Here is a 55,402-nt window from a genome sequence, read left to right as displayed (position 1 = left end):
CGCTGGACCGCAAGCTGCGCAAGGAAATGCAATCCGAGCTGCTGCGCCTGCAACGCGAAGTCGGCATTACCTTTGTGCTGGTCACCCACGATCAGGAAGAAGCCTTGTCGATGAGTGACAGCATCAGCGTGATGCACAACGGTTCGATCATCCAGACCGCCACCCCGGAACAACTGTATGAAGCGCCGGCCAGCCGTTACGTGGCCGACTTTATCGGCGAATCCAATCTGTTCAACGGCACGGTTCGCCAAATGCAGGGCGATTCAGTTGTGCTGCGTACAGAGCAAGGACTGGAACTGACCAGCCCACTGACGCCCACCGGCAAAGCCTTAAGCGCAGGCGTCGCCGGTTGCATCGCGGTGCGCCCGGAGCTGATCAGCATCGCCAGCGCCAACGCCGACATGACCCGAGAAGTGAAGCTGCAAGGCCACGTGGAAGACCGCATCTACCTCGGCAACTCCACCGAATACCGCGTGCGCACCCAAGCCTTTGGCGTGGTTTGCGTGCGTGTGCCGCGCCAGCAGGATCACGGCGCCAATGCATTCGAACACGGCGCTGCAGTGAGCGTCGGCTGGGATCACGCCAATGGCCTGGCCATGGCGTTGTAAATCATCGATTCGTTTGATCAACCGAATGTGGAGCGTGCTATGGACCAGAAGACGTTTATCAAAACCCTGCGTAGCTGGCAGAACGGCTCGATCAGCCGCCGCGAGTTCCTTGGTCGCACAGGCCTGGGAATTGCCGCAGCGGTGGTCGCAACCAACATGCCCGGCCTGCTGATCTCCACCGCCGGGGCCGCCGAGCAGGCCAAGCTGGGCGATCGCCTGTCGCTAGCGACTTGGCCGAATTACCACAGCCAGGAAAACCTCGACACCTTCGCCAAAACCACCGGTGCGCGCGTTTCGATGAGCGTGTTCGGTTCCAACGAAGAGATGCTTGCCAAATTGCAGGCCGGTGGCAGTGGCTGGGACGTACTGGTGCCGACCAACTACACCATCAGCACTTACGTTAGCCTGGGCCTGATCGAACCATTGGACCTGTCGCGCATTCCCAACTTTGAGGCGTCGGCGTTCCAGCAAAAATTCATGGCCCAAGGAACGGTGGACGGCAAGGTGTATGCGGTGCCGAAAAACTGGGGCACTACCGGCATGCTCTACGACGCCGGCAAACTGAAGAACGGCCCCGCCAGCTGGAAAGAATTCTGGGCAGCAGCTCAAGGCCCCGCCAGCGGCCGGACGATGGTTCACGACTACCAACTGACCGCCATCGGCAACGCGCTGAAAAGCTTCGGCTATAGCTTCAACTCCCTGGACCCGAAAGAACTGGCCGATGCCGAAAAGCTGCTGATCGAGGTCAAGCCGCACCTGTTCGCCATCAACTCCGACATCCAGCCGTCAATGCGCAGCGGCGATGCCTGGCTGGCGATGTCCTGGACCGGCGATGCCTCTCAGTTGCACCGCGACAACGCGCAGATGCAGTTCGAACTGGGCAAGGAAGGGGGCGAACTGTGGAGTGACTTCTTTGCCATTCCCAAAAGCTCGGAGCACAAGGACGCGGCCTACGCCTTCATCAACTACCTGCTCGATCCGCAGCACAACAAGCTCGAAGTGTTGAGCCACGGCTACCCGAGCGGCGACAAACGCGTCGATGCGTTGCTGCCCACCGCCATGCTCGACGATCCGATCATGTACCCGGCCGCCGAAGCGCTCAGTCCTCTGGAATTCGGTGCCGCGGCGACGCTCACCAGTCCGGCGCGCGCCGAACTGATGGCTCGCTTCAAGTCCGCCTGATCGCCTGGCCATGGCCAATGAGGAGTCCCCCATGAACGCCACCACCCACCCGCAAACGGTGCAGCCGGGCAATGCCCTGTCGTTCGAGGTTCGCCAACGGCGCAGCCTCGGTCGGCGGATCACCCTACTGATGCTCTTGCCCTCGACCTTGTGGTTCCTGCTGCTGTTGTTGATGCCGCTGGTGATCATTCTGGTCTTCAGTTTCGGCGAGCGCAGTGCCGTGGGCGGTTACGCCGGTGGCTTCACGCTGGCCAACTACCTGAATCTCGGTTCCCGTGGCACGGCGTTCAATAACACGCTGATGCTGGCGCCGCTGGGCACGCTGGTGTGCCTGGTGGCGGCTTACCCGCTGGCGTATTTTCTGGCAGTCAAGGTCAGCAAGAACCGCTCGCTACTCCTGACGCTGGTGATTGTGCCGTTCTGGACCAGTTTCCTGATCCGCACTTACGCCTGGATTTTCATCCTCAGCGGCAAGGGCATTCCGGCCTTGCTCGCAAGCCTTGGCCTTGAAGACGTGCGGCTGATCAATACGCCGTGGGCGGTGCTGATCGGCATCGTTTACGGCTACTTGCCGCTGATGGTGTTTCCGATTTACGTCAGCCTGGAAAAACTCGACAAGCGTCTGCTCGAAGCCTCGGCAGACCTGGGTGCCAGCGCTTTCGAAAGTTTCCGGCGGATCACCCTGCCACTCTCCGCGCCCGGGATCATTACCGGGGTGATGTTGGTGTTTATCCTGTTGATGGGTGAGTTTCTGATCCCGGCCATTCTCGGTGGCGGCAAAGTGTTCTTCGTCGGCAACGCACTGGTCGACCTGTTTCTGCAATCGCGCAACTGGCCCTTCGGCAGCGCGCTGGCGATGACCTTGGTGGCGATGATGCTGCTGATCATCGGCGTGTATTTGAAACTGGTGGCGCGCTATGGCGGCCGCCCTGCCGACGGAGGGTTGTGACATGTGGCTGCGCAGCTATTCGACTTCGCTGTACCTGTTTCTCTACGCACCGATCGCGTTGATCGTGCTGTTCAGCTTCAACGCCGGGCGCAGTGGCCTGGCGTTCGAATGCTGCTCGGTGCAGTGGTTTGGTCGCGCGTTTGGCAACCCGTTCATCATGGAGGCGCTGGGCCATAGCGCGTTCATTGCCTTCACTTCAGCGGTGATTGCCACGCTGTTCGGCACGCTCGCGGTGTTCGGTTTGCAACGTGCCAGCGCCAAAGTGCGGTTGCTGTTCGATGCGCTGACCTATTGCGCAATCATCGTGCCCGGGATCGTCATCGGCATCTCGACACTGATTGCGTTCATTAGCCTGTTCGACCTGATCAACCCGTTGCTGGCGAGCTGGATACCGAGCGTGCCACGGTTGAACATGGGCTTCTTTACCGTGATCGCCGCGCACTCGCTGTTCACCATGGCATTGGTCATGGTGATCGTGCGCAGCCGCGTCGACTCACTGGACAAGGCCTTGCTGGAAGCCTCGGCCGACCTCTACGCCCCCCCAATGCAAACGTTCTGGCGGGTCACCCTGCCGCAGATCAGTCCGGCGATCATGGCCGGGTTTCTGCTGGCGTTCACCTTCAGCTTCGACGATTTCATCATCGCGTTCTTCGTCGCCGGTTCCGAAACAACCTTGCCGATCTACATCTTTTCATCCATCCGCCGCGGCGTGACCCCGGAGATTAACGCGGTTTCGACCGTCATCATCTGCGCGTCGCTGGCGCTGCTGTTCACTTCCCGTCACCTGCAAAACCGCCGCACCGGCGTCCAGGAGTCTCACCATGCGTGATCAGCTTTACATCAACGGCGAGTGGGTCAGCCCGGATCTGGGCGGCTACCTGGACGTCATCGACCCGGCCACCGAACAGGCTTTCCATCGGGTAGCCGCGGGCACCGAAGAAGACGTCGATCATGCGGTGCGCGCCGCCAGACGAGCGTTCGATAACGGCTGGAGCCAAACCACTGGCGCCGAGCGCGCGCAGTGGCTGGAAGCGTTGGCTGATGAACTGGACAGTGGTCAACAGGCGTTGGCTGAACTGGAAGTGCGCGACAACGGCAAACCGTTGCCCGAAGCGCTGTGGGACGTTGGCGATGCGATCGGTTGCTTTCGTTACTACGCCGGGTTGGCCCGGGAACTGGATCAACAGCAGGACCACCCGCTGGCGCTGCCGGATGAACGCTTTCGCTGCCGCATCCGTCATGAGCCGATCGGCGTTGCCGGGCAGATCATCCCCTGGAACTACCCGCTGCTGATGGCCGCGTGGAAGGTCGCGCCCGCCTTGGCCGCCGGGGCCACGCTGGTGTTGAAACCGTCCGAACTGACACCACTGACAGCGCTGGAACTGGCCGCGGCCGCCGACCGCATTGGTCTGCCGGCCGGGGTCCTGAACGTCGTGACCGGTCTTGGAGCCGACGCCGGCGGTCCGCTCACCGAACACCCTGGCGTGGACAAACTGGCCTTCACCGGGAGCGTGCCCACCGGGGCAAAAATCATGTCCGCGGCCGCTCGCGACATCAAGAACATCAGCCTGGAGCTGGGCGGAAAATCTGCGTTGATTGTGTTCGACGACGCCGATGTCGAAGCGGCGGTGGAGTGGATTCTGTTCGGGATTTTCTGGAACCAGGGCCAGGTGTGCAGCGCCACTTCACGCTTGCTGGTGCAGGAAAACATCGCCTCGCGGTTGATCGAACGACTGGTTGAGGAAACCCGCAAGATCACCATCGGCCCAGGGCTGGAACCCGGTGTGTTGTTGGGCCCTTTGGTCAGCCGGGGTCAACACGACAAGGTCCTCGGCTTTATCGATCAGGGACTGGCCAGCGGCGCACGCCTGCTCACCGGAGGTCGGCAACCGGCGTATCTGCCAGAGGGTTATTTCATCGAACCGGCCATCTTCGACGAGCCCGGACACAGCAGCATCCTCTGGCGCGAAGAGGTGTTCGGCCCGGTGCTGTGCATCAAGCGCTTCAAGACCGAAGAGCAAGCCTTGCAAATGGCCAACGCCAGCCGCTTCGGCCTCGCCGCCGCCGTGATGAGTGCTGATTTGCAACGTACCGCCCGCGTCGCCAACCAACTGCGCGCAGGGATTATCTGGGTCAACTGCTCTCAACCCACCTTTGTGGAAGCACCGTGGGGCGGCATGAAACACAGCGGTATTGGCCGGGAACTCGGCCAATGGGGGCTGCACAATTATCTGGAGGTGAAGCAAGTGACCGAATACGTCAGCGACCAGCCATGGGGCTGGTATCTGAAATAGCGGTGCCCTATTGCCAGCCAGTGAAGAAATCCACTGAAACACGCCCCTGCAGCTGGCGAAGCCTGCGTTCGGCTGCATTCGGCTGCGTAGCAGTCGTGAAATCAGGCGACGCGGTGGATCAGGAAGACTGCACACTCAGGTCTCACGACTGCTACGCAGCCGAACGCAGGCTGCTACAGAGCGTGGGGTTAACAGGCGCTTCAGCCCAGATACCAACCCCCACGCTTCGCCGTTGCATCGGGTTATCTGATTGGTTTCGAGGTAGTTGTTGTAGCCCCACTCAAGCCCATGACACCGCCATTGCAGAAGCCGACTACTTGCGGACTGGCGTCCTTGGCTTCGCGGATCGCCAGCAAGCGCCCCTCTTCGAGCAGACCAAGCCCTATCTCGATCCACGGCTGGACCTGTCTCATGTCGCGGCATCGACTGGCTACACACGCAACCAGATCTCGTTCTTTCTCAATCAGGTTCGGGGGCAAACGTTTTATACGCTCCTCAATCAGCTGCGCCTGGATGAAGCCCTTTCACGCTTGAATGCGCAACGCCACGCCTCGCGCATTGACGAGATTGCCAGCGCCTCAGGCTTTAACTCGCTGTCCACGTTCTACCGTTGCTTCAAGCAAAAAACAGGGTGTTCGCCGAAGGCTTATTTGCAGCAACTGTCTCGTCCTGAATAAGGTTTACACCTTCTGGAGTGGCGCGGTCGACCCATCCATCAGCCTTTAACTGCCCCTCCAAAACCTGCACAATTGCCGGCTTTTTTCGCGACAGGAAGTCCTCATGCAACGGATTGTAATTCTGGGCAATGCCGGTAGCGGCAAGTCCACCCTCGCCCGCGCCCTCGGCAAGCGACTGAGTCTGCCCGTGGTGCACCTGGACACGCTGTTCTGGGAGCCCGGTTGGGTCGAACCCGACGCCGAGCAGTTCCGCGCACGGGTCCGCGAAGCGGTCGCACCGGATGCCTGGATTTGTGAAGGCAACTATGCGCGGCGAACCTTCGACCTCCGCCTGCCCCGTACCGACCTGATCATCTGGCTCGATACGCCGCGGCTCACCTGTTTCACCCGGGTGATCATGCGCAGCGTAATGAACCGCCCTCGCCCTGACCTTGCAGCAGGCTGTACAGAGAAGCTCGATCGGGCGTTCCTGACCTTCCTGAACTTCGTGTGGAATTTCGATCGTGGCTATCGCCCAGGTATCGAGGCGGTGCGCCTGGCAATAGGCCCGCAAACTTCTACGCTGCACTTGCGCGGTACCCGGCAGATTGCCGCATTTCTCGATAGCTTGCCCGTAACGCCTGGAATCTGCCTTGAATAGATGGAGGGTGGCTTTCGCCATCCCGGCCGTCGATCCGCGCAGGCCCAGCAGGGGTTGCGAGAGAAAACCCTCGGGTTCGCGAAGAAGTCCGTGTGTCGCACAAAGTAGAGTCAGGTTTCGATGTGGCTTTTTTACGACTACATTTATCCGTCAGAACTACCTCTGCTTCCATAGACAAGCAGCTAGCGGCACGAGTGCTTACAAATACATGCTCCCCACTTCGAGGATCAGACATGCATCCATCCTTTCTGCAGCGTATCGATGAGCTCGGCGCCCTGCTCATCCACTCCAATGCAGCACGCGTCGATTTCTTCCGGCGCATTAATCGACTGAAGTCGCGCCGCGGTGTTCGCTTCCAGGTGGTGACCATGAAGCTCGGCATCTTCCAGGTCGTCGAGCGATACACTGGCAAGACCTGGGCCTACCGTTTCAACTACCGAGAGGCCATGGATTTCGCCATCCAACTCGAGGAAAAGTCCAACCGTCGGAAGGGAGTTGCGCGGTGTTCGGCGAGCTGATACCGCATTCGCGAGACGCGGTGATCGCCGATTCTGACTGTCGAACTGTTTCTAAAACGTTTTCACACAGCCTGGGTCGTAAGCAGCCATTCGTGACGTACTGCTTTCACCCCCTCGGTCAGGCTGTAAACGCCCCACCATGACGCGTTAAGCCAGTTATGTCGGAAGGAGTCCCGCCTCTTGATAGCTCTGAACAAGTTCGTCGAATAAACCGATATCGAAGCGAGTTCGGGCAATCAATTGAGCGCGTGCAACGGCGGTGTAAATGGCGCGGGCACGTCGCTCGCACACTTCAATGCCGTTAGCAGAGAAAGGCCTGCTGTCCCGGATCGAGTTTGTACCGGTCAATCTATGGACAGGCGAGCACAAGAAACCAGCGTTTCTAGCCAACTACCCCGGAACACTTCCCGTCCTGGAGTTGGCCGACGGTACGCTCATCGCGGAGTGCACCGCTATCACTCAGTACCTGGATGTTCTGGATGACAGCCCTGTGCTCACCGGTAAAACGCCCACTGAGAAAGGCATCATCCATATGATGACCAATCGTGCGGAAATTGAATTTCTGGACGCTTTCAGCGCGTACTTCCATCGCGCAACGCCGGGGCTTGGGCCGGACGTCGAGCTTTCTCAGAACCCTGAATGGGGTGAGCGGATACGGGATAAGGCCGTAAGGGGGATGCACTGTTTCAACAGCGTCCTGGAAAATCAGCCTTTTGTGGCGGGCAATGCATTTTCGATGGCCGACATTGCGGTACTGGGCGGCATGATTTTCGCCTCGCTGGTGAAACTGCCTATACCTGATGAATGTGAAGCATGCGTGCATGGCATGCCAAAATGCACGAGCGATCAAGCGTCCAGGAATGGCGCGCTATGGTGAAACAAGGCGGGCCAATAAACTGAGAAAAAATACATCTGGGTATGACTCACCCACATAGGTAACAAAACAGTTCAAGCACATAGGTAACAGTTTTTAACTGGCACTGGTAACGACCGGCGCGACATAGTGCGCCGATCACTTCCACCACCCCCAATTCGTATAGCTTCGTATAATTAACCAAAAGAATCGTAAAGAAATCGTAGATCGCCTTGAGTTCTGCAGAAGATATTTTATCCTCCGGATCAAATTTCGACGGGAGAATATTATGAGCAGCTCGGACTTGGGCATTATGGTCATTTCAATTATTGGACTGTTCGGACTTGCATCTTTTGTTTTTGAGTATTTGAGCAGCAACTACTCAACCAAAAACAACAAGCAGAGACGCCCCATAGTAAAGCGACAAAGAGAAGACCTGCCCAAGAAAAACGCCCTTCACTAAACAACTACCCCTGATCTAACCGCACTATCTTGGATCTTTATAAGATCTTTATTCTTTCGCCCCCAATCCTTTTAACAATTTATTAGTCGTCAAACTAGGCTTCTTTCATTGCTGGAGGAAATACCATGGACTCAACTTTTTAGTACTCGGAGCGCTGCTTTTTATCAGTCTGGTGGGACTGGCGCGCGGCTGTGCGGCGCTTAACAGGAGGCGGTCATAACGGGCTTCTATCTATTCGGCAGCCTGATAGCGGCCGGGTTGCTGGTTTATCTCGTCTGCGCGTTGCTGTTTCCGGAGGACTTCCTGTGACTATTCAAGCCTGGGTCCTGCTTGGGGCTTTTCTTCTGACGCTCGGCATTCTGGCCTGGCCTCTTGGCCTTTGGCTGACCACCGTGATGGAAGGCCGGTTAACCTTCGGTTCGCGCATTGAGTCGCCGCTGTATCGCCTTGCCGGGGTCAAATCTGAAATGCAGATGAGCTGGCTTCAATACGCACTCGCCTTGATCGTATTCAATGCGCTGGGTTTGTTGGTCGTTTATGCACTACAACGGTTGCAAGGCGTTCTGCCATTTAACCCGCAAGGAATGGGCGCCGTGAGTCCGGACTCGTCGTTTGATACTGCCCTGATTCGCAGATTCGCGCGCCAACAGCGCGGACAGCATCGGCAATGCCTGGACCGATCTCACGCGCATTACCTTGTGGGTGCTGTTACCGCTGTCGCTGATTTTCGCGTTGTTCTTCGTCAGCCAAGGCGTAATCCAGAATCTTGACCCCTATAAGGAAGTCACGACGATGGAGGTCATGCTGTACCAGGTTCCGGCGCTCAATGACGCCGGTCAGCCGACCCTTGATGCGCAAGGCAATCCCGCATTGAAAATGCATGAACAGTGACAAGCAGACCATTGCCATGGGGCCGGTGGCGTCACAAGAGGCCATCAATATGCTGGACTAACGGTGGCGGTGTCTTCAACGCCAACTCGGCCCACCCCTATGAGAACCCCATCGTCATTACCAACTTCCTGCAGTTGATCGCGATTTACCTGATTCCAACGGCGCTGTGTTTCCTGTTTGGCCATGTCGTCAGCGACATACGCTAAGGCTGGGCGCTGCTGGCGACGATGACGATCACCTTCTTGATCGCGGTGGCGCGCGGGGTCCCATCGTTGAACACTTCATCATGATCAAGTGAGATCACGAACATGAGGAGTTGGTCAGAGGTGCCGATCATTGTGTTGTCTGCCCGTGGCGCGGAGTCGGACAAGATCCTGGCCCTGGACACTGGCGCAGATGACTATCTGGTGAAGCCGTTTGGCACCGGAGAACTGCTGGCTCGTGTCCGCGCAATGCTACGCAGACACGTAAAAGATACCGAGAACCATGCGGTCCTGGCCTTTGGCGAGGTGCGGATTGATATGGAGCGGCGTATCGTGGAGCGCTCTGTCGCCCCTCTACATTTGACACCGCTGGAGTACCACCAGCTGGTCCATCTTTGCTCACATCCGAACCGGGTCCTGACACACCAGCAACTACTCAAGGCTGTGTGGGGTCATGCGCACACCACCGATACGCCTTACCTTCGAGTTTTCATGGGGGGCCTGCGTAAAAAAGTCGAAGCAGACCCTTCCCAGCCACGACACCTCATCACCGAAACCGGTGTTGGGTATCGTTTTATTCCTTGAGCGTAGGGTTACCGGAGTAAGCGGCCTGTTACCGCTACATCTCGACCTGTGTGCCCAGCTCAATCACCCGATTCAGCGGCAACTTGAAGTATTTCAAGTTGCTATTGGCGTTCTTGAGCAAAAACGCGAACAAGGTTTCTCGCCAACGGGCCATACCGATGCGTTTGGTCGGGATCACGGTCTCTCGGCTGAGGAAATAGGTCGTTCGCATTGGACTGAAATCCAGCTCAGCCAAGTGACAGAGACTCAACGCCAAGGGGACATCGGGCTCCTCGATAAAACCAAAATGCAGACTGACCCGGAAGAAGCCTTCACCATAGGCTTCGACCTCGAACCGCCGTTCAGCACTGACGCGAGGGCTGTCTTCAGACACTACGGTTAGCAATACCACTTGCTCATGCAAAACCTGGTTATGCAGCAGGTTGTGCAACAGCGCATGAGGAACAGCATCGGCCCTGGCCGTCAGAAACACCGCCGTGCCTTGTACGCGATGGGGAGGTTGAGTACGGATGCTGCCGATAAATAGCGGTAGAGGAAGCGCGGTTTCATCCAGCCGTTCAACAATGATCTTCCGGCCCCTTTTCCAGGTGGTCATCAAAATGAACAGGCCAATGCCAGCAATCACCGGGAACGCACCGCCTTGGAAGATCTTCGGTGCATTGGCCGCGAAATACAGACCGTCTACCAGCAAAAATCCGAGCAACATCGGGACGGCCAACCAGCGCGGCGTTTTCCATAGCAGCAGGACGACAGCCGAGGACAGGATGGTGGTGATCAACATGGTCCCCGTCACGGCGACTCCGTAGGCGGCGGCCAACGCACTGGACGATTCGAAACCAATCACCAGCAGCACGACACCAACCATCAACGCCCAGTTAACCGTACCGATATAGATCTGTCCCTGCTCCTGGCTGGAGGTGTGTTGGATAAACATGCGAGGGACGTATCCCAGCTGGATGGCCTGGCGCGTCAGGGAGAAAGCACCGGAGATTACGGCTTGAGAAGCGATGATGGTAGCCAGAGTGGAAAGAGCGACCATCGGCAGCAGTGCCCAGCTAGGCGCGAGCAGATAAAACGGATTGCGCACCGCCTCCGGATTCTCCAGGATCAAGGCACCTTGGCCAAAGTAATTGAGTACCAGTCCAGGCAACACCAAAATGAACCAGGCGCGGGCAATGGGCTTGCGGCCGAAGTGGCCCATGTCGGCATACAGTGCTTCGGCACCGGTCAAAGCCAATACGACAGCACCCAGGATGGCGACACCGATTCCCGGATGAGCGATAAAAAAATGCGCTCCCCAGTATGGATTGAGCGCTTGCAGTACTTCCGGGCGCTGCAATATGCCATAGATCCCCAGCGCACCTAACACGACAAACCACAGCACCATCACTGGGCCGAACAGGATACCGATGCGAGCCGTGCCGTGCTTTTGGATCAAGAATAACGCCACCAGCACGACCACTGACAAGGGCACAACCCAGTGCTCTATTCCGTCAAACGCCAGCTGTAGTCCTTCAACCGCAGAGAGCACTGAAATCGCCGGGGTGATCATGCTGTCGCCGTAAAAAAGTGCTGCACCGAACAGGCCAAGCAGAACGAGTACTTTGCTCATGTACGGATAGGGGGCTGCCGCACGGCGGGCTAACGCCGTCAACGCCATGATGCCGCCTTCGCCCTGGTTGTTGGCTCGAAGGATGAACAGCACGTACTTTATCGAGACCACCCAGATCAACGACCAGAAGATCAACGACAGAATGCCCAGCACGCCATCGTGGTTGGCCTGGACACCGTAGTGACCGGAAAACACTTCCTTAAGCGTGTACAGGGGACTGGTGCCAATATCTCCGTACACCACCCCAACAGCAGCGACGAGCAGTCCTACCGCTGAAGTTTTGCGATGGGGTTCTTCAATTGCATGGGTCGCTGTTTTGCTCACTTTCTACGTCTCGAATATTGAGGGCCGAAAACGCATTCCGTGAGATTTCAAGGCCGTTGTGGACTTCACTGAAACTGCCATCAGATTCAAATGAGTAATAAAGACAGTAGTCCATGCACAGCCAAGTGATCACTCTTTCTGAAGGGCCTGCGACCGACCCGCACCACCTTCTGCTCCCCTAAAACAGCATTGATCAGTCCAAGGAAATCTTGTGGGAAAAACCGAAGAGATTGAGGGTTGCAAGGCATAAAAGCACTGTCAATTTTGCCGGCCAGTATCGTTGCGAGCAACAAAACCCACCGTAAAAAAAACGTAAATTTTTTTGCGCCTTACCCATAAAGAGGCTGCCAAATAAGACATCAATTCGAACGAACACAGTGAGGATTCCACCCTGAGCCAGTCGTTTTGTGTGGGGGGAAAAGTAGGGGGAACCCATTTCATGGCCAAAATCACCATCAAAGAACTCGAGTCGCTGACCATCAGTGATGCCGGCCGAATCCTGCCGGTTTTCGCCTGTGCCGCAGTTGTTGCTGTTGGTGGCCGAGCAGCGGGGGTGAGTGCCATATAGGCGCCTACTCCAGGTGCCGACAGCGGGGGGTCAGTTTGCACGCAGCATTGATGGCGATCACAGCAGCCATGAAATTTCGGACGATTAGATAATTCGATTTGGCCGTCGGCTGCGCGCAGCAGGCGTAACCGAGAAAGACCGCAAGGCTCTTCTTGGCCACAAGAACGGCAGCATCACCAGTCACTACTCGGGCGCTGAGCTCGGGCATCTGATTGAAGCTGCGAACATGGTATCAGCAACCGATTCGCGTGGACCGGTCCTGGCAATATTGAAGAGAAAGCAGGCGTGAAAAATTAGAGGAGTCACGCAAAATTCACGCACATGAAAAAGCCCAACCTGAAAAGATTGGGCTAAGTCATTGAAAAATATGGTCGGGACGGAGTGATTCGAACACTCGACCCCTAGCACCCCATGCTAGTGCGCTACCGGACTGCGCTACGCCCCGACTAGGCGTGAAACTCGTTCCTCATCTCAAGGAACGATCAAGAATATATCGCAAGCTTTTGAAAACTGGAAGTATTCAAAAGCAGGAAATTATTTCTTGAGGACCACCAACACATCTTCCAGCTCGGCAATCATCTGCCGAATCATTTGTTTGTATTGGGTCGTGTCGTCTTTGGCTTCATCGCCGGACAAACGCAAGCGTGCACCGCCGATGGTGAACCCCTGATCGTAAAGAAGCGCGCGGATCTGCCGGATCATCAGCACGTCTTGTCGCTGATAATACCGGCGGTTTCCGCGGCGTTTGACGGGGTTGAGTTGAGGAAACTCCTGCTCCCAGTAACGCAGCACGTGCGGTTTTACCGCACACAGCTCGCTGACTTCACCAATGGTGAAGTAGCGTTTGCCTGGGATGACGGGTAGTTCGTCGTTATGACTTGGTTCCAGCATAAGCCTCAACTCGGGCCTTCAACTTCTGCCCTGGACGAAAGGTGACCACACGGCGAGCCGTGATCGGGATTTCTTCACCCGTTTTCGGATTGCGGCCAGGCCGCTGGCGTTTGTCCCGAAGGTCGAAATTGCCGAAACCGGACAATTTGACTTGTTCGTTGTCTTCAAGAGCGTGCCTGATTTCTTCAAAAAACAGTTCGACCAATTCCTTGGCTTCCCGTTTATTCAGGCCCAGCTCTTCATACAGACGTTCCGCCATCTCAGCTTTCGTCAAAGCCCCCATACGTCACTTCCTTAACGTGGCGTTCAACCTTTGTTCGAGCGAGGTGAGGATATTTTGCGTCGTGTTATTCACCTCATCGTCATTAAGAGTGCGCGATGGATGCTGCCAGGTCAAGCCAACTGCAAGGCTTTTTCTATCAGGATCAATGCCTTTACCCTGATACACGTCAAATAGCCTGAGGTCCGTCAGCCATTCCCCTGCATTTTCACGGATTACGTCCAGTACGGCGCTGGCGGCGACGTCTTTTTCGGCAATCAACGCAAGGTCACGTCGCACTTCAGGAAAACGCGATAACTCCTGGAATTTAGGCATTTTACCCAATGCCACTTCGGCCAGAACCAGCTCGAAAACGAAGACCGGACGGTCGAGACCGAGGGTTTTCGACAATTCAGGGTGAATAGCGCCGACGAAACCGACCAAGCGACCTTCACGTTCGATGCGTGCGGTTTGACCCGGGTGCAACGCAGGGTGTTTGCCCGGTACGAAAGTGAACGAATCCAGTGCGCCGGCAAAGCCCAGCACCGCTTCTACGTCGGCTTTGATGTCGAAGAAGTCCACGACATCGCGACCTTGCGCCCAGCCTTCCGGCAGGCGGCTACCGCAAACAACACCCGCCAGCATCGGCTCTTGCTTCAGATCTTCCAGCTGACCGACAAAACGCAGGCCGCTTTCGAACAAACGAACGCGATCCTGCTGACGGTTCAGGTTGTGCTGGAGCGCCTTCACCAAACCCGGCCACAAGGACGAGCGCATGGCCGCCATGTCGTTCGAGATCGGGTTGGCCAGCAGGAGCGGCTCGACACCCGGATTAAACAACTCGAACTGTTTCGGATCGATGAAGCTGTAAGTGATCGCTTCCTGGTAACCACGAGCCACCAGCAGACGGCGCAGCTCTGGTAGATCACTACGCGCTTCAGCCTTGGCTTGCGGCGCCAGACGAGCTTGCGGGTAGCGAACCGGCAGACGGTTGTAACCATACAGACGAGCCAGTTCTTCGATCAGATCGACTTCCAGGCTGATGTCGAAGCGATGGCTTGGAACTTCAACGCGCCACTGCCCTGCCCCATCGGCAGAAATCACCAGACCCAAGCCGCTGAGCAGTTGCTCGACTTCGGCCGAATCCATTTCCATACCCAGCATCTGAGTGATGCGTTGCGCACGCAGAGTAACTGGCGCAATCGACGGCAGGTGCTGCTCGCTGACGGTTTCGATGATCGGACCAGCTTCGCCGCCAGTGATTTCCAGCAGCAGGCCGGTGGCGCGCTCCATCGCTTCACGAGCCAACTGCCAGTCCACGCCACGCTCGTAGCGGTGCGAGGCGTCGGTGTGCAGGCCATAGGAACGGGCCTTGCCAGCGACAGCAATCTGATCGAAAAACGCGCTTTCCAGGAAAATATCACGAGTGGTCGCGGTGTTGACGCCACTGTGCTCGCCACCCATGACGCCGGCGATTGCCAAGGCGCGGGTATGGTCGGCAATCACCAGCGTATCGCTACGCAGGCTGACTTCCTGACCGTCGAGCAGTACCAGCTTCTCGCCTTCTTCAGCCATGCGCACGCGGATGCCACCATTGATTTCGGCGAGATCAAATGCATGCAGTGGTTGTCCCAGCTCCAGCATCACATAGTTGGTGATGTCGACGGCAGCGTCGATGCTGCGCACGTCGCCACGACGCAAGCGCTCAACCATCCACAGTGGCGTCGGCTTGGACAGGTCAACGTTACGGATCACACGACCCAAGTAACGCGGGCAAGCAGCCGGCGCCAGAACTTCAACCGAACGCACTTCATCGTGCACGGCTGGCACAACAGCAACCACCGGACGGGTGACTTCAGCAGCGTACAACGCGCCGACTTCACGGGCCAGGCCGGCCAGAGACAGGCAGTCGCCGCGGTTCGGGGTCAGGTCGACCTCGATGCTCGCGTCGTCCAGACTCAGGTATTCACGAATGTCCTGACCAACCGGCGCATCGGCCGGCAATTCCATCAGGCCATCGTTACCTTCGCCGACTTGCAGCTCGGCTTGCGAGCACAGCATGCCGTTGGACTCAACGCCACGCAGCTTGGCTTTCTTGATCTTGAAGTCGCCCGGCAGTTCGGCACCGATCATGGCGAACGGGATCTTCAGGCCCGGGCGGACGTTAGGCGCACCGCAAACGACCTGGAAGGTCTCCGAGCCATTGCTGACCTGGCAAACGCGCAACTTGTCGGCGTCCGGGTGCTGTTCGGTGCTCAGCACCTCGCCCACCACCACACCGGTGAATTCGCCGGCGGCCAGCGTAACGCTATCGACCTCAAGACCGGCCATCGACAGACGAGCAACCAGCTCGTCACGACTTACCTGCGGGCTTACCCAGCCACGCAGCCATTGTTCACTGAATTTCATCCTGCTCTCCTAAGAATTCGTTACGACTAGCGAAATTGCGCGAGGAACCGCAAGTCGTTGTCGAAGAACAGACGCAAGTCGTTCACGCCGTAACGCAGCATGGCCAGACGTTCAACACCCATGCCGAAGGCAAAGCCCGAAAACTCTTCCGGGTCGATCCCGGACATGCGCAGCACATTCGGGTGAACCATGCCGCAGCCCATCACTTCCAGCCAGCCAGTCTGCTTGCAGACACGGCAGCCTTTACCGCTGCACATCACGCATTCCATGTCGACTTCAGCGGACGGCTCGGTGAACGGGAAATACGAAGGACGGAAACGCACGGCCAGTTCTTTTTCGAAGAACACGCGCAGGAACTCTTCGATGGTGCCTTTCAGGTCGGCGAAGTTGATATCACGGTCGACCAGCAGGCCTTCAACCTGGTGGAACATCGGGGAGTGGGTGATATCGGAGTCGCTACGGTACACACGGCCTGGGCAGACGATGCGGATCGGCGGCTGTTTCGATTCCATGGTGCGGACCTGTACCGGCGAGGTATGGGTGCGCAGCAACATGTTGGCATTGAAATAGAAGGTGTCATGCATCGACCGGGCCGGGTGATGGCCTGGGATGTTGAGCGCTTCGAAGTTGTGGTAGTCGTCTTCGACCTCAGGGCCTTCGGCAATACCGTAGCCGATGTGAGTGAAGAACTGTTCGATACGTTCCAGAGTGCGAGTAACCGGATGCAGACCACCCGAGGTCTGGCCACGGCCAGGCAGGGTCACGTCAATGGACTCGGCGGACAATTTGGCGGCCAGGTCGGCCTCTTCAAACAGTGCCTTGCGCGCATTGAGAACCTCTGTGACACGCTCCTTGGCAACGTTGATCAGGGCGCCGACTTGCGGACGCTCTTCTGCCGGCAAATTCCCCAGGGTCTTCATCACCTGAGTCAATTCACCCTTTTTGCCAAGGTAGTGAACCCGGATTTGCTCCAGGGCATTGATATCTTCAGCGCTTTGCACAGCCTCTAGAGCTTGAGAGACGAGCGCATCCAGGTTTTCCATGTACAGACTCCAGATACAAAATAGGGGAAGAGCTTGAAGGCTCTTCCCCTATTTATGACGTTTAACACCTGACCCCACAGAGGTGAGGCCGGGTGACTGTCGGGGGTACTTAAGCCAAGGTGGCTTTAGCTTTCTCGACAATCGCAGCAAACGCCGCTTTTTCGTTCACTGCCAGATCAGCCAGAACCTTACGGTCGATCTCGATGGACGCTTTTTTCAGGCCGGCGATGAAACGGCTGTAGGACAGACCGTTGATACGTGCACCAGCGTTGATACGAGCGATCCACAGAGCGCGGAACTGACGTTTTTTCTGACGACGGTCACGGTAGGCGTATTGGCCTGCCTTGATTACCGCTTGCTTGGCAACACGGAATACGCGCGAGCGAGCGCCGTAGTAGCCTTTAGCAAGTTTCAGAATTTTTTTGTGACGTTTACGGGCAATGACGCCACGCTTTACACGAGCCATGAGTTACTTCCTCTATTCTTGACTAAATTAACGAAGGCGCAGCATGCGCTCGACTTTTGCCACGTCACACGGTGCCAGCAAGCTGCTACCGCGCAGTTGACGCTTACGCTTGGTCGACATTTTAGTCAGGATGTGGCTCTTGAAAGCGTGCTTGTGCTTGATACCGTTAGCAGTTTTCAGAAACCGCTTAGCAGCACCACTTTTAGTTTTCATTTTTGGCATGTTCGGATACTCCGCATTCAGTTGATAAACATAATCAGAAGGCCTGCCGTGCCCTATTGATTATTTCTTCTTTTTCGGGGCGATGACCATGATCAGCTGGCGTCCTTCCATCTTAGGATGCTGTTCGACCGAACCGTACTCGAGCAAGTCACCTTCAACTCGCTTGAGGAGTTCCATCCCCAGCTCCTGGTGGGCCATCTCACGGCCGCGGAATCGCAAGGATACCTTGGCCCTGTCCCCATCACTCAGGAAACGTACCAGGTTGCGCAGTTTTACCTGGTAATCCCCTTCCTCCGTCCCTGGACGAAACTTGATTTCTTTAACCTGAATCTGCTTCTGGTTTTTCTTGGCCGCGGCAACCTGCTTCTTCTTCTCGAAGATCGATTTGCCGTAGTCCATCAGTTTGCAAACAGGGGGTACTGCATCGGCGGAAATTTCCACCAGATCCAGTTTGGCCTCTTCAGCCTTAAGAAGCGCGTCTTCAATTGACACAATCCCAAGCTGTTCACCTTCAGCCCCAATTAACCGAACCTCGCGTGCCGAGATATTCTCGTTGATCGGGGCTTTCGGTGCAGCTCGTTTATCTTGTCTCATTTCACGCTTAATAGTAATTACTCCGAATCTGGGCGACCACGCCGGGAAACCGCTTGCGCGAGAAACTCAGCGAACTGGGCGACGGGCATCGAGCCCAGGTCAGCACCTTCACGAGTACGCACAGCGACAGTCTGCATCTCGACTTCCCGATCTCCAATAACCAAGAGATAAGGAACCTTGAGCAAAGTATGCTCGCGGATTTTAAAGCCGATCTTTTCATTTCTCAAGTCAGACTTGGCACGAAATCCGCTTTCATTGAGAGTTTTTTCAACCTCAGCAGCAAAATCGGCCTGTTTATCTGTGATGTTCATGATCACTGCCTGGGTCGGAGCCAGCCACGCGGGGAATGCACCCTCGTAGTGCTCGATCAGGATTCCGACAAAACGTTCGAAGGAACCGAGGATCGCCCGGTGCAACATCACCGGGTGCTTGCGACTGTTGTCTTCAGAGACGTATTCGGCTCCCAGACGGACAGGCAGGTTAAAATCGAGCTGAAGGGTACCACACTGCCAGACGCGGCCAAGGCAATCTTTCAGCGAGAACTCGATCTTCGGACCGTAGAACGCACCCTCGCCCGGCTGCAGATCGTACGGCAGGCCAGCGCTATCAAGGGCTGCAGCCAGGGCCGCTTCGGCGCGATCCCACAGCTCGTCGGAACCGACGCGTTTTTCCGGACGAGTGGACAGCTTCATCTCGACGTCTTTGAAGCCGAAGTCGGCATAAACGTCCATGGTCAGCTTGATGAACGCAGCGGATTCGGCCTGCATCTGCTCTTCAGTGCAGAAGATGTGGGCGTCGTCCTGAGTGAACGCACGCACACGCATGATGCCATGCAGCGCACCCGATGGCTCGTTACGGTGGCAAGCACCGAATTCGGCCAAGCGCATTGGCAACTCACGGTAGCTTTTCAGGCCCTGGTTGAACACCTGCACGTGGCAAGGGCAGTTCATCGGCTTGATCGCGTAGTCGCGGTTTTCCGACTGCGTGGTGAACATGTTGTCGGCGTAGTTGGCCCAGTGCCCGGATTTCTCCCAGAGACTGCGGTCAACGACCTGCGGAGTCTTGATCTCCAGATAGCCGTTGTCGCGCTGAACCTTGCGCATGTACTGCTCGAGCACCTGATACAGAGTCCAGCCGTTCGGGTGCCAGAACACCATGCCCGGCGACTCTTCCTGGGTGTGGAACAGGCCCAGACGCTTGCCGATCTTGCGGTGATCGCGCTTCTCAGCTTCTTCGATGCGCTGGATGTAAGCCGCCAGCTGCTTCTTGTCTGCCCACGCCGTGCCGTAAACGCGCTGCAATTGCTCGTTCTTGGCATCGCCACGCCAGTAGGCGCCGGACAACTTGGTCAGCTTGAAGGATTTCAGGAAGCGCGTGTTCGGCACGTGCGGACCGCGGCACATGTCGACGTATTCTTCGTGATAGTACAGACCCATGGCCTGTTCGTTCGGCATGTCCTCGACCAGGCGCAATTTGTAGTCTTCGCCGCGAGCCTTGAACACTTCGATCACTTCGGCGCGCGGAGTGACTTTCTTGATCACGTCGTAATCTTTTTCGATCAGCTGCTGCATGCGCTGTTCGATGGCGGCCAGGTCGTCCGGAGTGAAAGGACGTTCGAAGGCGATGTCGTAATAGAAGCCTTCGTCGATGACCGGACCGATGACCATCTTGGCCGCCGGGTAAAGCTGCTTGACCGCATGGCCAACCAGGTGGGCGCAAGAGTGGCGAATAATCTCCAGCCCCTCTTCATCCTTTGGCGTAATGATTTGCAGCGTAGCGTCGCTGCTGATGATGTCGCTGGCATCGACCAGCTTGCCATCGACCTTGCCGGCCACGGTGGCTTTGGCCAGACCTGCACCAATGGATGCGGCGACCTCGGCTACGGATACCGGGTGATCGAATGAACGTTGACTGCCGTCGGGAAGAGTAATAGTTGGCATGGCGCCTCCTCTCCTAGTGGTGACCCCTACCAAAGGTCACGTGGGTTGGGATGAGCCAGTACAAGATCCGATCCAGGCCATTCAATGACGAACGCCTGCCTTACAGCGGCAGGAGCCTTGCGGCCAACCGGAAAACCGAACCAGAGTGACTGGGATTCAAATCAGGGTTATTCGCACATTTGCCGCAACCGGGACTGAAGGTCATCCGGAGCCTGCAAACGCCCGAGCGAGGCATGCTAGCACAGATGAACGGTCGTCGATGCACCGAGGTTTTGCCTTGGGGCAAATCAGGCATTTTTATGCCAGAGTGCTGAACTTGAACCCCGCTTTACCCCTCAGATAACTAGACATTGACCCACAAGGAGCATCTCAGCATGCGTCTGAATCGTTTGTTCGCAGTAGTCGCCCCCATCGTTCTGCTGCTGCCACTGGCCGCCCACGCCGATTGGCCAAAAGGCGAGCGCGAGAAATACATGGCTCAGTGCACAGAAGCGGCCACTCCGCAGATTGGTGCTGCAGCAGCGAAGGCTCACTGCGCTTGCGGCGCCGATGCCATCAAATCGTACCCTGCCAAAGACATCCAGTCCCTGATGGACAACACCGCCAGTGATGCCCTGAAACAAAAAGCACTCACCCAAATCTCGTCCTGCAAAGCCGATAACAAGGCGAAAAAATAAGCCCGATCGAACGCTTTTTGAGCCTGCAACGACAGCAAAAAGCCTCTGAAAACTGCTTTTTTGTACAATTTACTCAGGTTTTACAGGTTTTTTTATTGTCTTTATTTTTGGCTGAAAGCCTTTTAAAACGGGGCTTGCAGCCAAACAAAGCAGCAAACGAAACGCGACTGCAGGGCAAACGGCACGTCCGGGGGGCTCCCAAAGCGAACATTTCGACTATGATACCCCAGTGTGCCCAGTTGGCCTGAGCAGCACAGCACTACTGAAAATATATGTTTCTTGGAGATACACCATGTCTAATCGCCAAACCGGCACCGTTAAATGGTTCAACGATGAAAAAGGCTTCGGCTTCATCACTCCTCAAGGTGGCGGTGACGACCTGTTCGTACACTTCAAAGCTATCGAAAGCGACGGTTTCAAAAGCCTGAAAGAAGGCCAGACCGTTTCCTTCGTGGCTGAGAAAGGCCAAAAGGGTATGCAAGCTGCACAAGTCCGCGCTGAGTAATTTTCAGCCGCACTAAAAAAACCCCGTCCACGTGACGGGGTTTTTTATGGGCGAAACAAAAGCCCGAAGCGATCAACCGCAGTTGACGCGGGTGACGACCCGATTGGCATCGGTATTCAGATTCAGGCGATCGGAGCGGTACTCCAGGGTCACCATGTCGGTGGGCAAGAGGAACCGTGCATTCTGCGCACCTGCGCGAGTACGCGCCTGCTCCAGCAGTTCAGGCGAAGCCTTTTTGCCAATGGTGAATTCGGCAGCCTTTGCCTCACAACGGCTGTGACCCGTGTCAGTCGTCGTGACAGGATCTGTTGTCGACTCGGTGGAGGTAGTGCTGCAACCGGCCAGCATGGCAACGGCCAACAAAGTACCCAATGACGCGAGCTTCCAAGGCATGAAGCCTCCTTTTTTCAATAGTTGAGCTGAGATCGTGCGACCGCCAATCTGGCGCTTGGTTTCACAGGGAGTACTAGCACCCTGCCCTCTATTCGGACACGCGGCGAGTTTGCCTGAGCATCGCTCTGCCGTTTACCACTCAATCGTGACTGAATATGAATAGCGTTCAATAGACGTCAATGTAGTCGAACGGCGGATTCGGCCAGTTCTCTTTCAGCGCATTGAAAATCTGCATGACCCAGACCTCGTCACTGGCCGCGACCCATCCGACATAACCGGAACCCTTGGCCCACGTCTCCAGACGAAACAACAGCCCGCTGATATCAGTGCCACCCACAACGCCTGACGAAATGTAGGCGATGCCGCCCTTGGTAACTCGCAATTGAGTGTGTTCATCGTCGCTGGCAGAGGCCAGCAGCTGACGCACCGCCTCAAGCGTCAAGCCGTCAGGAGTGTTCAAATCGATCTGCACAGCACTGTCCTTGAAAATTCGTCAAAGACCAAGTGTCGCATAGCCCTACCCTCATGCCTAAGTCGGAGTGCCAAAAGCCGCGCAAAATGGTTAACTCGACACTCAGACTTTCCCGACTTCACGAGCGCCATCATGACCACCGTAAGTATCGACGCCGACATCAAAGCCAAGTGGCCACAGGGCCACAGCTCTTACAGCCCGGGCAGCCCGGAAGAGTTGGCAATCATTGGTATCGATCTATTGGTCAAGGAACTGGGGACGCAAGCTGCCCAGATATTCATCGCACAGATATTCGAGAAGTACCCTACCGACTATATTGGCCTGATAGATAGCGAGTGAAGGTAAACCCGCAGGCTGTCACCTGCGGGTCTATGGCTTACTTCAGACGAGCCAGACGCTCGGTCAGCAGGTCAAAGAAGCCCTGGGCGTCACCGCTTTCTACCCAGAAAGCGTTCTTCGGCGCTTTCAGGCCGTCATACCAGTCGACGATGGTTTGGCCGAACGTCGGGCCTTCGCGGCTATCAACGACTACGTTGACTGAACGACCGCTGAACAACTCAGGCTTGAGCAGGTAGGCGATGACGGTTGCGTCATGCACCGGGCCACCCGGAATGCCGTAGTGTTCCATGTCGCCTTTGACGTATTCATTGAGAATATCGCCCACCAGCTTGCTGGCATTGTTGTTGATCGCTGCGATCTGCTTAAGACGCGCTTCACTGGTGAGGATCTTGTGGGTCACGTCCAGCGGCAGGTAGGTCAGCTTCACCCCACTTTTCAATACCACTTCCGCAGCCTGTGGGTCGGCGAACAGATTGAACTCAGCCACCGGGGTAATGTTGCCACCGTTGAAGTGCGCCCCGCCCATGATCACCACCTCCTTGATGCCCTGAACGATCTCAGGTTCCTGGATCAGCGCCAGGGCCAGGTTGGTCTGTGGACCGAGCATGGCGATGGTAATGCTATGGGGCTTGGCGGCTTTCAAGGTGTCGATCAGGTAATTGACCGCATTGCCCTGGGCCAGGCCTTTCTTCGGCTCGTGTACGGTGACGCCCGACAGGCCTTCCTTGCCATGGATGTTCTCGGCATAGATCGGCGTGCGCATCAGCGGCTTCGGAGCGCCCGCGTAGACCGGCACCTCCTCGCGCCCTGCCCACTCGCGGGCCAGCCGCGCATTACGCGAAGTCTTGTCCAGACGCACATTGCCGGCGACGGTGGTCAGCGCACGAATGTTCAGCTCTTGCGGCGATGCCAGGGCAAACAGCAAGGCAACCACGTCATCGGCACCCGGGTCGGTGTCGATGATCAAGTCGATCTTTTCCGCCGCTTGGGCGCTTGTTGCGGTAATCAGGGACAAAAGCAGCAGACTCCGGAGCAGGTGGTGCAGTTTCTGAGCATAGCGGTGCATAGCGCACTCCTTGTGCGTGGGACAGCAGAAAGACAACAGCGAGTTAGAACGTAACCCCTGCCACCAGCACGATGTTGCAGTACGGCTGACATTCACCCGTACGAACAATCGCCCGTGCCTGTCGGCTGAGGACTTTGAATTGGTCATGACTGAGCAGCTCACGCCGACCCAGCGCACCTTCGGCATTCAGCTCATCGAGCGTCGCCAATGCCGAAGGCTTTTTGTCCAGGATCTCCTGGGCCAATACATGGCTCTCGACCTGCATTTCGCTGAGCACAACCTTCAAAGTGCTGACGAAATCCGGGATACCGTGGGTCAGGGCCAGGTCGATCAGTTCAACGCCTGGCGGCACCGGCAGACCTGCGTCGCCGATCACCACCCTGTCGCCATGGCCCAGGGATGCGATCAGCCGCGACAGCGCGGCGTTGAGCAAAGGTGTTTTTTTCATGGTGCTTTAAAGGCCTGTACGTCGGACAAGGTGGGAATCGAGGGTTGCGCGCCAGCACGGGTCACCGACAGCGCCGCGGCGACCTGGCCGAAACGGATCGCGTCGGCTTCGCTTTTGCCGGCTGCCAGCGCGGCAGCGAAACCACCGACGAAGGTGTCGCCAGCCGCCGTGGTATCGACAGCCTTCACCTTCGGCGCAGGGAAATGCTCGAAGCTTTTGCCGCTGGCAAACAGCGAACCTTGAGCACCGAGGGTGATGATGACCTTACCCGCACCCATCGCGATCAGCCGTGTCGCAGCGGTTTCGGCAGATGCCAGAGAATCCACTGGCAAACCACTCAGCGCCGAGGCCTCGCTTTCGTTGGGAATCAGATAATCGATTGACGCGTACCAGTCCGCCGGCAGTGGGCGGCTGGCCGGCGCCGGGTTGAGGATCACGGTCTTACCCAACTCACGGCCGCGCTTGAGCGCATGACCGACAGTGGCATCCGGGATTTCCAGCTGACAGATGATCACGTCCGCTGCCCGCAATACTGCGTCGAAACGACAAATCACCTCTGGAGTCAGCGCTCCGTTGGCACCGGCAACGATCACGATTGCGTTCTGGCTGTTGTCATCGACCACGATCAACGCTACGCCACTGGAATCGTCGACGGTGCTGACTGCCTGGCAATCGATCTGCTCGGCCAACAGCGCCCCGCGCAGCTCTTCGCCGTAGGCATCGCTGCCCACGCAACCGACCATCGACACCTGTGCCCCCAGCCTCGCCGCGGCGACCGCCTGATTCGCGCCCTTGCCACCGGAAACCGTAGCAAACGACTCGCCGATCAGCGTTTCACCGCCACGGGGCAGCCGTGGCGCCCGGGTGACCAGATCCATGTTCAGGCTGCCTATAACCACTACTTTTGCTGGCATACGTCACTACTCATCAATTCTGTTTCAGCGGTGCTTTCGATCCAGCGGCTTTCAATTTCAACGGAACTGGGCGAACACGCCGGCCAGCGGCGCAGTCGACTCCCGCAAGACAATACTGGGCGTCACGATCCGTTGATCGGTGGCCATATCCGGTGTGGCGATTCTTCTTAAAAGCACTTCGGCCGCCATCTCGCCGAGTTGCAGGATCGACTGCCCCACGGTGGTCAGCGCCGGGTACACATAGCGGCTCATCTGAATATCGTCGAAGCCGATCACTGACAGCTCCGTCGGCACGCGAATATTGCGCTCGGCCGCCGCTCGCAGCACACCGATGCCAATCATGTCGTTACCGGCAAAGATCGCGCTCGGCGGGTTCTTTTCCAGCAGTATCGCGGCGGCGTTGTAGCCGCCGGTGCTAGTGAAGTCGCTTTCCAGCATGCGCTCGCGGGATACTTCGACACCCGCCTCTTTTAGGGCACGGCAATAACCGGCCAGACGCATCTGCGCCACGCTGGTACTCGCCGGGCCGCCAATGGTGGCAATGTCTCGATGCCCCAATTCCAGAAGGTGGCGGGTCGCCAGATAGGCGCCGTATTCGTGATCGATTCGCACCAGATCGGCATTCACACCTTCCAGTCCACGGTCAACGATCACCATCGGCGTACGCACACCCGCCAGACCTTCTGCCAGCCCCGCGTCACCGCCAGCCGAAGCGACGATCAGCCCGTCGATGCGCTTTTCCAGCAGTACGCGCAGGTAGCTACGTTGCTTGTCCGGGTTGTCATCGGAGTTACAGAGAATCACGCAGTAGCCATTACGCTCGCAGTAATCCTCGATGCCGCGCGCCAGTTCGGCGAAGTACGGGTTGAGGCTGTTGGGCACCAGCAGACCGATGGTCGCCGTGGTTTTGGCTTTGAGAGACCGGGCCACGGCACTGGGCACGTAGTCGAGAGTTTTGATCGCGGCCTCAACCTTGACCCGCACCTCTTCGCTCACCGGCCGGGTTTTGTTCACCACGTGAGAAACCGTGGTGTAGGAAATACCCGCGAGTGCCGCCACATCCTTGATTGTTGCCATGACTCAGGTCCGCCGGCTTGCGCGCTGACTGCGATAAGTATCAAGCACCACCGCCACCACGATGACAGCACCGGTGATGATGCGTTTGGTCGGTTCGGTCGCGCCGATCTGTGCCAGACCGGCCGCCAACACGGAAATGATCAGAACTCCGAAGAACGTGCTGATGACCGAACCGCGGCCACCCATCAAACTAGTGCCTCCGATCACGACCGCTGCAATCACTTGCAACTCCAGCCCGGAGCCGGCATTCGGATCCGCTGCTTCCAGACGGGAAATCTGGAACAGCGCAGCAATACCGGCCAGCAGCCCCATCAGACTGAATACCAGGATCTTGTAGGGCTTCGGATTGATCCCTGCCAGACGCACCGCCTCTTCGTTGGTGCCGATGCCGATCAGGTAACGACCGAACACGGTACGCGTCAGCACTGCCTGGGCAATGAAGATGATCAGCAAGGCAATGATGAACGACGGCGAGATGCCGAAGGCGATCGGGTTGGACAACCAGGCGAAGGCATCACCGATGTAGGCCGTGCGCGATCCGGTCATCTGATACGCCACACCGCGGGCCATTTCCAGCACACCGAGGGACACAATGAATGACGGAATCCGCCACGCCACAGTGATCGAACCCGTAATGGTCCCGGCCAGTGCTGCCGCCGCCATTCCGAGTAACGCCGCAGGTAATACGCTCCAGCCCCAACCGAGAATCGCCACGCTGACCGTTGACGCCGCGAGCGCGAGCACCGAGCCCACTGACAGGTCGATGCCGCCGATGATCAACACGAACGTCATGCCGACCGCCAGCACCATCAAATCCGGAATCTGGTTGGCCAGGGTGCTGAAGGTGTCATAGGACAGGAAATGGCTGCTCAGAACCGAGAACAGCGCAACCATTGCCAGCAAGGCACCGGCCAGCCCCAGATAGGTACCGAGGCCGTAAAAGTTGCCACTACGTTTGCCGGCAGTCACTGCAGTATTCATGCGAGATCCCTAGGCGCTGCTTCGTTGAGCAACGCATCACGTTTTTGGTAGCCGGCGAACGCGGCGGCAAGCAAATCATCCTGGGTCCAGCTGTCACGCTCAAAGGTGTCGATCAGACGCCCCGCCGAGAGCACGCCAATGCGGTCGCAGATCAACATCAGCTCACGCAGGTCGCTGGACACCACCACAAGCGCTTTGCCTTGACGGGTCAGCTCACCGAGCAAGGCATAAATGTCAAACTTGGCGCCGACGTCGATGCCACGCGTTGGCTCGTCGAACAGCATCACCGAGCAATCACGCTCAAGCCACCGGCCAATCACGACTTTCTGTTGGTTGCCGCCGGACAGTTCCGACACAAGTTGCGTCGGGCTGGAACTGCGGATGCGCATGGCGTCGATCTGACGCTGGGCAAGCGCCATCTCGTCACCATTGTTGACGAAGCCACCGCTGGAAATCACCGGCATATTGCCCAAGGCAATATTCGCGCTGATCGATTGGGTCAGCAGCAGGCCTTCGCCCTTGCGGTCTTCAGTGATCAGGGCAATGCCATGACCGACCGCGTCAGCCGGCGAACGGATACTGACGATCTGTGCTGGCGAACCGAGCGCAACCGTGCCGCTGTCTGCAGTATCAGCACCGAAAATCAGCCGCAGCAACTCGGTGCGCCCTGCCCCGATCAAACCGGAAATTCCGTAGATCTCGCCGGCACGCACCTCGAAGGACACGTCGCAGACCTTGTCGGAACGGGTCAGCCCTTTGACCGTCAAGGCTGGAGCGCCGATCTTGCGCGGCCCCATGTCGATGTGTTCGCCGAGTTCACGACCGACCATCAGCGTCACCAGTTGCTCGCTGTTGTAATTGGCCATCGGCTCGACGCAAACCAGGTTGCCATCGCGCAGTACCGCAATACGCTGGGCGACCCGCGCCAGCTCTTCGAGACGGTGCGAGATATAGATGATCGACACGCCGCGAGCTTGCAGACGAGTGATTTGCTCGAACAACATCTCGACTTCCCGATTCGTCAACATCGCAGTCGGTTCGTCGAGGATCAGCACGTGGCAATCGCCGATCAGGTTGCGGGCGATCTCCACCATTTGCTGGTGTCCAATGCCCAATTCGCCCACCAGCGTGTCCGGGTCAATCGCGTCGAGGCCGACCTGGGCCATGGCTTCGATCGCAGCCTTGCGCAATTGCTTGCGACTGATCCAGCCGCCATTGCTTGGCAGGTTGTCGAGAAACAGGTTTTCAGCCACCGACAGGGTCGGCAACAGATTGAGTTCCTGCATCACCATGCGGATGCCGAGGTCTTCGGCCTGGGTACGGCTTGCGGGGCGGTAATCCTGCCCCTGGAATTGCATGTGGCCGGTGGTCGGTGTGACCAGCCCGCCGATGATCTTCGACAGCGTGCTTTTTCCCGCGCCGTTTTCGCCGGTCAGCGCCAGCACTTCACCGCGCATCAGCGTCAGGTTGATGCCGGTCAGGACCGGTTGGGCGTAGGTCTTGCCGATACCGCTGACCGAGAGGACAGCATTCGGGGCAGAAACTGACATAAAAACTCTCCATGTGCTCGCCCGGACGGGCGAGCACCGTTGTGTCGCCAGAAGGCCTACTTGGTGACCAGCTCTACCGGAGTTTCGATCACGCCATTGGTGCCGCTGTCGACTTTCTCACCCTTGATGATCTTCAGCGCAGTTTCGATGCCAAACACGGCTTGCCTGGCTGCAAACTGGTCAGCGGTGGCCAGAACGCGGCCATCCTTGAGCATTGGCTTGATGGCGTTGATGTTGTCGTAACCGACCACTTGCACCTTGCCGGCCTTGCCCGCTGCGCGCACGGCGGATACTGCGCCGACGGCCATGCTGTCATTACCGGCCAGCAGGGCTTTGACTTGCGGGTATTCGCTGAGGATCGAGGCAGCAACCTTGTTGCCTTTGTCGATTTCCCAGTCACCGGACTGCAAAGAGACGACCTTGATCTGCGCCGCTTCCATCGCATCCTTGAAGCCTGCGGTTCTTTGCTGTGCGTTGGTGGTGGTTGAAACGCCTTCGATGATGCCGACTTCGTCTCCGGCTTTCAGTTGCTTGGCCAGGTACTCGCCCACCAGACGCGCGCCTTTGCGGTTATCCGGGCCTACGAACGGTACGGTGATGTTTTTGCTTTTGACCACAGCCGGGTCCAACTGGTTGTCGATGTTGATCACGGTGATACCGGCATCGATGGCTTTCTTGATCACAGGGACCATGGCCTTGGAGTCAGCCGGTGCGATGACCAGCGCATTGACCTTGGCCAGAATCATTTGCTCGACGATGCGTGTCTGGCCAGCCGTGTCGGTTTCGTCTTTGATGCCGTTGGAGATCAGCTCGAAATCGCCGGAGTGGTCTTTCTGATAGGCCTTGGCGCCGTCTTCCATGGTCAGGAAGAATTCATTGGCCAGGGATTTCATGACCAGCGCGACTTTGGGTTTTTCAGTCTCGGCGAAGGCCGAAGAGACGGGTAACGCGACGGATGCGGCAGTCAGCATAGCGACAGCGAGAAGACGTCCAGCGAATGGCAGCTTCATGGGTTTACTCCGATCTTATGATTATTGTGAGCAACGCTTGCGCTGGCGTAGGCTTCATTGCGCTCACTGATGGAAACCACCGGGAGCGCCGCGCAAACGTTTGCGTAGACCGAACTATGCGAACCCTGCCGACATTTGTCAACGACCAGAAAAACCGTTTTGCGGGGGAAACCGCAAATGCCGGCATTCATGTCATACCGTCGTGTTGACTACCGATCCGGTACTGGAGCTCTTGGCCATTTCCTTGTAAAGGCTGTTGGCCGTTTCCAGTATTGCGGCAGTGGTGTCGGCCATTTGCCCCTGAATCGCCATCACCACGGTGGCCTTGGCTTCAGGCGTCGGGTAAGACGCCGATTGGGCCGCCGCCAATTGTTGCTGTTGCTGACGCAACTGCTCTTGCAGTTCTTTCAGACGCTTGAGCAAAACCTTTTGCGCCACCGAGGCGTTGTCGGCGTCACCCGCTTCAGTCGACGCCTCCGCACTTTTATCCAGGCCCACAGCGCCGGTTCTGACTTGCTTGCTGTCGCTTTCCTTCGCACCCAACGCTTGATTCGCGGCATCGACCGTCTGATCGCTCAACGCTTGAATCGAAGCGGCGGACTTGCCGCCGATGGTGACGCCTGCGGCGTTTGGGATACCAATGGATAACGACATGTGAACTCCTGTGAGTAGAAAGATCCTTTAAAGGAACATCGACCGAAGCACGGGTTTCTTTAGCAGTGATTCGCAATCTTGCAAGGCGATTTGCTCTACAGAGGTCGTAGTACTTTTCGGAGAGCCGAACAGAAACGCTCAACGCGTTCGGAAACCCGGACAACAGACTGTGTAACCATTCTGGCCAATCAAATAAATACTGATAAAAATCATCAAGTTAAAAGTTTTTCTCATTCAAAGTACGACTGGTACAGATCCTGCTCATCTCATTCACCCCAAGCGCTCAGATCCGCTTGGGGCGCATCTAGATGAACCTGCATCAGCACCGTCTCACTACTAGAGAGAAAAATAATGACATCTGCTTTCAAGACCTTCGTTCCGGGCGCTTTAGCCCTCTTGCTGCTCCTGCCTACTGCCCTTCAGGCAAAAGAAGTCGAAACCCAACAGAAACTGGCGAACGTGGTGATCCTGGCCACCGGCGGCACCATTGCCGGCGCGGGCGCCAGCGCCGCCAATAGCGCGACCTATCAAGCGGCAAAAGTCGGCATCGAACAATTGATCGCCGGGGTTCCGGAACTCAGCCAGCTGGCTAACGTTCGTGGCGAACAGGTCATGCAGATTGCGTCCGAAAGCATCACCAACGACAACCTGCTGCAACTGGGTCGTCGCGTGGCTGAACTGGCCGACAGCAAAGACGTCGACGGCATCGTTATCACCCACGGCACCGACACCCTGGAAGAAACCGCGTACTTCCTGAACCTGGTGGAAAAAACCGACAAGCCCATCATCGTTGTCGGCTCCATGCGCCCAGGCACCGCGATGTCGGCCGATGGCATGCTGAACCTGTACAACGCAGTGGCCGTGGCCAGCAGCAAAGAGGCGCGCGGCAAAGGCGTACTGGTGACCATGAACGATGAAATCCAGTCGGGTCGCGACGTCAGCAAAATGATCAACATCAAGACTGAGGCGTTCAAAAGTGCCTGGGGCCCACTCGGCATGGTGGTCGAAGGTAAATCCTACTGGTTCCGTCTGCCGGCCAAGCGTCACACCATGGACTCGGAATTCGACATCAAAACCATCACGAGCCTGCCTGACGTCGAAATCGCCTATTCCTACGGCAATGTCAGCGATACCGCTTACAAAGCGTTGGCTCAGTCTGGCGCCAAAGCCATCATTCACGCCGGTACCGGCAATGGCTCAGTCTCGTCCCGTGTAGTCCCATCGCTGCAAGCCCTGCGCAAGGACGGCGTGCAAATCATTCGCTCGTCCCACGTCAACGCCGGCGGTTTCGTACTGCGTAACGCCGAACAGCCTGACGACAAGTACGACTGGGTTGTGGCGCATGATCTGAACCCGCAAAAGGCCCGCATCCTGGCCATGGTCGCACTGACCAAGACCAACGACAGCAAAGAGCTGCAACGGATGTTCTGGGAATACTGATTCGCCCTCGCCCGACCGGTTCCGGTCGGGCACTGCTTTCACCACTCGCCAACCCAGGCGAGTGGCTCACACCCCCTTCCGATATTTCGATAAAAATTTTCCATTCGTCCTACACCAAACGGAAAAAATTGCTGTCAGAGGATTTTCTTGAATTTTAAGTAGTTGCGAAAATGCTTACAGCTAAATACTGTATGCACGTACAGCTTAATAAGGATAATTCCGTGGCCAACACCTCTGCCTCTCCTGACTCCTATGCACGCATGGGTATGCGCGTTCAAAAAATCATCAATTCCCCTACCGCTCAAAAAGCCAAAGCAGCCTTGATCTTCCGTCTACCGGACGAACCTGTGGATGAGTGGGAACAATTGCTCGAAGAAATCGACGAGAACGACAACGTCACCCTCGCCTATCGCGACGATGGCGGTGTGCAGATTTTTTGGGTTGTGCCGAAGGAAGATTGAGTCAATGAGTGTCCGCTGGTTTGCTTTGCTGTTTTTGTTCATCACCCTCGGCGCCCAGGCTGGCGCCCCACGCACCTTCAACGAAGCCAAGAAAGTTGCCTGGAAGCTCTACGCACCGCAATCCACAGAGTTCTATTGCGGGTGCAAATACACCGGCAACAAAATCAACCTCGCAGCCTGCGGTTACGTACCGCGCAAAAACGCGAAGCGCGCTGCCCGCATCGAGTGGGAGCACATTGTTCCGGCCTGGCAGATCGGCCATCAGCGTCAGTGCTGGCAAGATGGTGGGCGCAAGAACTGCACGCGTTACGATCCGACCTACCAGAAGGCCGAAGCCGACCTGCACAACCTGGTGCCGAGCATTGGTGAGGTGAATGGCGATCGCAGCAACTTCAGTTTCGGCTGGTTGCCGGTGCAGTCGGGCCAATATGGCTCGTGCCTGACTCAGGTCGACTTCAAGGCGAAGAAGGTCATGCCCCGCCCGTCCATACGCGGCATGATCGCTCGAACGTATTTCTACATGAGCAAGCAGTACGGTCTGCGCCTGTCGAAACAGGATCGACAACTGTACGAAGCCTGGAACAAAACCTATCCGGTAGAGGCCTGGGAACGACAGCGCAACCAAAGCGTGGCGTGCGTCATGGGACGCGGCAACGAGTTTGTCGGCCCGGTCGATATGAAAGCCTGCGGTTAAGTGCACGCTGAAAACACAAAGGCCTCGGGTTTAATGCCCGAGGCCTTTGTTCGTTTCTAACCGCCCACTTTGTTGTAGCGCCAATAGCCCATGAGGTTGAGTGATTCCTTGGCAATGCCGCATTCCTTGATCAAGTATTTGCGCAGACTCATCACTGCAACCGTTTCCCCGGCGACCCAGCCGTAGAAGCCATCACCGACAGACTCGGACGTTTCCCAGAGCATGTCTTCGTCGACATCGACTTCCGCCAGTTCCACCGTTTCGAATGCTTTCGAAGAGGATGACGGCAGAATGGCCCGACGGACCGCGTCGGTCATCAGCGAACCCGCTCCAGTCACGGTGGCGTGATCTCGAATCAGCCACTCCACCGAAAGTCCGGGCCAGTCAGGAACCGGCAACGCATCGTCCACACTGTCTACTTCAAAAAACGCCTGGGTTATCGGTGGTACGGCAAGCGCTGCCAGCTCATCCAGAATGCCGAGCGCCGCGGGTAAAGCCGTGGCATCGGCGACCAGTAACAGATGTTTGAGCTGTTGAGGCGGCTTCCATTCGAAACCGCCCGCGTCTTGCGCCGAAATCTGGCGATCAGGTGCGACGATCTGGATCGGTTCACCCGCCGCTGCATGAATTGCCCAACGGGATGCGGGTCCGGTTTCGCCGTGCAACACGAAGTCGATGTCCACTTCGCCCTGCTCGGCACGCAAATGTCGGATGGTGTAAGTGCGCATCGCCGGGCGCTGGGCAACCGGCATCGAGCGGTAACGTGCGTACCAGTCATCGCCATGAGAGAGCCTGGCAGGCGAACCGTCCACAGCCGGAAAGAACAGCTTCACGCGCTGGTCGGGTGACCAGGTCGCCATTTCGGTAACCATCGGACCGGCCAGAGTGACGCGCATCAAATGAGGACTCCGCATCTTTTTGTGGCGCAGGACTGCGTCGAATATTTTGTAAGGGGTGGCGGAGGCCATGGGGGAACTCCTACAGGGAATCGACAGTGACTACGTCTAGAAACGAGTCAATGTGGATCCCCTTTAAGGCGTTCCGTCGAAAGCCCCCTGGATACGACCGTTACTGGGTCAATGGACGTTCGACGACCAGCAATTCGATGTTCTGTTTCTTCGCGCGGGTGAGCGCCGCGCGCACTTCTGTCTGTTTGGCCTCGGCCTCTGCTTTCGAACTGAATGGCCCGAGCAGAATCCGGGTCTTTCCATTTTCCTTGACGATATTGGAAACAAAACTGTGCTCAATCAGCCAGCCGCTCAAATCGCTGACCGCCTGAGGTGTTTCGCCTCGAACTTCGAGATCCCATTGTGGCGCGGATACCACCGAAGGTGCAGCCGCAGCTGCCGATTGCGGCTTTTGCGCCTCAACACGCTTGCCCTCACCGCATCCCGCCAGCGCCAGTACCGCGATTACCAAGACCATTTTGCGCACAACGCTTCCCTCAAAATGCTTAAAGCGGCGATTTTAGCATCCATGAATACTTCCCGAGTGCCGCAAAATGGGCTGAAAACAACGAGAATGATGGTTGCGGCCTCTGTATAGTTACGCCTTGGGAATTAATGCAGCATCTGCGCGTCAGAAAGAGGCACCCAAACCGTGAGACTTCGCACTAATCTATACATACCACCGACCTCTGCACTGTCCGAATCAGGTGCCCTACAAAGCAATCAAGGAGAAGACCATGCTGATACTCACCCGCAAAGTCGGTGAAAGCATAAATATTGGTGATGACATTACGATCACCATTCTGGGCGTTAGCGGCCAGCAAGTCAGAATTGGCATCAATGCCCCGAAAGACGTTGCGGTTCATCGCGAAGAAATCTATCAGCGCATTCAGGCTGGCCTCACCGCTCCAGACAAACCGCAGACTCCCTGAATCCTGTTGCAGTCAGTAGCCAGCCCGTTCGTTACAGCGCAATGGCTGGCTAAAGATTCATGCTCGGCATTTTGTTGAGCACTCGCCTCCTCCCCCCATTACGTGAAGCCGATGCTACCGGCTTCGGCCACGCCGTGGCTGTCAGATTATTCGCTTTAACCCCGACGAATCACGCCGTTATTAGCCGAAGGTCACACCGCGCGCCATGCCGGTGGCCGCAATCACCATCATCATCAACAACAGCGCTTCGATATGGCTGATGCGCGCAAACAGCCTGGCTCGGCCCTGGTCAATCGAAGCGCCCCTGCCCAAGGCGATCCGCCACTTGATCAAGGTGATCATTGGTGCCACTTCAAGCAGCAGAATGATCACGAACAGCGTCATCTTCAGATGGAACAACGGCTGATGAAGGTAATAGTCGGTGCCTTTGTCGTACCCACCGAAGGCCCGCATCAAACCTGTGATCAGCAAAATACCCGCACAGATGCCCCATACGTTATCGGCAACCAGCACGCTGCGGACCTGCGCCGTACCGACGGCCAGGCGGCTTAACGCCGCCCCTCGGGTGAGCACCGCCCAGAGGCCCAAGGCAACAGCCAAGAGGTGGATCGCCGCAAGAAACCAGTGAGACAGCATAGGGATGCTCCTGACAGGGATAAGGAAATGGGCTTGTCAGTAGTAGTCCAAATTCTGGAAATCTGCCTGCCAGGCACCTACAGGCTGAGGGCAATTTTTTCGAAGCATGCCTGCTCAGGGCGACATGACTGGCGAACAGCCAGCTATCTCCCTATCATGCCGCTCACTGGCCCTTGCGTAAGGAGTCAGAGGATAATCATTCAAAAGGAATTAGACGTGAAAGAGTTCGTAATTGGCGTAAACAACGTAGTTCTGTACGTCGCACTGGCCGTTATCTGGATCGCCGCAGTGGTCATGATCTTCGTTCAGGGCTTCTGGTCCGGGGCAGGCGTTTTCATTACCGGCACCCTGACGTGGTGCATCATCTCCGGCTTCTGGTTTGTACAGTCGGCGACTTATGAAGAACTGAAGAAGTTGAACGCCAGGTAAGATTGGTTTTAGTTGGTTGGACCTACCACGCAGGTCCGACGCTGTTGAGATGAACCACGCCAGTAGTGATTCATGCTCTTCATGCAACATTTGTAACGAGGGGGCAATCCCCTCGTTACAGTGCCTGGCGACTACCCAGGCTTGTGGTTATCCAGTACGCGATTGACCGCTAACTCACCCATCATGATCACCTGTTGCAGCACCAGCATCGTCTTGCGCTGCGGGCCTTCCATCTGGCCGGCGATATCACTGGTCATAACGCTGGGCCGACGCCAACGATTCGCAGGCAAGGACGGAACACATGAATCGATCAACTCCCACGCTGGTTCTGCTACCTGGAATGGATGGAACAGGTGAATTGTTCGCAGCCTTTGCATCCAGCATGGAGCGCGAATTCGATACGCTAATCATCACCTATCCCCCCAATATTCCGCTGAGCTACACAGCGCTGGAGTCGCTGGTCCGAGAGTCGCTGCCGACCGACCGCCCATTCGTACTGCTGGGTGAATCCTTCTCGGGACCGATCGCTATTTCCCTGAGCGCCAGGCAACCGCCCCAGCAGCTGGGACTCGTGCTGTGCGGCACATTCGCACGCAATCCAAGACCAATATTCAGTCACTTGAGTTTTTTGCTCGGCGCACTGCCGCTCAGCCTTGCGCCTGTCGGATGGATCAGCAAAGTATTGCTCGGCCGGTTTTCCACGAGCGCCCTGCGCGCAGCGCTACGCCAGGCCATCACTCAAGTGAGCCCTTCGGTAATGCGTTCACGACTACGATCGGTTCTTACCGTTGACGTATCCGCCAAGCTCGCCCAAGTCAGCGTACCGACTATTTACCTTCGCGCTAAGCATGATTCGGTGGTTCCCGGGACAGCGTCTACGCGGGTCTCTTCAATGAACGGTGATACACGAATCATTGAAATCGAAGCACCGCACTGCCTGCTTCAGGTTGCGCCTGAAGAGGCGGCCAGACACATCCAAGCATTTTTGAAAACGCTGGAAGGTATTTGAGGTTCTCGGTGTTAAAGGCGACCAAACCCATGCCTCTGCCCTGCCTGACAGCAAGCGCTGCAATGATGCCGAGATCCAGATGTGAAGAGCCCAGCGCGATGGCTGGGCTCTGGTTATTTTCTGTTTTCCATCATCTTGTCGGCGAGAGCTTTGGCCCTTTCAATCAACAGGTTCTGCCTGTCTTCATGAGTAGCCCCTCCTACAACCGGTGCCGTCAGATTGCTTTCCGCAATCAACGCAGCGCAGAAGTATTGATCCCAAACAGCTCTGTCCTCAGATACCGGCTTGTTCATTTGGTCGGCGATCATATGCGGCTCCTTTTGATGAGGTAGCACCGCTATCTTACGCCTGAATCACTGGCAACCCGTGCCGCTGAAGCTAATCGGCAAACCGGGTGATCATTGGGCCCGAGGAGCGCCTGTCACCGCCGTCTCTCGCTAGCCGATGGCCTGCGCACTCAGTCGCTCTATCGTCACGATCACGATCGTGATTGCGATCATACCCCTGCATTGTCACGCGCCCATTCCCCTACGACACCACCCGCGCTACGGCGGCCACCAGCAAAGTGAAGACACGACGAAAAGAAGGTCGAGTATCTGGAGGTGGGCGCCGAGCTGGCGTTTGAGTGGGGTTTTGCAAAAGTTTTGCAAATCGCAGACAACAAAAAAGGGCCCACCTTTCGGTGAGCCCTTCTAGACCGCCCAGCAGAGCGGATTTTGTTTGGTAGGCGCGATTGGACTCGAACCAACGACCCCCACCATGTCAAGGTGGTGCTCTAACCAACTGAGCTACGTGCCTGCTGTGAGGCGGCATTCTACGGAATTCCGGAGGGGTGTCAACACCTTTTTTCGAGCTAACCCTATGAATATGCAAAATATTTAATTTTGCCGCTGCAAAGAAGATTTTGCGGTGGCTGGCGGTCGATTTTTATCTCGGGTAGGATCGATGCACTCGTAAAATATATTAAACAGAGGCTGCAGGATGGCGAACACCCCCTACCCGGAATCCTATTACGCCGCATCGGCCAATGCGGTTCCGCCGCGCCCGGCCTTGCAGGATGACGTAGAGACTGATGTCTGTGTGATCGGTGCCGGTTACACCGGTCTGTCCTCTGCCCTGTTTCTGCTGGAAAACGGTTTCCGGGTTACGGTGCTTGAGGCCGCGAAGGTAGGTTTTGGTGCGTCGGGGCGTAACGGTGGCCAGATCGTTAACAGTTATAGCCGCGACATCGATGTGATCGAGCGCAGTGTCGGTCCCAAGCAGGCTCAGTTGCTGGGGCAGATGGCATTCGAAGGTGGGCGGATCATTCGTGAGCGGGTTGCCAAATATAATATCCAGTGCGACTTGAAGGACGGTGGCGTATTCGCCGCCATTACCGCCAAGCACATGGGCCATCTGGAATCCCAGAAGCGTCTGTGGGAGCGGTTCGGTCACACGCAGCTTGAACTGATGGATCAGCGTCGCATCCGTGAAGTGGTCGCTTGCGATCAATACGTCGGCGGCATGCTCGACATGAGCGGCGGGCACATTCATCCGCTGAACCTGGTACTGGGCGAAGCCGCAGCTGTGGAGTCGTTGGGCGGAACTATTTATGAGCAATCGCCGGCGGTGCGCATCGAGCGCGGCGCGAGTCCGGTGGTGCATACGCCTCAGGGCAAGGTCAGAGCCAAGTTCATCATCGTGGCGGGCAATGCGTATCTCGGTAATCTGGTGCCGGAACTGGCCGCCAAATCGATGCCCTGCGGGACTCAGGTGATCACCACTGAACCCTTGGGCGAAGCATTGGCCAAGAGCCTGTTGCCGCAGGATTACTGCGTCGAGGACTGCAACTACCTGCTCGACTACTACCGTTTGACTGGCGACAAGCGCCTGGTCTTCGGCGGTGGCGTGGTGTATGGCGCGCGGGATCCGGCGAACATCGAGGCGATAATTCGGCCGAAGATGCTCAAGGCCTTCCCGCAGCTCAAGGACGTGAAGATCGATTACGCCTGGACCGGCAATTTCCTGCTGACCTTGTCGCGTCTTCCCCAGGTCGGACGCCTGGGCGACAACATCTACTATTCCCAGGGTTGCAGCGGCCATGGCGTGACGTACACGCACCTGGCGGGCAAGGTGTTGGCTGAAGCATTACGTGGCCAGGCTGAGCGTTTCGATGCGTTTGCCGACCTGCCCCACTACCCGTTCCCCGGCGGACAACTGCTGCGCACACCGTTCGCTGCGTTGGGCGCCTGGTATTACGGACTGCGCGACAAACTCGGCTTCTGACCGATTAGATGCAAAAAAGGGGCAACTGCACAGTTGCCCCTTTTCATTTCAGCTCGGGAAGTCAGCCCCTTCGCTGATTGAGCCTCTGCAAGAACTCGGCCCTGCGCTGCTGGTCCATTTCCTCTTTGGCCAAGAGCTCGGGAAGCAGCTCGGCCGCACGCTGGGCATCGAGGATGAAGACACCGTCATCATCACCAATGGCCAGGTCCCCCGGCTGCACCCGAACCCCGCCCACATTGATCGACTGATTGACTTCCCCATGGGCGCCAATGCCGCGAGTCGTGTACGCACTGACGTCCCGGCAAAAGATCGGCAACCCATGGCGACGCAATGCGCCGACATCCGTGACCGCACCCGATACCACCACCCCGGCCAACCCTTTGATCAGCCCGGCCAGGGTGCGCAGTTCACCCCAGCAGCCACACTCCTCGTCGCCCACACATTCGATCACCAGCACGTCACCCGGCTCACTCAGCAACAGTGCTTCACGCAAAATGCTGCCATCCGGTGGGAAGACTTTGACGGTGACGACATTACCGACCATGCGGATGTCGTTGAACAGCGGCTTGATCCCCCGCAGGAAACCCTGATCAGAAAAATGGCCGATGGTTGATGAAGGGATCGACCGGTAGGCGTTGAGTAACTCCGGGGTGACGAGCTGATGGCGAGGGTTGATCTGATCACTCATCGGCATTTCCCCGGACGTAGCAATGGGCAGGTCGAACAATATTCAGCGGGCTCAGTAGCCAGGTAATAGAAGCAGCAGGTTCGCCGAAAGCGAATGCTGCGCTGCCCCTCATCGAGCAGTGTCGGCGGTCGGCGGAAATGGCTCAGCGGGTTGTAATCGAGGCCGAACAGCGCAGGTTCTGCCTGGGTGAGCAACCACCTGAAGTCCGCTTCATAGCGCTCGCGCACCGACGGTTCGTCGATTTTTGCCATGCGTTTTTCATACAACGAATACACGCGTACGGCGGTGTTTTCCCACAAGATGCGCCGTGAAACGCCACTCACACGGTTGAAGGTTTGCCACAGCGGCTTCAACAGCCCGGCAAACAATGCCTGCACCAGGGTTTCCCGCCAGGTCTCGCGCTCACCTGCCTCGTACGTCAGCGGCAGGGAATGAACCAGCGGCATCGAAGACGTCCACAGCCCTTCATCGTGGCCGTATTCGATCACCGTGTTATCCAGGGACAGCAGCAGTCCTTTGTCGTACACCGACATGGCGTACAAACAGGCGCCGGTTGCCAGGAACGACAGGCGCTTGCCTAGCAGTGAGGCCGTGATCGCCCGCGACGGTGAGCCAATGACCGGGCTCAATGCGTCCAGCAAACGCTCGCACACATCTTCCTGCAACAGGTCACGCGCCATCAGCGAGCGTAATGGGTCACGTTCGGCGCAGTCCTTCAGACGCAACCCACCGCCCAGCACGTTCCATTCTTGCGCGGTGAAGTGGTGAGCCAGATTCATTGCGGCAATTCCCGACCAAACGGGATGCACATCGGCGTACCAAAGAACGGGTCAGGAAAAATCCTGCAGTTGAGGTCGAACACGGTTTTGACCAGCGCCTGAGTCAAGACGTCCTCAGGGCGGCCTTGGGCAAATGCCGTACGTTCATGTACCGCAACCATATGATCCGCATAACGACAGGCCAGGTTGAGGTCGTGAAGCACCATGATGATGGTTTTGTTTTCGAGCCGGTTGAGGTCGCGCAGCAGGTCCAGCACTTCAATCTGGTGAGCCAGGTCGAGGAAGGTCGTCGGCTCGTCCAGCAACACAATGCCGGTGTCCTGGGCCAGGGTCATGGCGATCCACGCACGCTGGCGCTGCCCACCGGACAAGGCATCCACCGGCCGATCCGCCAGCGCCTGCAAACTGGTCTGCGTCAGCGCACGATTGACCATGGTTTCATCCTCGGCCGACCACTGCTGCATCCAGCTTTGATAAGGGTATCGGCCCAGGGCTACGAGCTGGCGAACGGTAATGCCCTCCGGCGCCGTCGGTGTCTGGGGCAGGATGGCCAACTCACGCGCCACCGCCGCCGTGGATTTTTGCTGGATATCCACGCCGTTGAGAATCACCGAGCCTTGCTGCGGTTTCAGCAGTCGGGCAAAGGATTTGAGCAAGGTGCTTTTGCCGCAGCCGTTACTGCCAATCAGCACCGAGATCTTGCCCTTGGGCAGTTGCATGTCCAGCGCGTCAATAATCACCTGGCGCTGATAACTCAGGGTCAGCCCGCGACTTGCAATCGACGTCATACGTTGAATTCCTTAATGACGCTGTTTAATCAATAAATAGAGAAAAAAGGGTGTGCCCAGCACCGCGACAAAGATCCCGGCCGGTAGATCCAGGGGCAAAAACAGCGTGCGCCCGACCAGGTCCGCCAGCATCACCAGATTTGCGCCAATCAGGGCTGCCATCACGGCCTGCCCCGCGAAACCAGAGGCCACCAGGCGTTTGGCAATATGCGGCGCGATCAGCCCGACAAACGCGATCGCCCCCCCCCAGGCAATGGCCGCACCGGCCAACGCCACACTCACCAGCAACAAACCGGCCCGCAGCCACTGCACGCGCACGCCGATGCCCTGTGCCAGGTTGTCATCCAGCTGTTGCACCATCACCTGACGGGCCAGCAGCACCAGCAGCGGACAAATGCCCAACAACCAGCTCGCAAGCGCCAGCGGTTCGGGCCAACTGGCGCCGTACACGCTGCCGGTCAGCCAAACGTAGGCAGACAGTGTGGTGGTCAGCGGACTGAAAACCAGAATGAAGGTGGTCGCGGCCGTCAACATCGCCGAGACGCCCACGCCAATCAGCACCAGCCGCAGCGGTGAGGTCCCCTGCTTCCAGGCCAGCAGATAAATGGCCAATGTTGCCAAAGCCGCACCGAGCATCGCGGCCAGGGGCAAAAATTGTTGCCCCAGCGTCGCGGACAAGAACGACAGGTAAAGCACGGCGGCAGCGCTGGCACCGCTGGTGATGCCCAGCAGGTCCGGCGATGCCAGCGGGTTGCGGATAATGCTTTGCAGGATCAGCCCGGACACCGACAACGCAGCGCCCACCAGCGCCGCCAGCACAATGCGTGGAAAACGCAGTTGCTCGACGATCAACGTCAGGCCGGCGTCCTGGCTGGAAAACAGAATTCGCATCACCTCAAGGGGCGAAAGGTTGACTTTCCCCAGCGACAACGAGCCGAGCATCACCAGCACCGTCAGCACCAGCGCCGCCGCCAACCGCAACCACGTGGAAAGGTTGACCCGCCGGGAATACCCGCCCCGGCGCCAAGTCACCACCCTATCCATAACGACCTCCACGCCGGGCCAACATAATGAAAAACGGCGCGCCGAACAGCGCCGTCATCACCCCTACCGGCACCTCCTGAGGCAAGATCAATACCCGCGACAGCGTATCCGCCAACAGCAGGAGAATGGCGTTGAGCAGCGCACAACCGGGCAGCAACCAGCGATGATCGATGGACAACCCCTTGCGCACCATGTGCGGTACCAGAAGACCGATGAAACCAATGCTGCCGGCCAACGCCACCGCGCTGCCCGCGAGACAAATCACCAGCACGCTCATCAGCAGCCGGATCAGACCGGTTCGCTGCCCCAGACCCGTGGCAATCTCTTCCCCGGCGTTCAGCACGTTGACCTGCCCGGCCAGCAACAGCGCCCCCGACAACCCGAACACATCAGTCAGCAACAAGGGTGCGGCGCTCGGCAGGTTGCGTTCGGACAACGAACCAGCCATCCAGAACAGCACCGTGTCCAGGCCATCCTGATTCACCACCAGCAGCGCCTGGCTGAAGGCGGAGAACAACGCGGCGATCGCCGCGCCCGCCAGCACGATGCGCAGTGGACTGAGACTGCCTTGCCCCATGTTGCCGATCAGCCACACCAGACAACCCGCCACGGCAGCGCCAATGAACGCCGACCATAGCCAGGCATCCGGGGATGACAGCGAGAAGATCGAGGAAAACAGAATGATAAAAAAGGTCGCGCCGGCGTTGATCCCGAACAATCCGGGGGACGCCAACGGATTGCGCGTCAGTGCCTGCATCAGGGCGCCCGCGACCGCCAGGCTAGCGCCTACGGAAATCGCCATCAAGGTGCGCGACAGGCGCGTGGTGGTCACCAGCACATGACTGATACTCAATGGGTCGGGATGGACAAACGCCGCGGCAATCTGTGGCAGTGGAATCCAGGTGGCACCGACCGCCAGGCTCAATACGCAGCACAGCAGCAACACGACACCCGCGCTGCACAGCTTTACTCCCGGACTCATGAGGCCACCTGCGCGGCGGCCACGCGGGCCACGTCGTCGAGCATCAGATTGGCCCCCAACATCCCGCCCGACAGACTCCACGCGACGCCATCGACCTGCCACACCTGTCCTTGCTGCGGGGCACGCATCTGCTTCCACAGCGGGTGTTGAACCAGGCTCTCGTAGTTGCGCTGCACCGCCGCGTTCTGCGCGCGCAGGAACACAAAAAAAATGTCGGCATTCACCACGGCAAGGCTTTCCTTGCTGGTGAGTTTGATCGATACCCCGCTCGCCTCCCGGCTGCTGTCACTCCAATTGAATCCCAGTTCGCTGAGCACGGAGCCCGGAAAACTCGCCGGCAGGTAACTGCGAATGTGGTCTTCGCGGATATCCAGAATCGACACCGTGGGAGGCCAGCGGTCGGCAAATGTCTGCTGCAGTTGCTCACACAGCTGTGCCACGCGTTGCTCCCATCGGTTCAAAATCTCGTCGGCCCTCTGTTGCTGGTGTAATGCAGCGCCCATCAGCGCCAGGGTCTTTTTGAGTTCAAACACTTCCTCCAGCATCAGCACCGGAGCGATCCGCTTGAGTAACGGCGCAATGCGTTCATGGCGATAGCGCGAGGCAACGATCAAGTCCGGCTTGAGCAGCGCGATGTCCTCAAGGCTGGGCTGGGTTTCCAGCCCGACATGGGGCACAGTACCCAGTGCCGCGCGCAAATAGCGATAGGTCGGTTTTTCGCTCCAGGAATCAACCACGCCACACGGGGTCACGCCCAATACCACGGCGCAGTCGGTGGCGCCCTGAAACAAAGTGATCACCCGCAACGGCGCGGCGCCAGCCTCGGCCCACGCCGGCGCGGAAAACCTGAGGGCGAGCGCCCCCAGGGACAGTCGCAACAGCGTGCGCCTGGAGGGATGACATCGCGGTTCAGGCTTCACGATCGAGCCTGTGAAACGGATTGACCACCTGCCCTTTGCCAAACGGCATGCTGCCAGGGCCGCCCGCGCGTTCGATCATCGGGGTGAGCAGCAATTTCTGTGGCCAATGTGGCGCTTCGAACAACTGGTGCTTGATCATGATCCGCGCCTCGGCGTCAAACTCGATCGTTTCGATCAACTCGTTGAGCACTTCGCCCATCGCCGTCCACAACCCGGTCGCCGGCAATGCGTAGACCTCAGCCAGCGTATCGATGATGGCGCGGAAGTTGACCTGAATGCCCAGGGTCTGCAACCAGAACAGCAGGTCTTCAGGGCAATCGTGGTACAGCGTGTTGGCGTGTCCCTTCTTCAATCGGTAAGCCGGGTCGGCCAAGCCGTTGCGTTCCAGCCACGGCACGAAGATGCGCAACGAATCGTGATCGCGCAACAGCAAGCCCTGCGCGTAACCGGCCTTCCACACCAGCACCGCGTTCTGCCCGTGAATTTCACCGAGCATGCCGATGCGGAACATCCGCAGGTTGATATCGAAGAAGCTGTGGCACAACTCGCGGAACAACGTCATCACCGACGCGGCGTTGGCCGGCAGTTGGCGGTAGGCCATCCAGTCATCGAAGAAGTGCTGATTGCTACCCGGCAGCGGTGTGCCCAATGCCGCCATGGGCACCAGTCGGCAGTCCGGATCTTCGAGCAGCGCGGGTGGATAGCCGCGCACCATGGCCGACAGGTGACGCGGCGCTTCGTCGAACAGCGTCGCGTCTGGTGGCATGAACGCCCACCATTTGGTTTCGTCGCACAGGTGCAGGGACTGTTGCAGGGTTTGATCCTTGCTCAGTGCCTGACGCAGCAGCGCCTCACTCAGGCCGCCATTGATCATTTTCACCGCGGGCAGGTAACGCGAAGCGCCCAGCGAATAGATTGCCATCGGCAACTTGAGGTAATCGGCGCTGTTGAAGCACGGGGTCATCGAGCGCAATGACGAGGTGGCGAAGAAATCACCGTCAGTGAAGTCCAGTCGATGGCAATCACCCTTGGCGAACGCGTCGCCGAGTTGCGCCTCCAGCACATGTTCGAACTGCCACGGGTGAACCGGCAGCGCGATGTGGCTCTGGGCAATGCCGCGCTGCTGCAGCTCTTGTTGCAAGTTGGCCTGCAACAGCGGCGGCAACAGGTAGTGGGCGGGATAACGCTGCGCCAGGTCCGTCACGCCGACGCCGCATTGCAGCAACGTGCGGTCGACCGCGACCCAATTGAGCGCCACCGGACGGGCAAATTCGGCCTGATACTGCTGGTATTCGGTTTCGCTCAAACCCTGCTTGGCTTTGGCCAGCGGATGGTAGGGACGATCACGCAGCGAAGCCCACTGTTCCATCGCAAGGAAGAAGTCCGCGTTGCTCTTTTCCAGCAAACGTTCGCTGTCAACCCGATGGGCCAGGGACAACTCGGTTTGCCGGACGCTGGTGCGCAGCACATCCAGGAACAGGGCGAAGCCTTTTTCATTGTCCGGGTAGCGATCGGTCATCCCTGCCAACACCCGGGTCGTGAAGGCCTCGGGTGACAGCGCGGTCAGTTGGTCATTCTGTCGCGCCCAAACCGGCGTGCCCGGTACTTTCTCCCATTGCTGAGTTATACCGGGACGCAAGGCAATGACGATGCAACCTTGAGGATCGCTGGGCCATTCCCAGATCCGTTGTTCGGCGCTCAACCCGGTAAACGGCTGATCGGCCGATGACGATGGCGCCACCAGATTCAGCGGCTCGGTCCCGAAAAAATGTTCGGCCAGCAAACAATCGACCAGATCCTGCATCACCCTGTCGGCGGCCATTGCGGTGAAGTTCATCCGATTATTTTCCTTCTGCTGAAGTGGCGGCCAATCTGGCCTGGAGGGCACGAAAAGCGATGCCACGCTCGTCACCCAAAACAAAGCTTTTTACGCCGCGAGCCAACCACCGTCCGTGGTCGCCCGGCTGGCGTGGAATCGCGCAATACGGCACGCCCGCGGCACTCGCCGCATGCCAGCTGGAGAGCAGCGCTTGCTGCACCTCGGGCCGGTCGATCTGCCAAGGCATGCCCATCGATTGCGACAAGTCGGCGGCCCCTTCCAGAATCATGTCCAAGCCAGGCACCGCGACAATCTCTGCCGCCCGCCGCACACCTTCGGCACTTTCGATCATCGCCACGACCATGATTTGCTCATTGGCCAGCGCGACGTACTCCGCCAGGCTGTGTTTGCCAAAGGCACCGGGGCGACCGGCATTCAGGCTGCGGGTGCCCTGCGGGTGGTATTTGCACGCCCGAATGCTTTCGGCCAAGGGCTCGGGGCCTTCGATCATCGGCAACACAATGCCCTGGGCACCGCCATCGAGCAGGCGCAGCAGGATTTTCGGGTTGAGGTCGGCCACCCGCACCAGTGGGGTCAGCGCGTAACTCTCAGCGGTGCGGATCATGTTCTCCACGGTCTCGGGGTTGATCAGCACGTGTTCCATATCGATGATCACAAAATCAAAACCCGCCTCGGCAATCAGTTCGATGGCCGCTGGCGACGGAATCGAGCTGATCAGGCCGTAGACCGGCTCACCTGTTCTGAGGTTCTGCTTGAGCAGATTGGTCCTCAGCATGATTGCGGCCGGAACGCGTGCAGCGGATTCGGCACCGATTTGAAACGACGTTCGCCGTCGCCCAGCAGGCGGCGCTTGGTCAGTTCTTCCACTTCGTAGAACGGCGCGAAAACATCAAACGCTGCATAACGCGGACGGTGTTGCGGATGTTCAGCCTGGTAAGCAGTGATCACCTCGGCAGTCATCTGCCAGAACCCGGCTTCTTCCAGCTGATAGTGCTGATGCAGGAAAATCGCCATCTCGGCCAGGGCGATGAAAAAGAACGAATCACAGGAAAAATCCCGGACCGCATCCAGGTCGTCGGTGAGGATGAACGAGTTACGGTTTAGCTTGGCGTGGCTGGCGGGCAGCGGCACCAGGGTCGGGCACAGTTCGGGGCGCCCCAAGTGCTGCGGTGAATAGCGCACGCCGTCATGGAAGTCTTTCAGGGCAATACGTTGTGGCCAGCCCTGCTTCACGATCAGGACGATGTTTTGTCCATGGGATTCCATGCCGATGCCTTCGGCGTACAGCATGTGAATGATCGGCGACACTGCCACCTGCAACAGTTGGCGCGTCCAGGCGTGCAGGCCGTATTGAGCAATCCACGCATCGATGAACGGGGTCTGTTCCCCCGGTCCGTAGCGGTTGTCCACGGAGCTCAAGCCATTGAACGGCACCGCTTGCTCGTCGTCTTGCAGGTACTGGTGAATGCTCTCGCGCCACAGGGTGCCCATCGTGCCGTAGGCCTGGGACATCCGCGTGGCGGGCAGGTGATCGTAGTCAAAGCTGACGCCAACCACTTCACCGAGAATCACAAAGCCAAGGTCGCGGGCGGTGCTGTCGCTGCCGATCAACTGCTGCAACCAGTCGGTGATGATCGGGCCGTTCATCACCGTGTGCCGGGCCAGAATTCGGGTACTGGAGGTATTGGTCATGCTCAGCGCGAGCTTGACGTAAGGCCGCTTTTTCTCAGTGACGTTGGCCAGGGTGCGGATCGATTGCTGCGCCTGATAGCGATCATCCGTGATGCCCAGATAGATCACTTCACCGCTGACCAGTTCTGGGTAGAAAACGGGAACGATGACGTTTTCCCACTGCCACGGGTGCACCGGCATCAACCAATAATCGCCCATCGCCTTGCCGTGGTCGGTGAGGGTCTCAGCCAGTTGCTGCCAGCGCTGAAATCCGAATTCCTGCTGGATAAATCCTTCGTAATCCAGGTGCTGCGAGATGTTCATCGCCCCGCAGGATTTGGCCACGGCCAGCCAGACAATCGCGATGGGCGCGGCAAATTCCGGCCCGTAACGGGCGTTGTCCTTGAGCGAGAAACCGATGCGCGATTTGTAGCAAGGATGATAGCTGTGGGCGTCCATGAAGTGCTGTTCCAGCGCATCGACATCCAGTTGATGGGTTGGCTTTGCCGCTTGGTAACCCTGGCTGCGCGATTGCAGATCCTTGAGCATCGTTTGTTCAAGCTCATAGGTGAAGCGTGGCAGGTGCGGGCTTTCCTGAAGTTCGATCAGCAGCTCCGCCAATGCTTGATGAAGGTGCGGCCGGCTGCGCGCGCCCAACGCATCTACGCGTTCGAGACTGGCATAGTCGAGACGGATCAGCTCGAAGCTTTCGCTGAGCAATCCGCTGCAGTGGTACTCCACCGGTTGTTGCTGCGCGTCGAAGCCGCTGACGACAAAACGGTACTGGCCGCCATCGAGGGGCGAATGGCGATACGGCAGGACGTTTTCATACAGCAGCGTTTGCAGCAGCTGGCCCACCACGCGCTGTTCCACTTGCTGATAGTGGCGGGGATCGGCCGTCGCCAGCCAGACGCCTGGCGCTGAATCCGCAGCTTGATGTGTTGCCTGTGAAGAAGTCGCCATAGTCATAACCTTGTCCGTGAAAGAATTAACGGTGTTCGAGGGCTGAGGGCAATGCCTCGGCCGGCTCGTCGGATGCGTGAACGGGAAAACGCCAGGCACAGGGCAATGCCAGCAGGATGAGAATGCCGGTGGCCATGAAGACCTCGCTGATCGCCCCCGAGCTGGCCATCGAAACCACCCCGCCCCCGGTCTCGGCAGTCAGGCGGAATTCCAGCCACAGGGAGGCGATCACGATGGCCAGTGACGAGACGAGACGACGGGAAATGTTGTTCATCGCCGCGCCCTGAGTGACCATCGGTTCAGGCAGTGCATCGAGCCCGGCGGTGGTGATGGGGATATAGGACAGGCCCAGCCCGGCACCGCGGACCATCATCAGGAAAAACACCACACCGATTGAAGCGCCAGCCCCCAGCACGCCCAATCCCAACGTGGCGCCCCCGGTCAGCAGCAGCCCCCAGAGCACCACGCCACGCGGGCCGTGCCGGTCCAACCACTTGCCGCCGACATGCCCGAACAGGCTGGCGAACAGCGCCGTGCACAGCAGCGACAGGCCGGTCCAGATAGCGCTGTAGCCCATCACCACTTGCACCAGCAACGGCAGCAGGACCAGACACTCGAACATGCCGACCGACTGCACCACCGCGATGATTACGCTCAAGCGATAACCGCGCAGGGCAAAGATGCGCAGGTTGAGCAGCGGCGAAGCCCGGTTCAGTTCCAGTCGTACAAACGCCACCAGACACAGGATCGCCGCCAGCAGCATGCCAAGGTTGAGCGGATCAGTGAGGGCTTCGGCATGGCGCAGACGGCCAACGGCGATCATCAGCAGACCGATGCCCGTCGCGATCAACAGGTAACCCGCCAGGTCGAAAGGTTTGCGTTCCGATGCTTCGGAAGCAGGCAAAACGCCGACACCCAGGATCAGCGCCAGCAGGCCAATCGGCACATTCATCAGGAACAGCGAGCGCCAACTGAACCACTCCAGCATCAGGCTCCCGCACAAGGGTCCCAATGCCGGTGCCAGCATGACCGCCGCGCCCCACAGACCGGTGACCCTGCCCCGCTCACCCTTGGCGTACACCGAAAAAATGATCGCCAGCGACAACGGAATCATCAGTCCGCTGGCGATGCCTTGCACCACGCGCGCGGTAATCACCAGCGCGATGGAGTTGGCCAGCGCCCCCAACAGCGAACCGCAGACAAACAACGCCACGCCCCACAAATACAGGGATTTGCGCCCCATCCGCTGACTGAGAAAACTGGTGAGGGGCATGGTCATGCCCATGCTCACCATGAACGCAGCCACAATCCAGGTGGCCAACAGCGGGCCGATATCAAAGGCCTCCATGAACGCCGGCAACGCCGGATTCAGCGAGCTGTTGTTCAGGCTGACCGTCAGCGTGCCCAACAACACATTGACCACCACCAACCAGCGCGGCACGGCAAACGTCAATCCCACAGGGCGGCTCCGGCCTGTTGCACAAACACCTGTGGCGGTCGCGGATGACAGAGGAAGTCGGCATGGGAGATGTTGTAGCCATAGGCACCCGCCAGCGGCAGCACCAGCATGTCGCCGATCTCCACTCCGGTGAGCGGGTAATCGCGGCTCAGCACATCCTTGGGCGTGCAGAGCTGCCCAACGACGGTCCACTCCTGTTGTGTCGCCGTTGGCGTTACGCGATGCCGAGGCAGATGAATGATCGGGTGATCATGGCCCTGGGCAACCGGCAAACGAAACTGATGGGTGCCGCCCCGACAGACCAGGAAATGCTTGCCGTGACTGGTTTTCCTGTCCAGCACTTCAATGGAGTAGTAGCCGCAGAAGGCGCTGATGAAACGACCGGGCTCAAAGCGCACGATGGGCGCATCGGCGCACGTTGCAAGGCTCTGCCCCAAATGCGTACACAAGCGCTGCCAGTCGAATTGCTGCGGCCCAAGGTAATTAACGCCGATGCCACCGCCCACATTGAGGTGGGTGATCGCCGCGGGATCCACTGACAACGCCTTCCATTGCGGCCAGCGCTGCAGGTACAGATCGAGCAATTGTTCATGGCGTTCCACCAGCGACTGATGAGACATCGCATGCACATGGAAGCCCTTGAGCCGCAGGTGGCTGGCGTTATCGACCCAGCTGACCGCCTGAGCCAGTTCCGACTCATCGATCCCGAACGGTGTGGCGGTGCCGGCCATCGCCAGTTTGCTGGAGAGCGGCGACGGAAGTTCAGGGTTGATCCGCAGCAGCACGTCTTGCACGTGCCCCGCTTCCAGTGCCAGCCGTTGCAGGCGGACGATTTCATTCAGGCTTTCGATGTGAATCGCTTCAACCCGATGTTGCAGCGCCGAACGCAGATCGGAGTCCAGCTTGCCGGGGCCGGAGAAGATAAATGGCTTGCGCGTCGGGCAGGCCTGGAGGCGATCGATCTCGCCGCCGGAGGAAATCTCGAACCCGTGCACCAACGGCGCCACGGCGGCCAGGATTTGCGCTTCGCTGTTGGCCTTGATCGCGTAGTAAAGCTCTACGCCTTCGGGCAGCGCCGCCATCACCTGCGTCACGTGCTGTTTCAGCGCGTCCAGGTCGTAGATAAACAGCGCCAGTGGATCTTCGTGCTGCATGCGGGCTTCGTCGATGGCAGCCAGTACCGTCGCGGGCAGCTTATCCATGCTTGGCCTCCTTGCCCCACGGGGACACCAGACTGACGTAGCTGGCCTGGCGATCAGCCTTGGCTGCCAAGCGAACTTTCAGGTTGGTTTTGCAGGCAATCGGCTGACCGGCGATCAGTGCGTCCAACTCCGGCGCAGCGCGGGTCAATTCGGCGCGGATGCTGATCAACTGCTGCTCCACCCGTTGCCACATCAGCGGCGCCAGGTGCGGACGTTCCCAGCTCAGGGCCAGTACCGACTCGGACAAGTTGTTGACGAACAGGCAATAGACGATGCGATTCCAGCCTTGCTGGCGGGAATAGAGCAGCGACTCACGCACCCGTGGATGAACGTCTGCATCGATCCGGGAAGCACCCAGTTCGTCGGTCAGTTTGACCCCTTCGAAATCCCGCAGCAGCAAGCGTTGTGGACGACCGTTGTCATGCACCAGCACGCTGTTCTGCAAATGCGGTTCCATCACGATACCGTGATTGAAGAACAGCGCCAGCACCGGCCGTAGCAGCAGCGCCTGATAGTCGTCGAACCAGCTCAACAGCGTTTGATCGTCGATGTCATTACCGTTGAACCGGCTCAGGAACTCATGCACCAACGGCGGCAAATGCAGGCTACGAGCGAACAACGTACCGGCCATGATGCTGCAGTCGGTGCCGGTGTCGAGGCAGAAGTTCTCCCGCAGGATCGCCCCGGTCTGTTCGCGGAACCAGTGGTTATCGGCTTCGCTGGCCTGTTGCGGCGCCCAACTCAGAATGCCCGGTTCGGCCACCACCGAGAGCCCGCCAAGGGTTTCCGGCCGGGTCAATTGGAGGTTACGAAAGACTCGGTCGATCATCAGTGCGCTTTCCAATTCGTACCAGGCGTTTTTCCTGACGCAGTTGGTGATGCGCACGTTCAGCGAGCCCTTGATGAAGAACTCATGGCCCTCGATGTACCAGGTGCGGATGGACGCAGTGGGGTTGGCCATCAGCCCTGTGGCGCCAAGGTCGACGATGGCCGCGGATTTCAACAAACGCTGAACCCGACCATCCTGCATGAACAGCTGGGCCTGTACCGGGTGCATGCAGATAACCGCGTGCCCTGGCCGCGCCTGCGCTTGATCGGCAAAACCGGCCAGCACTTTGGCTTTGCTCAGGCCGTTGGCACCGACGTTCAATCCTTCCAGCGGCACCTCGAACAGGTGTAATGGCGTGCGGGCCTGGAATTCCGGGGCGTAGGTTTCCTGGGCCAGATGAGCTGGCCACAGCCGCGCCTTGGGTGCCGGGTGGTTCGGATGACCGAACCACAAGCCCTGCTCGCTGGCGAGGTAACCGCTGAGCGGTGCCGGGTGCTGGCCGTCCATGTTGTGGCCGACGATGGCCGCGGTCAGCAACTGGCTTTGCAACACCTGATCCAGCAACTCGTCGTTGCTGGCGCGGGTCATGTGTTCGCACGCCGCGAGCAACTGCTCGACGAACTCGGTAAACCTCAGGCACGACCAGTCGCCCTCGCCACGCCGCGCATAGACGTCCGACAGGTAACGGTGACTGCCCAGACCATCACGGCGGTCCACCATCACAAAGAACTGCTGCTGGTTGGGCAGGTTGATGGTCAGGGGAATGCCCTTCCATTCCAGCCCCTCGAGGTAACTGCCCGGGGCGATACCTTGCATCTGCGTCGGCCAACTGTAACTGAGGCAGTTTTCCGGCAGGGCGAACTCTTTGATCAAACAATTAAGCAACGCGCGCGTCGTCGCCAACTCACTGACCATATTCGATAAAACACTGCGATCTGGATGATTCATGGGTGCTCCACAGTAGCCCGCGAGGCCACTGGACACGTTATATGGCGAAAAAATTAGTTGCTGATCGACCTGTTTAACGGCCGACGAAACCCCATGTAACGACATCACTTCACTGAACCTTTTTAAACAACCAGACGACCATCAAAGTTACCTGCAGCATTGTCATCAAACTGCAGTTCGGCGGACTGCCAACGTAACTTCGATTGATTCATTCAAGGGCGCAACTGCAATAACGCTGCAGCCATCGCGTTATCAAAACGCTGGATCACTTGTTGGCATTGTTCATCGTCGATAATCAATGGCGGCAACAAGCGGATGACATTGCCCTTACGCCCGCCGCGCTCCAGCAACAGGCCTTGTTTGAAGCACTGTTGCTGGATGGCCACGGCCAGCGCCGGGTCCATAGGGAAATGCCCGTGGCGATCAGCCGGCTGGCGCTCGTCGACGATCTCTATGCCCAGCATGAGGCCGCGACCGCGCACTTGGCCGAGGGCCGGATAATGCGCCTGCAACTCGACCAGTCGGTCCTTGAGCCACTGGCCACGACGCTCGACCTGGGGGGCGAGGTTTTGCTGTTGCAGTACCTGCAACGTGGCCAGCCCGGCGGCCATGGCCATCTGGTTGCCGCGGAAGGTGCCGGCGTGATTGCCTGGCTCCCAGGCGTCGAATTCACGACGGATGCCCAACACTGCCATGGGCAAACCGCCACCGACCGCTTTGGACATAACGATCAGGTCCGGCTCGATGTCGGCGTGTTCGAAAGCAAACATCTTGCCGGTGCGGGCGAAACCGGTCTGCACTTCGTCGAGGATCAGCAGGATGCCGTGCTTGCGCGTTACCTCGCGGATCGCCCGCAGCCAGCTCGCCGGGGCACAGTTGACCCCGCCCTCACCCTGCACCGCTTCAAGGATCACCGCCGCCGGCAGTGACACGCCGCTTTCGACGTCTTCGATAAACTGGGTGAAGTAGTGGGTCAAGGCCTCGACCCCGGCCTCACCGCCAATGCCCAGCGGGCAACGGTATTCGTGGGGGTACGGCATGAACTGCACCCCGGGCATCAGGCTGGCGATGGCATTTTTCGGCGCGGTGTTGCCGGTCAGGGCCAGGGCGCCGTGGGTCATGCCATGGTAGGCCCCGGAGAAACTGATGATGTTGTTGCGCCCGGTGAAGGTCTTGGCCAATTTCAGCGCGGCCTCCACCGCATCCGCCCCGGATGGCCCGCAAAACTGCAAGCAGTAATCACGGCCCTGGTTCGGCAACAGGCTGAGCAAGGTTTCGCTAAAGGCGTCCTTGACCGCGGTGGTCAGGTCCAAGGTGTGCATCGGCAGGCCTGAGGCGAGGAAGCTGTCGAGGCTGGCCATGATGGCCGGGTGATTGTGCCCCAGGGCCAAAGTACCGGCGCCGGCCAGACAGTCGAGGTACGTATTGCCCTCGACATCGGTCACCCAGAGCCCGTGCGCCTTGGCGATGGCCAGCGGTAACTTGCGTGGATAACTGCGTACATTAGATTCGAACTTGCTTTGTCGAGCCAAATAGTCGGCATTGGTTTTTTGCAAAGGATTAGAGTGCAATACGCCATCATTCAACATCGCTTCACCCTCGTTAAATTCGATATGCAACTTATTCTCATTAACAAGTTGTTGCAACTAATTCTTACAACCCATTTGGAAATTTACATATAGCGATTTGAACTATTTTAAAAAACATCAGACACGCAAAAAACCAAGTTAATAAACCTGGTATAAACTCCGGAAGTGCCATGATCTAGCCATGATCTTGTAATAAAACTGACAACTTCGATATAGGCTACGGATAGATAGCGACTTATACGCAAGTGTCTCGATCGTTCATTAACTGATGGTGTGCATATGTCCTTCCTCTATACGAATCAGGTCATGGTCCAACGATGGCGCCCCGGTCCCTGGGGCGCATGACACAGGTGAATCAGAAGTCGACGGTCGCCGAAAGGAGGTAGGTGCGCGGGGTCGACAGCGTCAAGCCAGGCTCGCTGTCATCCGAGGCCCCGGCCGAACTCCAGTAGCGCTTGTCCGCCACGTTCTCGACATTGGCACGCAGGGTGATGTTCTTTTCCTCGACCTTGAACGCATAGCGTGCGCCCACGTCGAAACGCTCCCAGGAGTCGATTTCCTTGTTGTTGGACTGGTCCAGGTACTGCGAGCTGGAATAGATGCCGCGGCT

General features: G+C 58.0%; 62 protein-coding genes, 2 tRNA genes and 4 pseudogenes (2 of these 68 only partly in view). 25 read left to right on the top strand and 43 right to left on the bottom strand.

What is annotated here, in order from left to right; translation table 11 throughout:
• From QFX16_RS10805 to QFX16_RS10770, 8 genes are all read left to right on the top strand, one after another.
• Window positions 1-608, top strand: the 3' portion of a protein-coding gene (locus tag QFX16_RS10805; protein WP_439900113.1) for an ABC transporter ATP-binding protein. The gene continues 520 nt to the left of window position 1, outside the view; the window shows 608 of its 1,128 coding nt (coding positions 521-1,128); its start codon lies off the left edge, out of view; the stop codon is at window positions 606-608.
• A 39-nt stretch (window positions 609-647) separates the two neighbouring features.
• Window positions 648-1,790: an ABC transporter substrate-binding protein gene (locus tag QFX16_RS10800; protein ID WP_283183886.1), complete on the top strand. Its 1,143-nt coding sequence runs from the start codon at window positions 648-650 to the stop codon at window positions 1,788-1,790.
• 31 nt (window positions 1,791-1,821) lie between these two features.
• Window positions 1,822-2,739, top strand: a complete 918-nt coding sequence (locus QFX16_RS10795) for an ABC transporter permease (RefSeq protein ID WP_283183885.1) — start codon at window positions 1,822-1,824, stop codon at window positions 2,737-2,739.
• 1 nt (window position 2,740) lies between these two features.
• Window positions 2,741-3,568, top strand: a complete 828-nt coding sequence (locus QFX16_RS10790; RefSeq protein WP_283183884.1) for an ABC transporter permease — start codon at window positions 2,741-2,743, stop codon at window positions 3,566-3,568.
• Complete coding sequence (locus QFX16_RS10785; RefSeq protein ID WP_283183883.1) at window positions 3,561-5,033, top strand: aldehyde dehydrogenase family protein; 1,473 nt, start codon at window positions 3,561-3,563, stop codon at window positions 5,031-5,033. Before QFX16_RS10790 ends, QFX16_RS10785 begins: the two co-directional genes overlap by 8 nt.
• Window positions 5,012-5,710 carry a helix-turn-helix domain-containing protein gene (locus QFX16_RS10780; protein ID WP_283183882.1) on the top strand — a complete coding sequence of 233 codons (699 nt, stop codon included), beginning with the start codon at window positions 5,012-5,014 and terminating at the stop codon, window positions 5,708-5,710. Before QFX16_RS10785 ends, QFX16_RS10780 begins: the two co-directional genes overlap by 22 nt.
• A 103-nt stretch (window positions 5,711-5,813) precedes the next feature.
• Window positions 5,814-6,350, top strand: coding sequence for a P-loop NTPase family protein (locus QFX16_RS10775; protein WP_283183881.1), 537 nt, complete (start codon window positions 5,814-5,816; stop codon window positions 6,348-6,350).
• A 233-nt stretch (window positions 6,351-6,583) separates the two neighbouring features.
• Window positions 6,584-6,868, top strand: coding sequence for a hypothetical protein (locus QFX16_RS10770; protein WP_283183880.1), 285 nt, complete (start codon window positions 6,584-6,586; stop codon window positions 6,866-6,868).
• Between the two features lie 156 nt (window positions 6,869-7,024).
• Here the strand turns inward: QFX16_RS10770 and QFX16_RS10765 are convergent.
• Window positions 7,025-7,156: pseudogene (locus QFX16_RS10765) on the bottom strand (TetR/AcrR family transcriptional regulator); the annotation flags it as partial.
• Between QFX16_RS10765 and QFX16_RS10760 the strand changes: the two are divergent.
• The 5 genes and pseudogenes from QFX16_RS10760 (at window position 7,134) to QFX16_RS10740 (ending at window position 9,281) form a co-directional block, all read left to right on the top strand.
• Window positions 7,134-7,768, top strand: a pseudogene (locus tag QFX16_RS10760) (glutathione S-transferase N-terminal domain-containing protein). The pseudogenes QFX16_RS10765 and QFX16_RS10760 overlap by 23 nt on opposite strands.
• A 632-nt stretch (window positions 7,769-8,400) precedes the next feature.
• The gene (gene kdpF, locus QFX16_RS10755) at window positions 8,401-8,493 is read left to right on the top strand and encodes a K(+)-transporting ATPase subunit F (protein WP_349294113.1); all 93 of its coding nucleotides are present in this window, start codon (window positions 8,401-8,403) and stop codon (window positions 8,491-8,493) included.
• Window positions 8,490-8,954, top strand: coding sequence for a potassium-transporting ATPase subunit KdpA (locus tag QFX16_RS10750; RefSeq protein WP_283183879.1), 465 nt, complete (start codon window positions 8,490-8,492; stop codon window positions 8,952-8,954). Before kdpF ends, QFX16_RS10750 begins: the two co-directional genes overlap by 4 nt.
• Entirely contained in the window at window positions 8,887-9,075 is a 189-nt protein-coding gene (locus QFX16_RS10745) for a potassium-transporting ATPase subunit KdpA (RefSeq protein WP_283184547.1), read from the top strand. The genes QFX16_RS10750 and QFX16_RS10745 overlap by 68 nt, the downstream gene beginning before the upstream one ends.
• Window positions 9,072-9,281: a potassium-transporting ATPase subunit KdpA gene (locus QFX16_RS10740; RefSeq protein WP_283183878.1), complete on the top strand. Its 210-nt coding sequence runs from the start codon at window positions 9,072-9,074 to the stop codon at window positions 9,279-9,281. Before QFX16_RS10745 ends, QFX16_RS10740 begins: the two co-directional genes overlap by 4 nt.
• Here the strand turns inward: QFX16_RS10740 and QFX16_RS10735 are convergent.
• Complete coding sequence (locus QFX16_RS10735; RefSeq protein WP_283183877.1) at window positions 9,278-9,412, bottom strand: hypothetical protein; 135 nt, start codon at window positions 9,410-9,412, stop codon at window positions 9,278-9,280. The two genes, QFX16_RS10740 and QFX16_RS10735, sit on opposite strands and share 4 nt — an antisense overlap.
• Between QFX16_RS10735 and QFX16_RS10730 the strand changes: the two genes are divergently transcribed.
• A complete protein-coding gene (locus QFX16_RS10730; protein ID WP_283183876.1) occupies window positions 9,402-9,863 on the top strand; it encodes a winged helix-turn-helix domain-containing protein in 462 nt (153 codons plus the stop codon). The two genes, QFX16_RS10735 and QFX16_RS10730, sit on opposite strands and share 11 nt — an antisense overlap.
• A gap of 34 nt (window positions 9,864-9,897) precedes the next feature.
• Here the strand turns inward: QFX16_RS10730 and QFX16_RS10725 are convergent, their stop codons facing one another.
• Window positions 9,898-11,799, bottom strand: a complete 1,902-nt coding sequence (locus QFX16_RS10725; protein ID WP_283183875.1) for a potassium transporter Kup — start codon at window positions 11,797-11,799, stop codon at window positions 9,898-9,900.
• A 258-nt stretch (window positions 11,800-12,057) separates the two neighbouring features.
• A complete protein-coding gene (locus QFX16_RS10720; RefSeq protein ID WP_283183874.1) occupies window positions 12,058-12,363 on the bottom strand; it encodes a hypothetical protein in 306 nt (101 codons plus the stop codon).
• A 101-nt stretch (window positions 12,364-12,464) separates the two neighbouring features.
• Here QFX16_RS10720 and QFX16_RS10715 point away from each other — a divergent pair.
• Window positions 12,465-12,656, top strand: a pseudogene (locus tag QFX16_RS10715) (tyrosine-type recombinase/integrase); the annotation flags it as partial.
• Between the two features lie 79 nt (window positions 12,657-12,735).
• Here the strand turns inward: QFX16_RS10715 and QFX16_RS10710 are convergent.
• The 9 genes from QFX16_RS10710 to thrS form a co-directional block, all read right to left on the bottom strand.
• Window positions 12,736-12,812: transfer RNA gene (locus tag QFX16_RS10710), tRNA-Pro, on the bottom strand.
• A gap of 89 nt (window positions 12,813-12,901) precedes the next feature.
• On the bottom strand, window positions 12,902-13,258 hold the full coding sequence (locus QFX16_RS10705; protein ID WP_003179985.1) for a MerR family transcriptional regulator: 357 nt from the start codon (window positions 13,256-13,258) through the stop codon (window positions 12,902-12,904).
• Window positions 13,239-13,541 carry an integration host factor subunit alpha gene (gene ihfA / locus QFX16_RS10700; RefSeq protein ID WP_002553164.1) on the bottom strand — a complete coding sequence of 101 codons (303 nt, stop codon included), beginning with the start codon at window positions 13,539-13,541 and terminating at the stop codon, window positions 13,239-13,241. Before ihfA ends, QFX16_RS10705 begins: the two co-directional genes overlap by 20 nt.
• Before the next feature lie 3 nt (window positions 13,542-13,544).
• Window positions 13,545-15,926: a phenylalanine--tRNA ligase subunit beta gene (pheT, locus tag QFX16_RS10695; RefSeq protein WP_283183873.1), complete on the bottom strand. Its 2,382-nt coding sequence runs from the start codon at window positions 15,924-15,926 to the stop codon at window positions 13,545-13,547.
• Between the two features lie 26 nt (window positions 15,927-15,952).
• A complete protein-coding gene (pheS, locus tag QFX16_RS10690; RefSeq protein ID WP_007905876.1) occupies window positions 15,953-16,969 on the bottom strand; it encodes a phenylalanine--tRNA ligase subunit alpha in 1,017 nt (338 codons plus the stop codon).
• Between the two features lie 109 nt (window positions 16,970-17,078).
• A complete protein-coding gene (gene rplT, locus QFX16_RS10685) occupies window positions 17,079-17,435 on the bottom strand; it encodes a 50S ribosomal protein L20 (protein WP_007905879.1) in 357 nt (118 codons plus the stop codon).
• A gap of 27 nt (window positions 17,436-17,462) precedes the next feature.
• On the bottom strand, window positions 17,463-17,657 hold the full coding sequence (rpmI, locus tag QFX16_RS10680; protein ID WP_008145659.1) for a 50S ribosomal protein L35: 195 nt from the start codon (window positions 17,655-17,657) through the stop codon (window positions 17,463-17,465).
• A gap of 60 nt (window positions 17,658-17,717) precedes the next feature.
• Complete coding sequence (gene infC / locus QFX16_RS10675; protein ID WP_176469887.1) at window positions 17,718-18,269, bottom strand: translation initiation factor IF-3; 552 nt, start codon at window positions 18,267-18,269, stop codon at window positions 17,718-17,720.
• A complete protein-coding gene (gene thrS / locus QFX16_RS10670; RefSeq protein WP_283183872.1) occupies window positions 18,269-20,191 on the bottom strand; it encodes a threonine--tRNA ligase in 1,923 nt (640 codons plus the stop codon). Before thrS ends, infC begins: the two co-directional genes overlap by 1 nt.
• Window positions 20,192-20,565: 374 nt before the next feature.
• Between thrS and QFX16_RS10665 the strand changes: the two genes are divergently transcribed.
• Together QFX16_RS10665 and QFX16_RS10660 are read left to right on the top strand one after the other, a co-directional pair.
• The gene (locus QFX16_RS10665; RefSeq protein ID WP_283183871.1) at window positions 20,566-20,868 is read left to right on the top strand and encodes a hypothetical protein; all 303 of its coding nucleotides are present in this window, start codon (window positions 20,566-20,568) and stop codon (window positions 20,866-20,868) included.
• Between the two features lie 292 nt (window positions 20,869-21,160).
• Window positions 21,161-21,373: a cold-shock protein gene (locus QFX16_RS10660; protein WP_007905882.1), complete on the top strand. Its 213-nt coding sequence runs from the start codon at window positions 21,161-21,163 to the stop codon at window positions 21,371-21,373.
• A 72-nt stretch (window positions 21,374-21,445) separates the two neighbouring features.
• Here QFX16_RS10660 and QFX16_RS10655 read toward each other — a convergent pair whose 3' ends face one another.
• Complete coding sequence (locus QFX16_RS10655; protein WP_033061805.1) at window positions 21,446-21,766, bottom strand: I78 family peptidase inhibitor; 321 nt, start codon at window positions 21,764-21,766, stop codon at window positions 21,446-21,448.
• A gap of 166 nt (window positions 21,767-21,932) precedes the next feature.
• Window positions 21,933-22,238, bottom strand: a complete 306-nt coding sequence (locus QFX16_RS10650; protein ID WP_283183870.1) for a hypothetical protein — start codon at window positions 22,236-22,238, stop codon at window positions 21,933-21,935.
• Between the two features lie 132 nt (window positions 22,239-22,370).
• Between QFX16_RS10650 and QFX16_RS10645 the strand changes: the two genes are divergently transcribed.
• Window positions 22,371-22,577, top strand: a complete 207-nt coding sequence (locus QFX16_RS10645) for a hypothetical protein (protein ID WP_008145651.1) — start codon at window positions 22,371-22,373, stop codon at window positions 22,575-22,577.
• 37 nt (window positions 22,578-22,614) lie between these two features.
• Here the strand turns inward: QFX16_RS10645 and QFX16_RS10640 are convergent, their stop codons facing one another.
• The 8 genes from QFX16_RS10640 to QFX16_RS10605 form a co-directional block, all read right to left on the bottom strand.
• Complete coding sequence (locus QFX16_RS10640) at window positions 22,615-23,643, bottom strand: nucleoside hydrolase (protein ID WP_283183869.1); 1,029 nt, start codon at window positions 23,641-23,643, stop codon at window positions 22,615-22,617.
• A 43-nt stretch (window positions 23,644-23,686) separates the two neighbouring features.
• Window positions 23,687-24,091, bottom strand: a complete 405-nt coding sequence (gene rbsD / locus QFX16_RS10635; protein ID WP_283183868.1) for a D-ribose pyranase — start codon at window positions 24,089-24,091, stop codon at window positions 23,687-23,689.
• A complete protein-coding gene (gene rbsK / locus QFX16_RS10630) occupies window positions 24,088-25,005 on the bottom strand; it encodes a ribokinase (protein WP_283183867.1) in 918 nt (305 codons plus the stop codon). Before rbsK ends, rbsD begins: the two co-directional genes overlap by 4 nt.
• Window positions 25,006-25,062: 57 nt before the next feature.
• Entirely contained in the window at window positions 25,063-26,082 is a 1,020-nt protein-coding gene (locus tag QFX16_RS10625; protein WP_134423092.1) for a LacI family DNA-binding transcriptional regulator, read from the bottom strand.
• Window positions 26,083-26,085: 3 nt separating this feature from the next.
• A complete protein-coding gene (locus QFX16_RS10620; protein ID WP_008145645.1) occupies window positions 26,086-27,063 on the bottom strand; it encodes an ABC transporter permease in 978 nt (325 codons plus the stop codon).
• Entirely contained in the window at window positions 27,060-28,613 is a 1,554-nt protein-coding gene (locus QFX16_RS10615) for a sugar ABC transporter ATP-binding protein (protein ID WP_283183866.1), read from the bottom strand. The genes QFX16_RS10620 and QFX16_RS10615 overlap by 4 nt, the downstream gene beginning before the upstream one ends.
• Window positions 28,614-28,669: 56 nt before the next feature.
• Window positions 28,670-29,623 (bottom strand): sugar ABC transporter substrate-binding protein, encoded by a 954-nt coding sequence (locus QFX16_RS10610; protein WP_283183865.1) that lies wholly within the window; start codon window positions 29,621-29,623, stop codon window positions 28,670-28,672.
• A 192-nt stretch (window positions 29,624-29,815) separates the two neighbouring features.
• The gene (locus QFX16_RS10605) at window positions 29,816-30,277 is read right to left on the bottom strand and encodes a hypothetical protein (protein ID WP_283183864.1); all 462 of its coding nucleotides are present in this window, start codon (window positions 30,275-30,277) and stop codon (window positions 29,816-29,818) included.
• Between the two features lie 351 nt (window positions 30,278-30,628).
• Between QFX16_RS10605 and QFX16_RS10600 the strand changes: the two genes are divergently transcribed.
• From QFX16_RS10600 to QFX16_RS10590, 3 genes are all read left to right on the top strand, one after another.
• The gene (locus QFX16_RS10600; protein WP_283183863.1) at window positions 30,629-31,717 is read left to right on the top strand and encodes an asparaginase; all 1,089 of its coding nucleotides are present in this window, start codon (window positions 30,629-30,631) and stop codon (window positions 31,715-31,717) included.
• Between the two features lie 170 nt (window positions 31,718-31,887).
• Entirely contained in the window at window positions 31,888-32,178 is a 291-nt protein-coding gene (locus QFX16_RS10595) for a DUF1654 domain-containing protein (RefSeq protein ID WP_283183862.1), read from the top strand.
• A 4-nt stretch (window positions 32,179-32,182) separates the two neighbouring features.
• Entirely contained in the window at window positions 32,183-32,872 is a 690-nt protein-coding gene (locus tag QFX16_RS10590) for an endonuclease (RefSeq protein WP_283183861.1), read from the top strand.
• A gap of 56 nt (window positions 32,873-32,928) precedes the next feature.
• Here the strand turns inward: QFX16_RS10590 and QFX16_RS10585 are convergent, their stop codons facing one another.
• Window positions 32,929-33,840 (bottom strand): siderophore-interacting protein, encoded by a 912-nt coding sequence (locus tag QFX16_RS10585; protein ID WP_283183860.1) that lies wholly within the window; start codon window positions 33,838-33,840, stop codon window positions 32,929-32,931.
• Between the two features lie 100 nt (window positions 33,841-33,940).
• Window positions 33,941-34,306 carry an SPOR domain-containing protein gene (locus tag QFX16_RS10580; protein ID WP_283183859.1) on the bottom strand — a complete coding sequence of 122 codons (366 nt, stop codon included), beginning with the start codon at window positions 34,304-34,306 and terminating at the stop codon, window positions 33,941-33,943.
• A 250-nt stretch (window positions 34,307-34,556) separates the two neighbouring features.
• On the opposite strand from QFX16_RS10580, the gene csrA reads away from it, so the two are divergent.
• The gene (gene csrA, locus QFX16_RS10575) at window positions 34,557-34,751 is read left to right on the top strand and encodes a carbon storage regulator CsrA (RefSeq protein ID WP_007938114.1); all 195 of its coding nucleotides are present in this window, start codon (window positions 34,557-34,559) and stop codon (window positions 34,749-34,751) included.
• Window positions 34,752-34,931: 180 nt separating this feature from the next.
• Here csrA and QFX16_RS10570 read toward each other — a convergent pair whose 3' ends face one another.
• The gene (locus tag QFX16_RS10570; RefSeq protein ID WP_283183858.1) at window positions 34,932-35,387 is read right to left on the bottom strand and encodes a DUF2214 family protein; all 456 of its coding nucleotides are present in this window, start codon (window positions 35,385-35,387) and stop codon (window positions 34,932-34,934) included.
• A 216-nt stretch (window positions 35,388-35,603) separates the two neighbouring features.
• Between QFX16_RS10570 and QFX16_RS10565 the strand changes: the two genes are divergently transcribed.
• A complete protein-coding gene (locus QFX16_RS10565; protein ID WP_033061943.1) occupies window positions 35,604-35,816 on the top strand; it encodes a hypothetical protein in 213 nt (70 codons plus the stop codon).
• Between the two features lie 131 nt (window positions 35,817-35,947).
• Here QFX16_RS10565 and QFX16_RS10560 read toward each other — a convergent pair.
• A pseudogene (locus QFX16_RS10560) lies at window positions 35,948-36,110 on the bottom strand (DUF6124 family protein); the annotation flags it as partial.
• A 7-nt stretch (window positions 36,111-36,117) separates the two neighbouring features.
• Between QFX16_RS10560 and QFX16_RS10555 the strand changes: the two are divergent.
• Window positions 36,118-36,825, top strand: a complete 708-nt coding sequence (locus QFX16_RS10555; protein ID WP_283183857.1) for an alpha/beta fold hydrolase — start codon at window positions 36,118-36,120, stop codon at window positions 36,823-36,825.
• Window positions 36,826-36,938: 113 nt separating this feature from the next.
• On the opposite strand, the gene QFX16_RS10550 is transcribed toward QFX16_RS10555, so the two are convergent.
• Both QFX16_RS10550 and QFX16_RS10545 read right to left on the bottom strand, forming a co-directional pair.
• Entirely contained in the window at window positions 36,939-37,133 is a 195-nt protein-coding gene (locus QFX16_RS10550) for a hypothetical protein (protein WP_111452631.1), read from the bottom strand.
• Window positions 37,134-37,546: 413 nt separating this feature from the next.
• Window positions 37,547-37,623: transfer RNA gene (locus QFX16_RS10545), tRNA-Val, on the bottom strand.
• Window positions 37,624-37,806: 183 nt separating this feature from the next.
• On the opposite strand from QFX16_RS10545, the gene QFX16_RS10540 reads away from it, so the two are divergent.
• Entirely contained in the window at window positions 37,807-39,090 is a 1,284-nt protein-coding gene (locus QFX16_RS10540) for an NAD(P)/FAD-dependent oxidoreductase (protein WP_283183856.1), read from the top strand.
• A 61-nt stretch (window positions 39,091-39,151) separates the two neighbouring features.
• Here the strand turns inward: QFX16_RS10540 and QFX16_RS10535 are convergent, their stop codons facing one another.
• From QFX16_RS10535 to QFX16_RS10470, 14 genes are all read right to left on the bottom strand, one after another.
• Entirely contained in the window at window positions 39,152-39,784 is a 633-nt protein-coding gene (locus tag QFX16_RS10535; protein ID WP_283183855.1) for an RraA family protein, read from the bottom strand.
• Entirely contained in the window at window positions 39,775-40,557 is a 783-nt protein-coding gene (locus QFX16_RS10530) for an IucA/IucC family C-terminal-domain containing protein (protein WP_283183854.1), read from the bottom strand. The genes QFX16_RS10535 and QFX16_RS10530 overlap by 10 nt, the downstream gene beginning before the upstream one ends.
• Window positions 40,554-41,345, bottom strand: a complete 792-nt coding sequence (locus QFX16_RS10525) for an ABC transporter ATP-binding protein (RefSeq protein ID WP_283183853.1) — start codon at window positions 41,343-41,345, stop codon at window positions 40,554-40,556. Before QFX16_RS10525 ends, QFX16_RS10530 begins: the two co-directional genes overlap by 4 nt.
• 12 nt (window positions 41,346-41,357) lie before the next feature.
• Complete coding sequence (locus tag QFX16_RS10520) at window positions 41,358-42,389, bottom strand: FecCD family ABC transporter permease (RefSeq protein ID WP_283183852.1); 1,032 nt, start codon at window positions 42,387-42,389, stop codon at window positions 41,358-41,360.
• The gene (locus QFX16_RS10515) at window positions 42,382-43,371 is read right to left on the bottom strand and encodes a FecCD family ABC transporter permease (RefSeq protein WP_283183851.1); all 990 of its coding nucleotides are present in this window, start codon (window positions 43,369-43,371) and stop codon (window positions 42,382-42,384) included. The genes QFX16_RS10520 and QFX16_RS10515 overlap by 8 nt, the downstream gene beginning before the upstream one ends.
• On the bottom strand, window positions 43,368-44,291 hold the full coding sequence (locus QFX16_RS10510) for an ABC transporter substrate-binding protein (RefSeq protein ID WP_283183850.1): 924 nt from the start codon (window positions 44,289-44,291) through the stop codon (window positions 43,368-43,370). The genes QFX16_RS10515 and QFX16_RS10510 overlap by 4 nt, the downstream gene beginning before the upstream one ends.
• Window positions 44,281-46,128 carry an IucA/IucC family protein gene (locus QFX16_RS10505; protein WP_283183849.1) on the bottom strand — a complete coding sequence of 616 codons (1,848 nt, stop codon included), beginning with the start codon at window positions 46,126-46,128 and terminating at the stop codon, window positions 44,281-44,283. The genes QFX16_RS10510 and QFX16_RS10505 overlap by 11 nt, the downstream gene beginning before the upstream one ends.
• Window positions 46,129-46,132: 4 nt before the next feature.
• On the bottom strand, window positions 46,133-46,906 hold the full coding sequence (locus tag QFX16_RS10500; protein ID WP_283183848.1) for an HpcH/HpaI aldolase family protein: 774 nt from the start codon (window positions 46,904-46,906) through the stop codon (window positions 46,133-46,135).
• Complete coding sequence (locus QFX16_RS10495; protein WP_283183847.1) at window positions 46,900-48,771, bottom strand: IucA/IucC family protein; 1,872 nt, start codon at window positions 48,769-48,771, stop codon at window positions 46,900-46,902. Before QFX16_RS10495 ends, QFX16_RS10500 begins: the two co-directional genes overlap by 7 nt.
• Window positions 48,772-48,790: 19 nt before the next feature.
• A complete protein-coding gene (locus QFX16_RS10490) occupies window positions 48,791-50,218 on the bottom strand; it encodes a DHA2 family efflux MFS transporter permease subunit (RefSeq protein ID WP_283184546.1) in 1,428 nt (475 codons plus the stop codon).
• The gene (locus QFX16_RS10485; protein WP_283183846.1) at window positions 50,215-51,426 is read right to left on the bottom strand and encodes a type III PLP-dependent enzyme; all 1,212 of its coding nucleotides are present in this window, start codon (window positions 51,424-51,426) and stop codon (window positions 50,215-50,217) included. Before QFX16_RS10485 ends, QFX16_RS10490 begins: the two co-directional genes overlap by 4 nt.
• The gene (locus QFX16_RS10480) at window positions 51,419-53,203 is read right to left on the bottom strand and encodes an IucA/IucC family protein (RefSeq protein ID WP_283183845.1); all 1,785 of its coding nucleotides are present in this window, start codon (window positions 53,201-53,203) and stop codon (window positions 51,419-51,421) included. The genes QFX16_RS10485 and QFX16_RS10480 overlap by 8 nt, the downstream gene beginning before the upstream one ends.
• Window positions 53,204-53,415: 212 nt before the next feature.
• Window positions 53,416-54,792: a diaminobutyrate--2-oxoglutarate transaminase gene (locus QFX16_RS10475; RefSeq protein WP_283184545.1), complete on the bottom strand. Its 1,377-nt coding sequence runs from the start codon at window positions 54,790-54,792 to the stop codon at window positions 53,416-53,418.
• A 355-nt stretch (window positions 54,793-55,147) separates the two neighbouring features.
• Window positions 55,148-55,402, bottom strand: the 3' portion of a protein-coding gene (locus tag QFX16_RS10470) for a TonB-dependent receptor (RefSeq protein ID WP_283183844.1). Its footprint extends 2,169 nt past the window's final position; the window shows 255 of its 2,424 coding nt (coding positions 2,170-2,424); its start codon lies off the right edge, out of view — the gene reads right to left on this strand; its stop codon occupies window positions 55,148-55,150.

Origin of the sequence: Pseudomonas svalbardensis, from assembly GCF_030053115.1 — a bacterium.
GTDB lineage: Bacteria > Pseudomonadota > Gammaproteobacteria > Pseudomonadales > Pseudomonadaceae > Aquipseudomonas > Aquipseudomonas svalbardensis.
This window is presented reverse-complemented; position numbering and strand designations above follow the sequence as displayed.

Bases quoted from the DNA above. Each gene is read 5' to 3' on its own strand.
- QFX16_RS10800 (WP_283183886.1), top strand. From the start codon at position 648: ATGGACCAGAAGACGTTTATCAAAACCCTGCGTAGCTGGCAGAACGGC.
- QFX16_RS10795 (WP_283183885.1), top strand. From the start codon at position 1,822: ATGAACGCCACCACCCACCCGCAAACGGTGCAGCCGGGCAATGCCCTG.
- QFX16_RS10790 (WP_283183884.1), top strand. From the start codon at position 2,741: ATGTGGCTGCGCAGCTATTCGACTTCGCTGTACCTGTTTCTCTACGCA.
- QFX16_RS10785 (WP_283183883.1), top strand. From the start codon at position 3,561: ATGCGTGATCAGCTTTACATCAACGGCGAGTGGGTCAGCCCGGATCTG.
- QFX16_RS10780 (WP_283183882.1), top strand. From the start codon at position 5,012: ATGGGGCTGGTATCTGAAATAGCGGTGCCCTATTGCCAGCCAGTGAAG.
- QFX16_RS10775 (WP_283183881.1), top strand. From the start codon at position 5,814: ATGCAACGGATTGTAATTCTGGGCAATGCCGGTAGCGGCAAGTCCACC.
- QFX16_RS10770 (WP_283183880.1), top strand. From the start codon at position 6,584: ATGCATCCATCCTTTCTGCAGCGTATCGATGAGCTCGGCGCCCTGCTC.
- QFX16_RS10735 (WP_283183877.1), bottom strand. From the start codon at position 9,412: ATGATCGGCACCTCTGACCAACTCCTCATGTTCGTGATCTCACTTGAT.
- QFX16_RS10720 (WP_283183874.1), bottom strand. From the start codon at position 12,363: ATGGCACTCACCCCCGCTGCTCGGCCACCAACAGCAACAACTGCGGCA.
- QFX16_RS10705 (WP_003179985.1), bottom strand. From the start codon at position 13,258: ATGCTGGAACCAAGTCATAACGACGAACTACCCGTCATCCCAGGCAAA.
- ihfA (WP_002553164.1), bottom strand. From the start codon at position 13,541: ATGGGGGCTTTGACGAAAGCTGAGATGGCGGAACGTCTGTATGAAGAG.
- pheT (WP_283183873.1), bottom strand. From the start codon at position 15,926: ATGAAATTCAGTGAACAATGGCTGCGTGGCTGGGTAAGCCCGCAGGTA.
- pheS (WP_007905876.1), bottom strand. From the start codon at position 16,969: ATGGAAAACCTGGATGCGCTCGTCTCTCAAGCTCTAGAGGCTGTGCAA.
- rplT (WP_007905879.1), bottom strand. From the start codon at position 17,435: ATGGCTCGTGTAAAGCGTGGCGTCATTGCCCGTAAACGTCACAAAAAA.
- rpmI (WP_008145659.1), bottom strand. From the start codon at position 17,657: ATGCCAAAAATGAAAACTAAAAGTGGTGCTGCTAAGCGGTTTCTGAAA.
- thrS (WP_283183872.1), bottom strand. From the start codon at position 20,191: ATGCCAACTATTACTCTTCCCGACGGCAGTCAACGTTCATTCGATCAC.
- QFX16_RS10665 (WP_283183871.1), top strand. From the start codon at position 20,566: ATGCGTCTGAATCGTTTGTTCGCAGTAGTCGCCCCCATCGTTCTGCTG.
- QFX16_RS10660 (WP_007905882.1), top strand. From the start codon at position 21,161: ATGTCTAATCGCCAAACCGGCACCGTTAAATGGTTCAACGATGAAAAA.
- QFX16_RS10655 (WP_033061805.1), bottom strand. From the start codon at position 21,766: ATGCCTTGGAAGCTCGCGTCATTGGGTACTTTGTTGGCCGTTGCCATG.
- QFX16_RS10645 (WP_008145651.1), top strand. From the start codon at position 22,371: ATGACCACCGTAAGTATCGACGCCGACATCAAAGCCAAGTGGCCACAG.
- QFX16_RS10640 (WP_283183869.1), bottom strand. From the start codon at position 23,643: ATGCACCGCTATGCTCAGAAACTGCACCACCTGCTCCGGAGTCTGCTG.
- rbsD (WP_283183868.1), bottom strand. From the start codon at position 24,091: ATGAAAAAAACACCTTTGCTCAACGCCGCGCTGTCGCGGCTGATCGCA.
- rbsK (WP_283183867.1), bottom strand. From the start codon at position 25,005: ATGCCAGCAAAAGTAGTGGTTATAGGCAGCCTGAACATGGATCTGGTC.
- QFX16_RS10625 (WP_134423092.1), bottom strand. From the start codon at position 26,082: ATGGCAACAATCAAGGATGTGGCGGCACTCGCGGGTATTTCCTACACC.
- QFX16_RS10620 (WP_008145645.1), bottom strand. From the start codon at position 27,063: ATGAATACTGCAGTGACTGCCGGCAAACGTAGTGGCAACTTTTACGGC.
- QFX16_RS10615 (WP_283183866.1), bottom strand. From the start codon at position 28,613: ATGTCAGTTTCTGCCCCGAATGCTGTCCTCTCGGTCAGCGGTATCGGC.
- QFX16_RS10610 (WP_283183865.1), bottom strand. From the start codon at position 29,623: ATGAAGCTGCCATTCGCTGGACGTCTTCTCGCTGTCGCTATGCTGACT.
- QFX16_RS10605 (WP_283183864.1), bottom strand. From the start codon at position 30,277: ATGTCGTTATCCATTGGTATCCCAAACGCCGCAGGCGTCACCATCGGC.
- QFX16_RS10600 (WP_283183863.1), top strand. From the start codon at position 30,629: ATGACATCTGCTTTCAAGACCTTCGTTCCGGGCGCTTTAGCCCTCTTG.
- QFX16_RS10595 (WP_283183862.1), top strand. From the start codon at position 31,888: ATGCTTACAGCTAAATACTGTATGCACGTACAGCTTAATAAGGATAAT.
- QFX16_RS10590 (WP_283183861.1), top strand. From the start codon at position 32,183: ATGAGTGTCCGCTGGTTTGCTTTGCTGTTTTTGTTCATCACCCTCGGC.
- QFX16_RS10585 (WP_283183860.1), bottom strand. From the start codon at position 33,840: ATGGCCTCCGCCACCCCTTACAAAATATTCGACGCAGTCCTGCGCCAC.
- csrA (WP_007938114.1), top strand. From the start codon at position 34,557: ATGCTGATACTCACCCGCAAAGTCGGTGAAAGCATAAATATTGGTGAT.
- QFX16_RS10570 (WP_283183858.1), bottom strand. From the start codon at position 35,387: ATGCTGTCTCACTGGTTTCTTGCGGCGATCCACCTCTTGGCTGTTGCC.
- QFX16_RS10555 (WP_283183857.1), top strand. From the start codon at position 36,118: ATGAATCGATCAACTCCCACGCTGGTTCTGCTACCTGGAATGGATGGA.
- QFX16_RS10550 (WP_111452631.1), bottom strand. From the start codon at position 37,133: ATGATCGCCGACCAAATGAACAAGCCGGTATCTGAGGACAGAGCTGTT.
- QFX16_RS10540 (WP_283183856.1), top strand. From the start codon at position 37,807: ATGGCGAACACCCCCTACCCGGAATCCTATTACGCCGCATCGGCCAAT.
- QFX16_RS10535 (WP_283183855.1), bottom strand. From the start codon at position 39,784: ATGCCGATGAGTGATCAGATCAACCCTCGCCATCAGCTCGTCACCCCG.
- QFX16_RS10530 (WP_283183854.1), bottom strand. From the start codon at position 40,557: ATGAATCTGGCTCACCACTTCACCGCGCAAGAATGGAACGTGCTGGGC.
- QFX16_RS10525 (WP_283183853.1), bottom strand. From the start codon at position 41,345: ATGACGTCGATTGCAAGTCGCGGGCTGACCCTGAGTTATCAGCGCCAG.
- QFX16_RS10520 (WP_283183852.1), bottom strand. From the start codon at position 42,389: ATGGATAGGGTGGTGACTTGGCGCCGGGGCGGGTATTCCCGGCGGGTC.
- QFX16_RS10515 (WP_283183851.1), bottom strand. From the start codon at position 43,371: ATGAGTCCGGGAGTAAAGCTGTGCAGCGCGGGTGTCGTGTTGCTGCTG.
- QFX16_RS10505 (WP_283183849.1), bottom strand. From the start codon at position 46,128: ATGAACTTCACCGCAATGGCCGCCGACAGGGTGATGCAGGATCTGGTC.
- QFX16_RS10500 (WP_283183848.1), bottom strand. From the start codon at position 46,906: ATGCTGAGGACCAATCTGCTCAAGCAGAACCTCAGAACAGGTGAGCCG.
- QFX16_RS10495 (WP_283183847.1), bottom strand. From the start codon at position 48,771: ATGACTATGGCGACTTCTTCACAGGCAACACATCAAGCTGCGGATTCA.
- QFX16_RS10485 (WP_283183846.1), bottom strand. From the start codon at position 51,426: ATGGATAAGCTGCCCGCGACGGTACTGGCTGCCATCGACGAAGCCCGC.
- QFX16_RS10480 (WP_283183845.1), bottom strand. From the start codon at position 53,203: ATGAATCATCCAGATCGCAGTGTTTTATCGAATATGGTCAGTGAGTTG.
- QFX16_RS10475 (WP_283184545.1), bottom strand. From the start codon at position 54,792: ATGTTGAATGATGGCGTATTGCACTCTAATCCTTTGCAAAAAACCAAT.